Origin of the sequence: Pseudofrankia coriaricola, from assembly GCF_032027725.1 — a bacterium.
Classification (GTDB): domain Bacteria; phylum Actinomycetota; class Actinomycetes; order Frankiales; family Frankiaceae; genus Pseudofrankia.
The window spans coordinates 57,672-115,342 of sequence record NZ_JASNFO010000017.1 but is presented as its reverse complement, the minus strand read 5'-3'; the positions used below and the strand labels follow the sequence as shown (position 1 = coordinate 115,342).

The 57,671-nt window shown below is 76.3% G+C and carries 14 protein-coding genes (2 of these 14 cut by a window edge); all 14 read left to right on the top strand.

Annotated features, from left to right (window positions below):
• Positions 1-13,902 carry the 3' portion of a type I polyketide synthase gene (locus tag QOZ89_RS10315; protein ID WP_312623630.1) on the top strand. Its footprint begins 6,513 nt before the window's first position, so only the last 13,902 of its 20,415 coding nucleotides appear in the window; its start codon lies beyond the left edge, outside the window; its stop codon occupies positions 13,900-13,902.
• A gap of 163 nt (positions 13,903-14,065) precedes the next feature.
• Complete coding sequence (locus QOZ89_RS10310; protein WP_312623628.1) at positions 14,066-25,360, top strand: type I polyketide synthase; 11,295 nt, start codon at positions 14,066-14,068, stop codon at positions 25,358-25,360.
• 43 nt (positions 25,361-25,403) lie between these two features.
• Positions 25,404-32,204: a type I polyketide synthase gene (locus QOZ89_RS10305; RefSeq protein ID WP_312623627.1), complete on the top strand. Its 6,801-nt coding sequence runs from the start codon at positions 25,404-25,406 to the stop codon at positions 32,202-32,204.
• A gap of 182 nt (positions 32,205-32,386) precedes the next feature.
• Positions 32,387-37,558, top strand: coding sequence for a type I polyketide synthase (locus QOZ89_RS10300; RefSeq protein ID WP_312623626.1), 5,172 nt, complete (start codon positions 32,387-32,389; stop codon positions 37,556-37,558).
• A 35-nt stretch (positions 37,559-37,593) separates the two neighbouring features.
• On the top strand, positions 37,594-43,614 hold the full coding sequence (locus QOZ89_RS10295) for a type I polyketide synthase (protein ID WP_312623625.1): 6,021 nt from the start codon (positions 37,594-37,596) through the stop codon (positions 43,612-43,614).
• Positions 43,607-47,104, top strand: a complete 3,498-nt coding sequence (locus QOZ89_RS10290; RefSeq protein WP_312623624.1) for a type I polyketide synthase — start codon at positions 43,607-43,609, stop codon at positions 47,102-47,104. The genes QOZ89_RS10295 and QOZ89_RS10290 overlap by 8 nt, the downstream gene beginning before the upstream one ends.
• A 25-nt stretch (positions 47,105-47,129) precedes the next feature.
• The gene (locus tag QOZ89_RS10285; RefSeq protein WP_083419297.1) at positions 47,130-48,647 is read left to right on the top strand and encodes an acyl-CoA carboxylase subunit beta; all 1,518 of its coding nucleotides are present in this window, start codon (positions 47,130-47,132) and stop codon (positions 48,645-48,647) included.
• Between the two features lie 35 nt (positions 48,648-48,682).
• Positions 48,683-49,555, top strand: a complete 873-nt coding sequence (locus tag QOZ89_RS10280; RefSeq protein ID WP_071051364.1) for an LLM class F420-dependent oxidoreductase — start codon at positions 48,683-48,685, stop codon at positions 49,553-49,555.
• A gap of 116 nt (positions 49,556-49,671) precedes the next feature.
• The gene (locus QOZ89_RS10275) at positions 49,672-50,148 is read left to right on the top strand and encodes an allene oxide cyclase barrel-like domain-containing protein (protein ID WP_071051363.1); all 477 of its coding nucleotides are present in this window, start codon (positions 49,672-49,674) and stop codon (positions 50,146-50,148) included.
• Between the two features lie 269 nt (positions 50,149-50,417).
• Positions 50,418-51,653, top strand: a complete 1,236-nt coding sequence (gene ccrA / locus QOZ89_RS10270; RefSeq protein WP_071051362.1) for a crotonyl-CoA carboxylase/reductase — start codon at positions 50,418-50,420, stop codon at positions 51,651-51,653.
• A 308-nt stretch (positions 51,654-51,961) separates the two neighbouring features.
• Positions 51,962-53,212 carry an ABC transporter substrate-binding protein gene (locus tag QOZ89_RS10265; protein WP_071051361.1) on the top strand — a complete coding sequence of 417 codons (1,251 nt, stop codon included), beginning with the start codon at positions 51,962-51,964 and terminating at the stop codon, positions 53,210-53,212.
• A 92-nt stretch (positions 53,213-53,304) separates the two neighbouring features.
• Positions 53,305-53,937, top strand: a complete 633-nt coding sequence (locus QOZ89_RS10260) for a hypothetical protein (RefSeq protein WP_071051360.1) — start codon at positions 53,305-53,307, stop codon at positions 53,935-53,937.
• A gap of 69 nt (positions 53,938-54,006) precedes the next feature.
• Positions 54,007-56,970 carry a branched-chain amino acid ABC transporter permease/ATP-binding protein gene (locus QOZ89_RS10255; RefSeq protein ID WP_071051359.1) on the top strand — a complete coding sequence of 988 codons (2,964 nt, stop codon included), beginning with the start codon at positions 54,007-54,009 and terminating at the stop codon, positions 56,968-56,970.
• Positions 56,967-57,671, top strand: the 5' portion of a protein-coding gene (locus tag QOZ89_RS10250) for an ABC transporter ATP-binding protein (protein WP_071051358.1). 33 nt of this gene lie beyond the right edge of the window; the window shows 705 of its 738 coding nt (coding positions 1-705); its start codon is at positions 56,967-56,969; the stop codon falls past the right edge of the window. The genes QOZ89_RS10255 and QOZ89_RS10250 overlap by 4 nt, the downstream gene beginning before the upstream one ends.

Genomic DNA, 57,671 nt, shown 5'->3' with positions numbered 1-57,671 from the left:
CTGACGTTGGCCGCCCCGCTGGCGCTGGCCGAGCGAGGCCCGGTCACGGTGCAGATCAGCGTCGGCCCGCCGGACGGCGACGGCGGGCGTTCGGTGAGCCTCTTCTCCCGGCCGGGCGCCGACGCGCCGTGGACCCGGCACGCCCACGGCCGGCTGGCGATGGCCCCGCCAGAGCCGGGCCCGGCGCACGCCGACGCGGCGGAGCTGGCGGCCTGGCCGCCCCGGGACGCCGCGCCGGTCGACCTCGCCGGCTTCTACCCCGCGGCCGCCACGGCGGGCTTCGCCTACGGCCCGGCCTTCCGGGGCATGCGGGAGCTGTGGCGCCGGGGAGCGGACACGTTCGTCGAGGCCGAGCTGACCGGGGACGCCGCGGCCGCCGCCGGCGCGCACCTCCTGCACCCGGCGCTGCTCGACGCGGTGCTGCACGCCGCCTTCGTGGGCGCCGGCGACGGACGGATCTTCACGGGCACGGCGCTGCCGTTCGCCTGGTCCGGCGCCCGGGTCACGGCGTCCGGCGCGACGCGGGTGCGTGCCCGGCTGCGCCGGCTCGGCCCCGAGACCGTGACGATCGACGTCGCGGACTGCGTCGGCCTCCCGGTCGCCCAGGTCGCGTCGCTGCTGATCCGGCCGGCCGACGCGGACACGGTCGCCGCCGCGGCACGCGGAGCCGCTCCCGTCGCGTCGCCAGCGGCCGGCGGCCGGCTTCACGTCGTCGACTGGGTGCCCGGCCCGGCGGCGAGCGCCGCCCCGGTGCCGCTGGCCGCCCTGGCCCCGCCCGCCCGGGGCGGCGAGGGGGCGGACGGCGGGTTGGCTGCCGGCGGCGACCTGCCCGCCGTCCTGGCCACCGCCGGCGTCGAGGCGCGCACCGCCGCCGGTCTGGCGGCGTTCGCCGACGACCCGGGGCCGGTCCTGCTCGCGTGGTGCGGGCGCGGGCCGGGCCCGGTGCCCGCGGCGACCCGGGCGGCCACCCACGCCGCGCTGCGGCTGGTCCAGGACTGGCTGGCCGACGAGCGGCTCGCCGCCGCCCGGCTGGTGGTCGTCACGACCGGCGCGGTCACCATCGACGCCGGACCGGTCGAGGTGCCGGCGGCGGCCGTCTGGGGCCTGCTCGCCTCCGCCGCGACCGAGAACCCTGGCCGGTTCGTGCTCGTCGACGTGGACGGGACAGACGCGTCCTGGCGGTCGCTGCCGGCCGCGCTGGCCACCGGCGAGCCCCGGCTGGCCCTGCGGGCCGGCGCGGTCTGGGTGCCCCGCCTGACCCCGACGGCGAGCCGCCCCCCGCTGGCCCCACCGGGCGGGACCGGGCCGTGGCGGCTCGACCTGGCCGGACCGCGGGGATCCCTGGCCGCGCTCGCGCTGCTCGACGCACCGGCGGCGGCCGCCCCGCTCGCCGCCGGGGCGGTCCGGGTAGCGGTCCGGGCGGCCGGCGCGAACTTCCGCGACGCCCTCAACGTCCTCGGCCTCTACCCCGGCGACGCCGGGCCGCTGGGGCTGGAGGGCGCCGGCGTGGTCGTCGAGGTCGGCTCCGCCGTCACCACCGTCACCGTCGGCGACCGGGTGATGGGCATGTTCTCCGGGGCGTTCGGGCCGCTCGCGGTGGCCGACCACCGCCGGCTGATCCCGATCCCGGACGGCTGGAGCTTCGTCGAGGCCGCGACCGCCCCGGTCGTCTACCTCACCGCCTACCACGCCCTGGTCGAGCTGGCCCGCATCCAGCCGGGCGAGAGCCTGCTCGTGCACGCGGCGGCGGGCGGCGTCGGCCTCGCCGCGACCGCGCTCGCCCGCCATCTCGGCGCCGAGGTGTTCGCGACGGCCAGCCCGGGCAAATGGGCCTTCCTGCGGGAGCGCGGGATCGGCGCGGACCGCGTCGCCTCCTCCCGCGACCTCGGATTCGCCGAGGCCTTCCGCCGCGCGGCGCCGGACGGGATCTCCGTCGTCCTCAACGCGCTGGCCGGCGACTACGTCGACGCCTCGCTCGGGCTGCTCGCCGAGGGCGGCCGGTTCGTCGAGATGGGCAAGACCGACGTCCGCGACCCGGCCGTGGTCGCCGCTGACCATCCCGGCGTCAGCTACCAGGCGTTCGACCTCACCCTCGTGGACCCGGACGACATCGCCGCGATGCTGGCCGAGCTGGCCGAGCTGTTCGCCCGGGGCGTGCTGGCCCCGCTGCCCGCGACCGTCTGGGACGTGCGACGGGCGCCGGACGCGCTGCGGCACCTGGGCGCCGGGCGGCACATCGGCAAGATCGTTCTTACTGTGCCGGCCCCGCTCGACCCCGCCGGGACCGTGCTGGTCACCGGCGGCACCGGCGGGCTGGGCGCCCTGGCCGCGCGCCACCTCGTCGCCGCGCACGGCGCCCGCCGGCTGCTGCTGGTCAGCCGGCGGGGCGAGGCCGCCGACGGCGCGGCCGCGCTGCGTGCCGAACTGGCGGCCGCCGGCGCCGACGTCACGATCGCCGCGGTCGACGTCGCGGACCGGTCCGCGCTCGCCGCGCTGCTGGCGGGCGTCCCGGTCGACGCGCCGCTCACCGCGGTGGTGCACGCCGCCGGGCTGCTCGAGGATGGCGTTGTCACCGCGCTGACCCCGGACCGCGTGGACGCCGTGCTGCGCCCGAAGGTCGACGCGGGCTGGCACCTGCACGAGCTGACCGCCTCGGCCGACCTCGCGGCGTTCGTGGTGTTCTCCTCCGTCGCGGGCGTCGTGGGCACTCCCGGCCAGGCCAACTACGCGGCGGCGAACGCCGCCCTCGACGCGCTCGCGGCGAGCCGCCACGCCGCCGGCCTGGCCGGGACGTCGATGGCGTGGGGCCTGTGGGCCGCGGCCAGCGGGATGACCGGGCAGCTCGATGCCGCCGACCTGGCCCGGTTGGCCCGCGGCGGCATCGTCCCGCTGACCGACACCGACGGGCTGGCGCTGTTCGACGCCGCGCTCGCCGCGGGCGACCCGGTCGTGGTCCCGGCCCACCTGGACGGCGCCGCGCTGGCCGACGCCGACGGCGCGGGGTCCAGCCTGCTGCGGGGCATCGCCGGCCCGGCGCGCCGGCGGCGGGCCGCCCACGACGACCCGGGCACGCGCGCGGCCGGCACCGGCCTGGCCGGGCGCCTGGCCGCGCTGGACGAGGCCGACGCGCTGGCGCTGCTGCTGGAGACGGTCCGCGAGCACGCGGTCGCCGTCCTCGGTCACGCCGACGCCACCGCGGTCGCGCCGGACCTCGCGTTCCGCTCGATGGGCTTCGACTCGCTGATGTCGGTCGAGCTGCGCAACCGGCTCAACGCGGCCGTCGGTGCCCGGCTACCGGCCGCCGTGCTGTTCGACCACCCGACGCCGGCCGCGCTCGCCCGCCATCTGTACGCCGTCCTGGCGCCGGCCGCGGCCGGCGCGACGCCGCCCGGCGGGTCGATGGCCGGCCCGCCGCCGGCCCCGCGCATCGGCGCGGGCGACGACCCGGTCGTGATCGTGGGGATGGCCTGCCGGTTCCCGGGCGGGGTCGCCTCGCCGGACGAGCTGTGGGACCTGCTCGACGCCGGCGCGGAGGGCCTCTCGGCCTTCCCGACCGACCGGGGCTGGCCGCTGGCCGAGATCTACGACCCGGACCCCGGGGCGGCCGGGCGGACGTACGTCCGCGCGGGCGGGTTCCTGCACGACGCGGCCGAGTTCGACGCCGAGTTCTTCGGGATCTCCCCGCGCGAGGCGGCGGCGATGGACCCGCAGCAACGACTGCTGCTGGAGACGGCCTGGGAGGCGCTGGAGCGCGCCGGCATCGACCCGCGGACCCAGCGCGGCGCCCAGGCCGGAGTGTTCGTCGGGGCGATCGCCCAGGAGTACGGGCCGCGGCTGCGGGACGTCCCCGACGGGCTCGGCGGCTACCTGCTGACCGGCACGACGACCAGCGTCGCCTCGGGGCGGGTGGCGTACACCCTCGGCCTGGAGGGTCCGGCGGTGACGGTCGACACGGCGTGCTCGTCGTCGTTGGTGGCGCTTCACCTGGCGGCGGCGTCGCTGCGGGCGGGCGAGTGCTCGCTGGCGCTGGCCGGTGGGGTGACGGTCATGTCCACCCCCGGCACCTTCATCGAGTTCTCCCGGCAACGCGCCCTGTCGGCGGACGGCCGCTGCCGCGCGTACGCCGAGGGCGCCGCCGGGTTCGGCCCGGCCGAGGGCGTCGGCCTGCTGGTGCTGGAGCGGCTGTCGGACGCGCGGCGCAACGGCCACGAGGTGCTGGCGGTGATCGCGGGTTCGGCGGTGAACCAGGACGGGGCGTCGAATGGTCTGACGGCGCCGAACGGCCCCGCGCAGGAGCGGGTCATCCGGGCCGCGCTCGCCTCCGCCGGGCTGACACCGGCGGACGTCGACGTGGTGGAGGGGCACGGGACCGGCACGGCGCTCGGGGACCCCATCGAGGCCGCGGCGCTGCTCGCCACCTACGGCCAGGAGCGGCCGGCGGACCGGCCGTTGCTGCTCGGCTCGGTGAAGTCGAACCTCGGCCACGCGCAGGCGGCGGCCGGGGTCGGCGGTGTGATCAAGATGGTGCTCTCGATCCGCCACGGGATAGTGCCCCGGACGCTGCACGTGGACGCGCCGTCGTCGCGGGTGGACTGGGAGTCGGGCGCGGTCGAGCTGGTGACGGAGGCCCGGCCCTGGCGGCGGAGCGACCGGCCCCGGCGGGCGGCCGTGTCGTCGTTCGGCGTGAGCGGGACCAACGCGCATGTCATCGTCGCCGAGCCGGCCCGCGACGCGGACGCGGCGCCCGCCGACGTCGCCGGCCCGGCCGCGCCGGCCGTGCGCGGGGCGGTGCCCTGGGTGCTGACCGCCCGCGACGACGACGCCCTGCGGGCCCGGGCCGCCGACCTGCGCGCCCACCTGGCGGCCCGGCCGGACCTGCCGGCCGCCCAGGTCGGCCGCGCGCTGGCCACGACCCGGACCGCCTTCGAGCGGCGTGCCGTCGTCATCGGCCGGACGACGGACGACCTCCTCGGCGGCCTGGATGACCTGGTCAGCGGCACGCCGTCGCCCACCGTCGTGGGACCGGGCAGCGCGCAGGGCGCCCCGGGCCGGACGGTCTTCGTCTTCCCCGGCCAGGGCGCGCAGTGGGCCCGGATGGGCCTGGAGCTCGCCGAGAGCAGCGACGTGTTCCGCGCCGAGCTGACCGGCTGCGCCGACGCCGTGGGCCGCTACACCGACTGGTCGCTGCTCGACGTGCTGGCGGGGGCTCCGGGCGCCCCGCCGCTGGAACGCGTCGACGTCGTGCAGCCGGCGCTCTTCTCGGTCATGGCCGCGCTCGCCGCGCTGTGGCGCGCGCAGGGGATCGAGCCGGACGCGGTCATCGGCCACAGCCAGGGCGAGATCGCCGCCGCGTACGTCGCCGGCGCGCTGAGCCTCGACGACGCCGCGCGGATCGTGACGTTGCGCAGCCGCGCGCTGGGCCGGCTCGCCGGCCGGGGCGGCATGCTATGGGTGGCCCGGCCGCTGGAATGGGCGATGGACCGGCTTCGGGCGGACGGCGCCCAGCTGTCCGTGGCCGCCGTGAACGGCCCGGGCTCGGTGGTGGTCTCGGGCGGTCGGGCGGCGCTGGCCGCGCTCGCTGGCCAGCTGGACGCCGAGGGCATCCGGGCGCGGATGATCCCGGTGGACTACGCCTCGCACTCGGCGCAGGTCGAGGAGATCCGCGCCGAGCTGGCCACGGCCCTGGCGCCGGTCTCCCCGCGCCCGGCCGCCGTCCCGCTCTACTCGACCGTCACCGGGGAGCGGATCGACACCGCGCGGATGGACGCCGACTACTGGTTCACTAACCTGCGCCAGACCGTCGAGTTCGAGGCCGCGGTGCGCCGGACCCTCGACGACAGGCACACCGTCTTCGTCGAAATCAGCCCGCATCCGGTACTCGTCGCCGGAATCCAGGAGACCGCCGAGTCCCACGCGGGCGTCGGCCGGGCGAGCGGCGCCGTCGTCGTCGGAACCCTGCGGCGCGACGACGGCGGCCCGGACCGGTTCATCGGCGCGGTCGCCGACCTGTACACCCGGGGCGTCCCGGTCGAGTGGACGCGCTGCCTGCCCGCCGCCGGCGGCGGCACGGTCGCCCTGCCCACCTACCCGTTCCGCCGGAGCCGGTACTGGCTCGATCCGGCCGAGCCCGCCGCCGAGGCGCCGCCCGGGCCGGCGGAGTTCTTCGACCGGCTGGCGACGGGTGAGCTCGCGTCGCTGGCCGATGAGCTGGACTTGGCGGACGCTGGCCGGGACTCGCTGGCGATGCTCGCGCCGGCGCTGGAGTCGTGGCGGCGCCGGCGGGCGGAGGCCGGGGCGGCGGCCGCCTGGCGTTACCGCCTCCGCTGGCCGGTCGTCGGGGACACGTCGCGCCGCCCGGACGGCGCCCTCGACGGCCGCTGGCTGCTGGTCCCGCTCGGCGACGTCGTGTCCGGGGACCTGTTCGAGTCCGTCCACGAGACGCTCGCCGAACGGGGCGCGATACCGATGCCCGTCCCGGCCCGAGCCCGGGACCGGGCGGCCTTCGCCGCGGCGCTGACGGCCCTCGGCGGCGCGCCCGTCGCGGGCGTGATCGGTGTGCTCACCGAGACCGCCGAGGCCGACGGCCGTTTCGCCGGTGCCGCCGCGGGTGCCGCGGCGACGGAGGAGACGCTCGCCGCCGCGGCCCTGGTCCAGGCGCTCGGCGACGTTGGGATCGCCGCGCCGCTGTGGCTCGTCACCCAGGGCGCGGTGTCGGTCGGCCCGGCCGACGCGGTGACCCGCCCCACCGCGGCGACGCTGTGGGGCCTGGGACGGGTGGTCGCGCTGGAGCATCCGGACCGGTGGGGTGGCCTGGTGGACCTGCCGGAGCGGCCCGACTCCCGCGCACGAGCCCGGCTCGCCGCCGTGCTCGCCGGGACGACGGGCGAGAACCAGCTCGCGATCCGGGCCGGCGGGCTGTCCGCCGCCCGGCTCACCCGGGCGGGCACCAGCGCGCGCCGTGGCGCCGACTGGCCGCCCGCCGACGGGACGACGCTCGTCACCGGCGCGTTCGGCGCGGTTGGCGGCCGGGTCTGCCGGGCGCTGGCCGACGCCGGCGTGCCCCACCTGCTGCTCGTCTCCCGCCGGGGCGGGCAGGCACCGGGCGCGGCCGAGCTGACCGCCGACCTGGCGGCCCGGGGCGCGGCGGTCACCGTCCTGGCCGCCGACGTCACCGACGCCGACGCCGTGGCGGCCGGGCTGGCCGCCCTGCCGGCCGACGCGCCGCTGCGCGCCGTCGTCCACGCTGCCGGCGTCCTCGACGACGGGCTGCTCGACGGGCTGACGCCGGAGCGGGCGGCGGCGGTGCTCGCCCCGAAGGCCGCCGGCGCCGCCGTCCTGCACGCGCTGACCCGTGACCTGGACCTGGCGGCGTTCGTGCTGTTCTCCTCGGGCAGCGGCGTGTGGGGCACGGCCGGGTCCGCGCCGTACGCGGCCGCCAACGCCTACCTGGACGCGCTCGCCGCCCACCGTCACGCGCTGGGGCTGCCCGCGCTCGCCGTGGCCTGGGGCTCCTGGGGCGGCGGGGGGATGGTCGACGCCGTCGCCGAGCGGCACCTGGCCCGCCGGGGCATCCACCCGATGGACCCGGACACGGCCCTGGCGGCGCTGGCCGACGCGGTCGCCGGCGCCGCCACCGAGCCGACGGCGGTCGTGGCCGACGTCGACTGGGCCGCCCTCGCCCGCGCCCTGGGCCGCGGGGGCGACCGGCTGCTGGCCGGCCTGGCCGAGGCCGGCGCGGAGCACGGCGAGGACGTGCCGGGCGCTCCGTCCGGTGGCCCCGGCCCCGGGGTCAGCGGGCGCGGCGGCGACGAGCTGGCCACGCGACTGGCCGACGCCGACGGGCCGGCCCGGCTCGCGGCACTGGTCGACCTGGTGCGGGCGCACGCCGCCGCGGTGCTCGGCCATCCCGAGACTGACCGGGTGCCGGCCACCCGGGCGTTCAAGGACCTGGGGTTCGACTCGCTGACGTCCGTCGAGCTGCGCAACCGGCTCGCCATGGCGACCGGCCTGCCGCTGCCGACCACGCTCGTGTACGACTGCCCGACGGCCGGCGCCGTCGCCGAGTACCTGCGGACCGAGCTGTTCGGCGCCGACGAGGCGCCGGCCCAGGCCGCGTCGGGCGTGGCCACGGCCCCGGCCGCGCCCGACGCGCACGACCCGCTGGTGATCGTCGGCATGGCGTGCCGCTTCCCTGGCGGCGTCCGGTCGCCCGAGGACCTCTGGGACCTGATCGCCGACGAGGTCGACGCCGTCACGGAGATGCCGACCAACCGCGGCTGGGACATCGACGCGATCTACGACCCGGACCCGGACCGGCAGGGCCGCTCCTACGCCCGGGAGGGCGGGTTCCTGCACGACGCGGACGAGTTCGACGCCGGCTTCTTCGGCATCAGCCCCCGCGAGGCGATCGCCATCGACCCGCAGCAGCGGCTGCTGCTGGAGACGTCCTGGGAGCTGTTCGAACGGTCCGGCATAGTCGCCGACAGCCTGCGCGGCAGCTCCACCGGGGTGTACGTCGGGCTGGGCTACCAGGACTACGGCGCCCGCATCCACGAGGCGCCGGAAGGTCTCGAGGGCTTCCTGCTCACCGGCAAGCTCTCCAGCGTCGCCTCCGGCCGGATCTCCTACCACTACGGCCTGGAGGGGCCGTCCGTCACCGTCGACACGGCCTGCTCGTCGTCGCTGGTGGCGCTGCACATGGCCAGCCAGGCGGTCCGGTCCGGCGAGTGCCGGATGGCGCTGGCCGGCGGCGTGATGGTGATGCCGACGCCCGGCGTCTTCATCGAGTTCAGCCGCCAGCGCGGGATGGCCCGCGACGGCCGGTGCAAGGCGTTCGCCGCCGGCGCGGACGGGCTCGGCTGGGGCGAGGGGGTCGGGCTGGTCCTCGTCGAGCGGCTGTCCGACGCGCGCCGGGCCGGCCACCGAGTGCTCGCGGTCATCCGCGGCTCGGCGGTCAACCAGGACGGCGCCAGCAACGGCCTCACCGCGCCCAACGGGCCGTCCCAGCAGCGGGTGATCCGCGCCGCCCTGGCCGCCGCGGGGCTGCGGTCCGACCAGGTGGACGCCGTCGAGGCGCACGGGACCGGGACCGCCCTCGGCGACCCGATCGAGGCCCAGGCGCTGCTCGCCACCTACGGCCGCGAGCGCCCGGTCGACCGGCCGCTCTGGCTGGGGTCGGTCAAGTCCAACATCGCGCATCCGCAGACCGCCGCGGGCGTGGCCGGCGTCATGAAGATGGTGTTGGCCCTGCGGCACGGCCTGCTGCCCCGGACGCTGCACGTCACCGAGCCGTCCCCGCACGTGGACTGGTCGGCCGGCGCGGTCAGGCTGCTCGGCCAGGCCCGTCCGTGGGCGGCCGGGCCGGACGGGGTGCGCAGGGCCGGCGTCTCCTCGTTCGGGGTCAGCGGGACGAACGTTCACCTGATCCTGGAGGAGGCGCCGACCGAGGCCGCCCTGGCGCCCCCCGCCGCCCTCGCCTCGACCGGAGTGACGGGCCTGGTCGGCGGGGTGGCCCCGCTGCTCCTCTCGGCCCGCTCCGAGGCGGCGCTGCGGGCGGCGGCCGGCCGGCTGCGGTCCGCGCTGTCGGCGATCTCCACCGTGGCCGACGGCGCGGTCGGCGGGGTCGCCCGGGCGCTGGTCACCGAGCGCGCGCTGTTCCCCTACCGGGCGGTCGTACTGGCCGCCGACCCGGCCGAGGCGCTGGCGGGCCTGGCCGCGGTCGAGAACGGCACGGACGCGGCGACGGTGGTCAGGGGCCGGGCGGGGGACGCCGGCGGCACGGTGTTCGTGTTCCCGGGCCAGGGCTCGCAGTGGGTCGGCATGGCGGCCGAGCTGCTGGCCGAATCTGCGGTGTTCGCCCGGGAGATGGCGGCCTGCGCGGAGGCGCTCGCCGACCACGTCGACTGGTCGCTGCTCGACGTGGTCCAGGGCGCCGAGGGCGCGCCCTCGCTGGACGCCGTCGACGTCGTCCAGCCGGCGCTGTTCGCGGTGATGGTGTCGCTGGCCGCGGTGTGGCGCGCGGCGGGCGTCGAGCCGGACGCCGTCGTCGGTCACTCCCAGGGCGAGATCGCCGCCGCGTACGTCGCCGGCGCGCTGAGCCTGCCCGACGCCGTCCGGGTGGTCGCGCTGCGGTCGAAGGCGTTGCTCGCGCTCGCCGGGCGGGGCGCGATGGTCTCGGTCGGCCTGCCGGCGGCCGACACGGCCCCGCTGCTGGCCGGGCTGCCCGGCGACTGGGGCGTCGCCGCGGTCAACGGCGCGTCCTCGACGGTCGTGTCCGGTGGGGAGGCCGGGGCGGCCGAGCTGCTGGCGCGAGCCGACGCGGCCGGGATCCGGGCCCGACGCGTCCCCGTCGACTACGCGTCCCACTCGGCGCAGGTCGAGACCGTTCGCGACGCGCTGCTGCGCGCGTTGGCCGACATCCAGCCGCGCGACACCCGGGTCGCGTTCCACTCGACGGTCACCGGCGGGCTGCTCGACGGCGCCGCGCTCACCGGCGACTACTGGTACCGCAACCTGCGGCAGCCGGTCCTGCTCGAACCCGTCGTCGCCGCGCTCGCCGCCGCGGGCCACCGGGTCTTCGTCGAGGTCAGCCCGCACCCCGTGCTGGTCGGCGGCCTGGAGGAGACCCTCGACGCCGCGGTGCCCGCCGGCGACGAGCCGGCCGTCGTGACCGGCACGCTGCGCCGCGGCGAGGGCGGCTGGCGGCGGATGCTGACCTCGCTGGCGACCGTCGGCGTCGCCGGCGGCGCCGTGGACTGGCCGGCGCTCGTCCCGGCGGCCGGGCGCCGGGTCGACCTGCCGACCTACCCGTTCCAGCGCCAGCGGTACTGGATGAACACCTCGACGGCCGGGCCCGGCGGCGCCCGGGCCAGCGGAGCGCTCGACGTCGACCACCCGATGCTGGGCGCGGCGCTGGAGCTGCCGGACAGCGGCGGGGTGGTGTTCACCGGGGCGATCGGCCAGGCGACCCACGGCTGGCTCGCCGACCACGGGGTGGCGGGAGTGTCGCTGCTGCCGGCGACCGCGTTCGTCGAGCTCGCCCTGGCCGCGGGCCGCCGGCTCGGCGCCGGCCGCGCCGAGCTGGAGGACCTGACCCTGCGGGCCCCGCTGGTGCTGCCCGAGCGGGCGGCCGTCGCCCTGCGCCTGTCGGTCGCGGCGCCCGACGCGGCCGGCCGCCGGGACTTCTCGCTGCACTCCCGGCCGATGACCCTCGCGGTCACCACCGGGGCCGGCGTGACGGCCAGCCGAGGCGAGCGGGCCGCGGAGGACTGGACCCGGCACGCCACCGGCGTCCTGGTCGACGCCGCCCGGCCAGGGCCGTCCGCCGACGCCCTGGCTACCTGGCCGCCCGCCGGCGCGACGCCGGTCGACACCGACGAGCTCTACCGGGGCTTCGCCGACGCCGGCTACGAGTACGGGCAGGCGTTCCGCGGGCTGCGGGCCGCGTGGCGGCTCGGTGACGACATCTACGCCGAGGCCCGGCTCGCCGGCGCCGAGGCGTCCGGCGCGCCGTCCTACCTGCTCCACCCGGCGCTCCTGGACACGGTGCTGCACCCGAGCTTCCTGTTCGCCTCGGGCGAGACCCGGCTGCCGTTCGCCGTCGGGCGGGCCCGGGTCGACCGGCCCGGCGCCGCCGCGGCACGGGTCCGCATCCACCGGTCCGGCCCGGACGAGCTGGCGGTGACCCTGTACGACCTGACCGGCGAGGTGATCGGGTCGATCGGCTCGATCGCGATGCGGGCGGTCGCGCCGGAGGCGCTCCGCGCGGCCGCCGCCGGCAGCGGCGACTCGCTGTTCCGCCTGAACTGGACGCCGCTCGCGGAGGTGGACGCCGACACGCCGTCAGGCAACGGGGCGCCAGCTGCCGCCGGCGGACCGGTGACCAGCGTGCTAGGACCGGAGTCGCCAGCACTGGCCGCCGTCGCGGCCGCTCTGTCCGGTGGCTCCGCCGCGCCGGCTGGCCCGGTCGCGCCGGTCGATCGGCATGACGACCTGGCCGCCCTCGTCGCGGCACTCGACGCCGGCCTGCCTGCGCCGCCGGTCGTCGTCGTGCCGGTCGGCCAGGCAGCGGGCGAGCCGGCCAGTCGGCCTGAACGGCCCGGTGTGGAGCCGGGGCCGTCGACGGCGGAGGCGGTGCGGTCCGCGACCACCCGCACGCTGGAGCTGGTCCAGCGCTGGCTGGCCGACGAACGCTTCGCCTCTTCCACCCTGGTCGTGCTGACGGCCGGTGCCGCCGCCACCGACGCGGCCGGGCCGGTCGACCTCGTCCACGCCCCGCTCGCGGGCCTGCTCGGCTCGGCGGGCACGGAGCATCCGGACCGGCTCGCGCTCGTCGACGTCGAGGCGGGCGAACGGGGCGTGGACGAGGCGTCGCTGCGGGCGCTGCCGGCCGCGCTGGCCGCGCTCGCCGCCGGCGAGCGGCGGCTGGCGGTCCGGGACGGTCGGGTCCTCGCGCCGCGGCTGGCGCGGATCGAGCCGTCCGGCGCGGCCGGAATGCGGCTGCGCCCGGACGGCACCGTCCTGCTGACCGGCGGCACCGGCACGCTGGGCGCGCTGCTCGCCCGGCACCTGGTGACCGCGCACGGCGTGCGGCACCTGCTCATCGCCAGCCGACGCGGACCGGACGCGCCCGGGGCGGCGGAGCTGAGCGCCGAGCTGGCCGGACTGGGCGCCGAGGCCCGGATCGTCGCCTGCGACGTCACCGACCGCGGCGAGGTGGCCGGCCTGCTGGCGACCGTGCCGTCCGAGCACCCGCTCACCGGCGTCGTGCACGCGGCGGCGGCCCTCGACGACGGGACGGTCATGGCTCTGACCCCGGCCCGGGTGGACGCCGTGATGCGGCCGAAGGTGGACGCGGCGCTGCATCTGCACGAGCTGACGGCTGGCACCGACCTGGCCCTGTTCGCCCTGTTCTCCGGCGCCGCCGGCCAGTTCGGCACGGCCGGGCAGGCCCACTACGCGGCGGCCAACGTGTTCCTCGACGGCCTGGCGGCGGCCAGGCGGGCGGCCGGGCTGCCGGCGATCTCGCTGGCCTGGGGACTGTGGGCCGAGCGCAGCGAGCTGACCGGCGCGCTGGACGCGACCGACATCACCCGGCTGGCCCGCCTCGGCGTGCGGCCGCTGGAGTCGGCTGCCGGGCTGGCCCTGTTCGACGCGGCGCTGGGCGCCGGGGAGGCGCTGGTCGTGCCGGTCGGCCTGGACCTGGCCGCCGTCCGCGCCGGCGCGGCGCCGGCGCATCCATTGCTGCGCGACCTCGCCCGCCGAGCCCGCACCGCGGTCGCCGAGCCGGGGTCGCCGGCGGCCGACGGCGACGCCGGCTCGGACGCCGACGCGCTGCGCCGCCGGCTGACGGCCGCGGGCGAGCAGGAGCGGGCGCGCATCGTCGCCGAGCTGGTCCGTGGCCTGGCCGCGGCCACGCTCGGCCACGACAGCGCCGGCGAGATCGAGATGCGGACCGCCTTCCGCGACCTGGGGTTCGACTCGCTCACGGCGGTGGAGCTGCGCGTCCGGGTCAACCGGGCGACCGGGCTGCGGCTGCCGGCCACGGTGGTCTTCGACTACGCGACGCCCCGGGCCCTGGCCGGGAAGATCCAGACCGAGCTGGCCAGCGCGGCGCCGCCGGCGACCTCGGCCGGCCCGGGTACGGCCGGCGCCGCGCCCGGGCCGGCGGCGACGCGGTCGGCGTCGGCGTCGGACGCCCTGGCCAGCGTCGACCTGGTGGAGCGGGTGCTGGCCGGCGCGGAACCCGGCGACGCCGCCGGGATGGCGCTGCGGGCCCGGATCGCGCAGCTCGCGGCCCGCTACACGGCGGACGCCGCGTCGGAGGCCGCCCCGTCGGTCAGCGAGCGGCTGGCGTCCGCGTCCGACGACGAGCTCTTCGAGTTCATCGAGCAACAGCTGTGACTTCCGCCCGCGGCTGTCCCCACCCGCGCCGCCGCCCCCCGCACCCCGGTGGCCTCCCGCGTCCCGGCGGTCTCCCGTGCCCTCGCTGTACGTCCGTGCCCCTGCCGTGCCCCTGCCGTGCCTCCGTCCGTGCCCGGCCCGAACCTGGAGCGAGTGACGAGCCATGAACGAGGAGAAACTCCGCTTCTACCTGCGGCGCGTCACCGCCGATCTGCACGAGGCCCGGAACCGGGTGCGGGAGCTGGAGCGGGGCGGCGCCGAGCCGATCGCGATCGTCGGGATGGCCGCGCGTTACCCGGGCGACGTGCGGTCGCCGGCCCAGCTGTGGGACCTGGTGGCCGCCGGGCGCGACGGGGTGGGCGGCTTCCCGGCCGACCGCGGATGGAACGTCGACGAGCTGTTCGACCCCGACCCGGACGCCGCCGGCCACAGCTACGTGCGGGCGGGTGGTTTCCTGGCCGGTGCCGCCGACTTCGACCCGGCGTTCTTCGGCATCTCGCCCCGGGAGGCGCTGACGATGGACCCCCAGCAGCGCCTGCTGCTGGAGGCCGCCTGGGAGGCCGTGGAGTCGGCCCGCGTCGACCCGATGGAGCTGCGCGGCACGCCGACCGGCTTCTTCCTCGGCATCATGCACGACGACTACGGCATCCGGCTGCGCCCCGACCCCGGCGAGTTCGAGGGCTATCTCATCAACGGCAGCGCGGGAAGCGTCGCGTGCGGCCGGGTCTCGTACACGCTCGGCCTGGAGGGCCCGGCGGTGACCGTGGACACGGCGTGCTCGTCGTCGCTGGTTGCGCTGCACCTCGCCGCCGGCTCGCTGCGCGCCGGCGAATGCTCGCTGGCGCTGGCCGGCGGGGTGTCGGTGATGTCGACGCCGTACCTGTTCGTCGAGTTCAGCCGGCAGAAGGGGCTCTCGCCGGACGGACACTGCCGCGCGTTCGCGGACTCGGCCGACGGCACCGGGTTCGCCGAGGGCCTCGGCCTGCTGGTGCTGGAGCGGCTGGAGGACGCACGGCGGGCCGGCCACGAGGTGCTGGCCGTCCTCACAGGCTCGGCGGTGAACCAGGACGGGGCGTCGAACGGTCTGACGGCGCCGAACGGCCCGGCGCAGGAGCGGGTGATACGGGCGGCGCTGGCGTCCGCCGGGCTGTCGGGTGCCGACGTCGACGTCGTGGAGGGGCACGGGACCGGCACGACGCTCGGCGACCCGATCGAGGCGGGGGCCCTGCTCGCGGTCTATGGCCAGGACCGCCCGGCGGGCCGGCCGCTGCTGCTGGGCTCGCTCAAGTCGAACATCGGCCACGCCCAGGCGGCGGCCGGGGTCGGCGGTGTGATCAAGATGGTGCAGGCGATGCGCCACGGGATCGTGCCACCGACCCTGCACGTCGACGCGCCGTCCGCGCGGGTGGACTGGGAGTCGGGCGCCGTCGAGCTGGTGACCGAGGCCCGGCCCTGGCCGGAGACCGACCGGCCCCGGCGGGCCGGCGTGTCCTCGTTCGGCGCCAGCGGCACGAATGCGCACGTCATTGTCGAGGCGGCCTCGGCGGCCGAGCAGCCGACCGCCGAGCCCGCCGCGGCCGGCGCGGCCACCGAGGCCGCCGGCGAGGCGGCGGGGCCGGCACACGTCCCGTGGGTCGTGGCGGGCCAGACGCCGGCGGCGCTGCGGGCGCAGGCCGACGCGCTGCGCGCCGCCGTCGAGTCCGCGATGACCGTCGATCCCTGGGACGTCGCGCACTCGCTGGTGCGGACCCGCTCGCCGTTGGCCCGGCGGGCCGTCGTGATCGGGACCGACCTGGCGGGCCTGGTCCGGGGGCTCGCCGCGGTCGCCGAGGACCAGGACGACCCGGACGTGGTCGTGGCCAGGGGCCGGCCGGTCTCCTCCGAGCGGACCGTGTACGTCTTTCCGGGCCAGGGCGCCCAGTGGGCCGGGATGGGCGTCGACCTGTTCGCGCGCTCGGCCGTGTTCCGGGAGCGGATCCTCGCCTGCGAGCGGGCGCTGGCCCCGTTCGTCGACTGGTCGCTGACCGCGGTGCTGCGCGGCGACGCCGGCGCGCCCGCGCTGGAGCGGGTCGACGTCGTCCAGCCGGCGCTGTTCGCGGTGATGGTCGCCCTGGCCGAGCTGTGGCGCTCGGTGGGCGCCCCGCCGGACGCGGTAGTCGGCCACTCGCAGGGTGAGATAGCCGCGGCCTGCGTCGCGGGTGCGCTCAGCCTCGACGACGCGGCGAAGGTCGTCGCGCTGCGGGCGCGCGCCCTCCGCCGCATCGCCGGCGAGGGCGGCATGGTCTCGCTCGCCGTCGACGAGCGCCGGGCCCGCGCGGCGCTGGCCGACGCCGGCGTCGCCGGCCGCGTCGACGTCGCGGCGGTCAACGGGCCGGTGTCCACCGTCGTGTCCGGGGACGCCGACGCGCTGGACGCCCTGGTCGAGTACTGCTCGGGCACCGAGATCTCGGCCAGGCGGGTACCGGTGGACTACGCGTCCCACTCGGCCCACGTCGAGGCGATCGAGGCCGAGCTGCTGGCGTCGCTGCGGGATGTCGTCCCGGCCCGCCCCGAGATCGCCTTCTACTCGACGGTCACCGGCGCGGCGGTCGACGAGCCGGTCCTGGACGCCGGCTACTGGTACCGCAACCTGCGGCAGACCGTGCGACTGGACGAGGCGGTGCGGGCGGCCTACGCGGCCGGCCACCGCAGGTTCGTCGAGATCAGCCCGCACACCGTGCTCACCGGCGCACTCGAGAGCACGATCGAGGACGTCGACGGCGACGCCGCCGAGCGGGCGGTCGTCGTCGGCTCGCTCCGGCGCGGCGAGGACGGCTGGCGACGCTTCCTGCTCTCGATGGCCGCCCTCGACGGCCGCGGCCCGCGGCTCGACTGGGCCGCCGTGCTCGGCGGCCGGGGCGCCCCGGTGGATCTGCCCACCTACGCGTTCAAGCGTGAGCGGTACTGGCTGGAGGCCACGGCCCCGGCCGCCTCCGCGGGCGCGCTCGGACTCGACGCGGGCGAGCACCCGCTGCTCGGGGCCGAGATCAGCGTGGCCGACGGCGAGCTCACGCTGTTCACCGGCCGGCTGGCCGAGGGCAGCCCCGGCTGGCTCGCCGACCATGCCGTCCTCGGCCGCCCGCTGCTGCCGGGCACCGCCTTCGTCGAGCTGGCCCGGCACGCGGGCGCGCGCCTGGGCGCCGAGCGGGTCGAGGAGCTGACCGTGCAGAGCCCGCTCGTGCTGGCTCCGGCCGGCGGCACCGGTGCCGGGGCGGCGGCACCGCCGGCCGTCGGGACGGTGGCCGTGCAGGTCGTCGTCGGCCCGGGCGACGACGCCGGGCGGCGCGCGGTCTCCATCTACTCTCGCCCCGCCACCGGCGACTCCGCCGACGGACCCGCGGGCGACAGCACCGGCGGGGCCGACGGCGACGGCGACCGCGGGTGGATCCGGCACGCCGCCGGCACGCTCGCGGCGGCCGATCCGCCGGCGGCGCGGACCGGAGCGGACGAGGACGCCGACTGGGCCGCCGACGCCTGGCCACCGCCCGGCGCGGACGAGATCGACCTGACCGGCTTTTACGACGCCCTCGGCGAGCTCGGCTACGGCTACGGGCTGGCCTTCCGGGGGCTGCGGCGGGCCTGGCGGTCCGGCGCCGACCGCTTTGCCGAGGTCGAGCTCCCAGTGGCCACGGACCCGGGGCGTTATGGCGTCCACCCGGCGCTGCTCGACGCCGGCCTCCATCCGCTGCTGGCCGACCTCGTCGCCGAGGGGACGCCGGACGCCGAGATCCGGCTGCCGTTCTCCTGGTCCGGCGTCTCGGTGTCGGCTCCGGCCGGCGTGGCGATGCGGGTCCGGCTGCGCCTCGGCGCCGACGGCACCATCGCCCTCGACGCTCGTGACGAGACCGGCCGCTCCCTGGTCCGCGTCGCCGCCCTGGCGACTCGGCCGGTCGACCACCGGGCGTTCGCCGCGGCGGCGAGCTCCGGCGACGCCCTGTACCGGCGTGACTGGACCCCGGTCCCGCCTCCGCCCGAGGCGGCGGGCGGGGGCGGCTGGCTCGTCGTCGGTCCGGCCCCGGCGGGGCTGGCGGACCTGCTCGGCGAGGACCGGTGGGACGCGTGCGACGGGCCGGCCCTCCCGTCCGGCCCGGACGGTGTCGCCCCACCGGACGTCGTGCTGGTGCCGGCCGCCCCACCGGCCGACGGCCCGGCCGGGCCCGTCGACGTCCCGTCCGTAGTCCGTGCCGCGACCGCGGCGATGCTCGCGGTCCTCCAGGCGTGGCTGGCCGATCCGCGGTACGCGCGCAGCCGGCTGGTCGTCCTGACCCAGGACGCCGCCGATGTCGCCGCCGACGATTCCCCGGCCGCGGCCGGGAGGACCGCCGCGCCGGACCGGGGGGCCGCGAGCAGGCTGGCCGCGGCGGCCGTCCTCGGGCTGGCGCGCGCGGCCCAGTCGGAGCACCCGGGCCGGATCCAGCTGGTCGACACCGACGGCCTCGACACGTCACTGCGACGACTGCCCGCGGTCGTCGAGGGGGACCTCCCGGAGGTCGCCCTGCGGGACGGGACGATCCTCACGCCGACCCTCGCCCGGGTGGCGCAGGCCTCCGGCTCCGAGCTGTCCCGCGATCCGCTCGGCGGCACGGTCGTGGTGACCGGGGGGACGGGCGCGCTCGGCCGGCTCGTCGCCGAGCACCTGGCCCGCCGGCACGGCGTCCGGCACCTGCTGCTGCTCAGCCGCCGCGGCCCGGCCGCGGCCGGCACGGACGAGCTGCTGGCCGCGCTCGCCGCCGCCGGGGCCGACGCGCGGATCGCCGCCGTCGACGTCGCCGACCGGCGGGCGCTGGGCGCCGTGCTCGCCACGGTCGCGGCCGACCGGCCCGTCAGCGCGGTCGTGCACGCCGGCGGCGCGCTCGACGACGGCGTCGTCGAGTCGCTGACGCCGGCCCGGCTCGACCGGGTGTTCGCGCCCAAGGTCGACGGCGCTTGGCACCTGCACGACCTGACCGTGATCCCCGCCCCGGCGACCGCGGGCGCGTCGTCCGCCCCGGCGACCCCGGCCCCGACGGCCGCGGCGCTGGCTCCGGGAGCGGTGGCTCCGACGGTCGCGACGCCGGCGCTGGTGCTGTTCTCCTCGGCCGCGGGTCTGCTCGGCGGGGCGGGGCAGGCGAACTACGCGGCGGCGAACTGCTTCCTCGACGCGCTGGCCGGCTACCGGCGGTCCCTGGGCCTGCCGACCGTGTCCATCGCCTGGGGGATGTGGGCGGAGCGCGGTGAGCTGACCGGCGCGCTGGGCACCGCCGACCTCACCCGGATGCGGCGCCGCGGCATCGCGCCGCTGCCGTCGGACGCCGGCCTCGCCCTGTTCGACGCGGCCCTGGCCGAGCTTGGCCGGCCGCGGGGAGCGGCGGCCCCGCTGGCCGCGCGGATCGACCTCGCCGCCGCCCGGGCCCACCCGGAGCAGCTGCCGACGCTGATCCGCGGGCTGCTGCCCCGGCGCCGTGCCGCGGCGGGTACCGGGCGCGCCGCGATGTCACGGCTGGCGACGCTGCCGGCGGCCGAGCGCGGCCCCGCGCTGCTGGCCACCGTCCGCGCGGAGGCGGCGGCCGTGCTCGGGCACGCCGACGCCGCCGCGGTCGGCGCCGACCGCACCTTCAAGGAGCTAGGGCTCGACTCGCTGACGGCGGTCGAGCTGCGCAACCGGGTCGCGGCCGCGGCCGGCCTGAGGCTGCCCGCGACGATGGTGTTCGACTACCCGACGCCGGAGGTCCTCGCCGCCGAGCTGGCCCGCCGGTTCGAGGCCGCCCCGGCGCCGGCGTCGCCGCGCCGGCCGGCGCCCGGGGCCGCGTCGAGCGCCGACGACCCGATCGCGATCGTCGGGATGGCGTGCCGTTTCCCGGGTGGGGTGGCGTCGCCGGCCGACCTGTGGGATCTCGTCTCGGCCGGTGGTGACGGGATCTCGCCGTTCCCGGTCGACCGGGGCTGGGACATCGACGTCCTCTTCAACGCCGATCCGGCGGCGGTCGGCCGCTCCTACGTGCGGGAGGGCGGATTCCTTTCCGGCGTGGCGGATTTCGATGCGGGGTTCTTTGGTATCTCGCCGCGTGAGGCGTTGGCGATGGATCCGCAGCAGCGGTTGTTGTTGGAGACGGCGTGGGAGGCGGTGGAGAGCGTCGGGGTGGACGCGCGGTCGTTGCGGGGTTCTTCGACCGGGGTGTTCGTGGGGGTGATGTACCACGACTATGGCTCGTGGGTGCGGACCGTTCCGCCGGAGCTCGAGGGTTATGTGGGCAACGGCACCGCCGGCAGCATCGCGTCGGGCCGGGTGGCCTATTCGTTCGGGTTCGAGGGCCCGGCGGTGACGGTCGACACGGCGTGTTCGTCGTCGTTGGTGGCGATGCATCTGGCGGCGTCGTCGCTGCGGGCGGGCGAGTGCTCGCTGGCGCTGGCCGGCGGCGTCGCCGTGATGTCGACGCCGGAGGCGTTCGTCGAGTTCTCCCGGCAGGGCGGACTGGCGCCGGACGGCCGGTGCAAGTCGTTCGCCGACGCGGCTGACGGGGCCGCGTGGTCGGAGGGTGTGGGTCTGCTGGTGCTGGAGCGGCTGTCGGATGCGCGGCGTAACGGTCATGAGGTGCTGGCGGTGGTGTCGGGTTCGGCGGTGAACCAGGACGGTGCGTCGAATGGTCTGACGGCGCCGAATGGTCCGTCGCAGGAGCGGGTGATCCGGGCGGCGTTGGCGTCGGCCGGGTTGTCGGGTGCCGATGTGGACGTGGTGGAGGGGCACGGGACGGGGACGACGTTGGGGGATCCGATTGAGGCGGGTGCGTTGCTGGCGACCTATGGTCGGGACCGGCCGGTGGGTGGGCCGTTGTTGTTGGGTTCGGTGAAGTCGAACATCGGTCATTCTCAGGCGGCGGCCGGGGTGGCCGGGGTCATCAAGATGGTGTTGGCGATGCGGCATGGAATCGTGCCGGCGACCTTGCACGTGGACGCGCCGTCCTCACATGTGGAGTGGGAGTCCGGGGCGGTCGAGCTGGTGACCGAGGCCCGGCCCTGGCCCCGGGGCGAGCGGCCGCGCCGGGCGGGCGTGTCGTCGTTCGGGATCAGCGGGACCAACGCGCACGTCATCATCGCCGGCCCGGACCCCACCCCGGCCGGCACCGAGCCGACGCCCGCCTCGCCCGCGCAGGGCCCGGCGCGGCTCACGTCGACCGTGCCGGCGCGGCTCCCGCAGGGCCCGGCGGCGGCCGCGCCGGTGGCGCTCGTGCTTTCCGCGGCGAGCGACGCCGCACTGCGCGGCCAGGCGGCGCGCCTCCGGTCGCATGTCGCCGACCGGGCCGACCTGCCGCTGGCCGGGGTGGCGAACGCGCTGGTCCATACCCGGACCGGCTTCGATCGCCGGGCGGTGGCCGTCGGGGCGTCGCGGGAGGAGCTGCTGGCGGAGCTGGGCCGGCTGGCGGCTCCCGGGGCGACGGGCAGCTCGCCGGCCACGGGTGGGGTGGGTTTCGTGTTCTCGGGTCAGGGTGCGCAGCGGGTGGGGATGGGGGTGCGCCTGGCGGACTGTTTTCCGGTGTTCCGGGAGGCGCTGGCGGAGGTGGCGGCCGGCTTCTCCGGGCTGGTGGACGTGCCGGTCGGGGAGGTACTGGCGGGGACGGCCGGGGACATCGACGTGACGGTGTATACGCAGCCGGTGCTGTTCGCGTTCGAGGTGGCGTTGGCGCGGTTGCTGGCGGACTTCGGGGTGGTGCCGGATGTGGTGGTCGGCCATTCCGTCGGTGAGTTGGCCGCTGCCCATGTCGCAGGGGTTTTCGGACTGGACGACGGGTGTCGTTTGGTGGCGGCCCGCGGTCACCTGATGCAGGCGGCGCGGGCGGGTGGGCTGATGCTCGCCGTCAGCGCGTCCGAGTCGGAGATGGAGCCTGTTTTGGCGGGTCGGGCCGGTGTGGGCCTGGCCGCGGTGAACGGGCCGAGCTCGGTCGTCGTCTCGGGGGACGCGGGCGCGGTGGAGGAGATCGAGGTGCTGTGGCGGTCGGCGGGTCGGCCGGTGCGGCGGCTGCGGGTGAGCCACGCGTTTCATTCGGCGCATATGGACGGGGTGCTGGGCGAGTTCGCGGAGGTCGTTCGGACGGTCGACCTTCGGGAGCCGTCGGTGCCGCTGGTGTCGAACGTGACGGGCGCTCTGGCGGGTGCGGAGATCCTCGAAGCGGATTACTGGGTGCGTCAGGTCCGGTCGGCGGTGCGGTTCGGTGACGGGGTGACGGCCGCGCGGGACGCCGGCGTGCGGCGCTTCGTCGAGATCGGACCGGACGCCGCGCTGACCCCGATGGTCCAGGAGGCCTTCGACGGTTCGGCCGCGGTCGCGGTAGCGGCGTGTCGGCGGGGTCGTGACGAGGGTGTGACGGTGTTGCGGGTGTTGGGGGAGCTGTTCACGGATGGGGTGGAGGTGGATTGGGGGCGTGTTGTCGGGCCGGCGTCGGCGGAGCGGGTGGCGCTGCCGACGTATGCGTTCGATCGGGAGCGGTTCTGGCTCGATGGCGATGTGGCTGGGTCGGGTGTGGCCGGGCCGGGGTTGGCCGAGGCGGAGCACCCGCTGCTGGGGGCCGTGGTGTCGGTGGCGGACGGGGGTGAGGTGCTGCTGGCCGGCCGGATCGGTCTGGGTAGCTATCCGTGGCTTGGCGACCACCGGGTGCACGGTCGGGTGTTGGTGGCGGGGGCGGCGCTGGTCGAGCTGGTGGTGCACGCCGGTGACCAGGTCGGTGCCGGGCATGTGCGGGAGCTGGTCTTGGAGAGTCCGCTGGTGGTGCCGGAGGTTGGGTCGCTGCTGCTCCAGATCCGCGTCGGCCCGGCCGGGGACCTTCCTGGTCAGGACGACGAGGTCGGATCGGGGAACGGTGTCCGGTCGGTGAGCATCCACTCCCGGCCGGCGGGCGGCGATCCGCGCTCGGCCGAGGGCTGGACCCGGCACGCCGTCGGCACGGTCAGCGCCGACGAGGCCCCGGCCGCCGAGCCGCAGACAGGCGCCTGGCCACCGGCCGAAGCGACCCCGCTCGACGTCGACGGACTCTATTCACACCTGGGCGGGCTGGGTCTCGACTACGGCCCCGCGTTCGCCCGGCTCACCCACGCCTGGCGCGCCCCCAACCCCGATGGCACCGCCCACGACCTCTACGCCACCGTCGAGCTGCACCCCGACCGGACCCCCGAGACAGGCGGCGCCACCGGCTTCACCCTGCACCCCACCCTCCTCGACGCCACCCTGCACCCGCTCGCCTTCGGCTTCGACCCGGCCGAGGACGCCGCCGGCGGCCCGGACCGGGTCCGGCTGCCGGTCGCCTGGTCCGGCGTCGCGGTGCTGGCGGCGGGCGCGACGACCCTGCGGGTCCGGCTGCGCGACCTCGGCCCGGACGCGATCGCCGTCGACCTGACGGACGACCGGGGCACCCCGGTCGCCCGGGTGGACCGCCTCGACGTCCGCGCGGCCAGCGCGGCGGAGCTGGCCGGACCGGCGCCGGCGGCGGGCGCCGCCGGCGGTCTGTACCGGGTCAGCTGGGCCCCGTTGGCCGACCCGTTCGGCGCCGATCCGGGCGAGTCGCCGCTGCTGCTCGTCCCGCTCGGGCCGGACGGCCCCGACGCCGGCTGCCGCTGGCCCGGCGAGGCGGCGGTCAGCTGGAACGACCTGGCAGCCGGTGACCAGGCCGTGCCGCCCCTCGTGGTGCTCCCGGTGAGTGGCGCCGGGCCGGATACGGGCGCGACTCCGGCGGCCGTGCGCGCGCTCACCGGCGACGTCCTCGCCGTCCTGCGCCGCTGGGCCGCCGACGACCGGTTCGCCTCGTCCACCCTGGCGCTGCTCACCCGGTCCGCCGTCCAGGCCGGGCCGGCGGACCGGGTTGACGACCTGGCGGGGGCCGCCGTGTGGGGCCTGGTCAGGTCGGCGCAGTCGGAGCACCCAGGCCGCTTCGCGCTGCTCGACAGGGACGGGACGTCTGCGCCGGCCGCCGTGGCCGCCGCGGCGGCGGCCATCGGGTCGGGCGCGGCGCAGACCGCGGTGCGCGACGGCGTCGTCCTCACTCCGACGCTCACCCCGGCGCTCGCGCCGGCCGACGCCGGACTCCGCGCCGCCGGCGCTTTGCCCGACGGCGCCGCCGGCACCTACCTGCTGACCGGGATGGGCGCGCTGGGTGCCCACGTCGCCCGCCATCTTGTCGCCGACCGGGGCGTCCTGCACCTGGTCCTCGCCAGCCGGCGCGGCCCGGCCGCCGCCGGGGCGGCCGAGCTGGTTGACGAGCTGGCGGCGCTCGGTGCCCGGGTGCACGTCGTGGCCTGCGACGTCGCGGACCGCCCGGCGCTCGCCGCTCTCGTGACCGCGCTCCCGGCGGGCTGGCCGCCGCTGACCGGCGTGATCCACACCGCCGGCGTCCTGGCGGACGCGACGCTGGAGAAGCTCACCCCGGCCGACCTCGACACCGCGCTGCGGCCGAAGGTCGACGCGGCCTGGCACCTGCACGAGCTCACCGCCGGGCTCGACCTGTCGGAGTTCGTGCTGTTCTCGTCGGCGGCCGGCGTCCTGGGCGGCCCGGGCCAGGCCAACTACGCGGCGGCGAACGCGTTCCTGGACGCCCTCGCCGCGCGCCGTCGCGCCGCCGGCCAGCCGGCGCTCGCGCTGGCCTGGGGACTGTGGGCCGGCACCGACGGGATGACCGGCCGCCTGGGCCGGGCCGACCGCGCCCGCCTGGCGCGGGCCGGGCTCGCGCCGATCGAGCCGGCGGACGGGATGGCCATGCTCGCCGCGTCGGCGCGGATCGGAGCGCCGGCGCTCGTCGCGCTCCGCCTGGATCCGGCGGCGCTCGCCAACCAGGATGGCGCCGTGCCGCCGCTGCTGCACGGGCTGATCCCGGTGACGGCGCCCGCCCGGCGGATCGTCAGCCAGCGCGCGCCGTCCCCCCCGGGGCCGACCTCGCTGCCGGCCCGGCTGCGGGAGCTGCCCGAGGACGAACGCGGCCGGGTGGTCCTCGACGTCGTCCGCGACCACGTCGCCGGCGTGCTGGGGCACGCCGATCCGCGGACGGTCCCGGTCGACCGCGGGTTCCTCGATCTCGGGCTCGACTCGTTGACCGCGGTCGAGCTCCGTAACCGGCTCAGCGCCGCGACCGGATTGAAGCTGCCGAAGACCGTCACATTCGACCATCCGACCGCGGTGACTCTCGCGGGCTATCTTCGGAACAGTCTCGACGGTGAGCTGGGTCGCGTTCGGGTTTCCTTTCATGCCGAAATCGCTACACTGGAATCGAAGCTCCCCTCCATCATCGCAAATGACGACGCGCGGTCCGACCTCGCCGGCCGGCTGACGGGAATCCTGCGGCAACTGGTGGCCGAGAACGAATCATCGGCTCCGCCCGGCCCCGATCTCTCCGAACGTATCTCGCTCGCCGACGACGACGAGCTCTTCGATGTTCTCGACCGGGAGCTCGGACTCTCCTGACGACCGGCGCCCGTATCGAGGGACGCTAGGAAGCGGATATCAGATGGTGAACGAGGACAAGCTCCGGGACTATCTAAAGCGCGCGACCCGGGACCTGGCCCAGGCTCGCGCCCGCGTTCGCGACCTGGAATACGCGTCCCGCGAACCGGTCGCCATCATCGGGATGGCCTGCCGGTATCCGGGCGGGGTCGGGTCACCCGGCGACCTGTGGGACCTGGTGATGGCCGAGACCGACGCCGTCACGGAATTTCCGACCGACCGCGGCTGGCCGGTCGAGGAGATCTACGACCCGGACCCGGGCGCCAGCGGAAAGACCTACACCCGGGAAGGCGGCTTCCTCCACCACGCGGCCGACTTCGACGCGGAGTTCTTCGGCATCTCGCCGCGTGAGGCGCTGGCGATGGACCCGCAGCAACGGCTGCTGCTGGAGACCGCGTGGGAGGCTTTCGAGAACGCCGACCTGGACCCCCAGTCGCTGCGCGGCAGCGCCACCGGCGTCTTCGCCGGCGTGATGTACCACGACTACGCCGAACGGGTCCGCCGGCCGCCCGAGGAGATCGAGGGCTATCTCGGCGGCGGCAGTGCCGGCAGTGTGGCGTCGGGTCGGGTGTCGTATACGTTTGGTTTCGAGGGTCCGGCGGTGACGGTGGACACGGCGTGTTCGTCGTCGCTGGTGGCGTTGCATCTGGCGGCGGGTTCGCTGCGGGCCGGAGAATGTTCGCTCGCGGTCGCCGGCGGCGTCACGGTGATGTCGACGCCGGGTGCTTTCGTGGAGTTCTCTCGGCAGCGGGGTCTGGCGCCGGATGGGCGATGCAAGCCCTTCGCGGATGCGGCCGACGGCGTGGCGTGGGGCGAGGGCTGCGGGCTGCTGGTGCTGGAGCGACTGTCGGATGCCCGGCGGAACGGCCACGACGTGTTGGCCGTCGTCGCCGGCTCGGCGGTGAACCAGGACGGGGCCAGCAGCCGGCTGTCAGCGCCGAATGGTCCTTCGCAGGAGCGGGTGATCCGGGCGGCGTTGGTGTCGGCCGGGTTGTCGGGTGTCGATGTGGATGTGGTGGAGGGGCACGGGACGGGGACGACGTTGGGGGATCCGATTGAGGCGGGTGCGTTGCTGGCGACCTATGGTCGGGACCGGCCGGTGGGTGGGCCGTTGTTGTTGGGTTCGGTGAAGTCGAACATCGGTCATTCTCAGGCGGCGGCCGGGGTGGCCGGGGTTATCAAGATGGTGTTGGCGATGCGGCACGGGATCGTCCCGCGGTCGTTGCACGTGGACGCGCCGTCGTCGCACGTGGAGTGGGAGTCGGGCGCGGTCGAGCTGGTGACGGCGGCCCGTTCCTGGCCGGAGAACGCGGGGCGGCCTCGGCGGGCGGGCGTGTCGTCGTTCGGGGTCAGCGGCACGAACGCCCACGTCATCGTTTCCGAGCCGCCGCCGGTCGAGCCTGCCGCGGCCGAGCAGCCGCCTACCGACGCCCGCTTGGCGGAGGGGGCGGAGGTGACCAGCGCAGCGGCCGGCGTCCCGGTGCCCTTGGTGCTGTCTGCTCGTTCGGCGGCCGCTCTCGCCGGTCAGGCCGGCAGATGCGCGGAGTTCCTGCGGAATGGCGGCGCGGCGCTCCCGGACCGTGATGTCGCGGCGGCGTTGCTGGCTCGGTCGTCCTTCGACCACCGACTGGTGGCGGTCGGTGTGTCCCGCGACGAGCTGCTGTCGGGTCTGGACACCTTCGCCGCCGGCTCGGTGGTTCCGGGCGTGGCCGGTACGCCGGGTGGCGTGGGTTTCGTGTTCTCGGGCCAGGGTGCGCAGCGGGCGGGGATGGGGGTCCGCCTGGCGGAGTGTTTCCCGGTGTTTCGGGAGGCGCTGGCGGAGGTGGCGGACGGTCTTTCTGGGTGGATGGGAGCGCCTGTCAGCGAGGTGCTGGCCGGGACGGCCGGCGACATCGACGCCACCGCGTATACCCAGCCGGCCTTGTTCGCGTTCGAGGTCGCGTTGGCGCGGTTGTTGGCGGAGTTCGGGGTGGTGCCGGACGTGGTCATGGGCCATTCGGTGGGGGAGCTGGCGGCGGCGCAGGTGGCGGGTGTTTTCGGTCTGGCCGAGGGATGTCGGCTGGTGGCGGCGCGGGGGCGGCTGATGCAGGCGGCCCGGCCGGGTGGGCTGATGCTCGCGGTCGGGGCGTCGGAGGCGGAGATGGCGACGGTGTTGGGGGACCGGACCGGTGTGGACCTGGCGGCGGTGAACGGGCCGTCCTCGGTCGTCGTCTCGGGGGACGCGGACGTCGTCGAGGAGATCGAGAAGGAGTGGCGGTCGGCGGGTCGGCCGGTGCGCCGGCTGCGAGTGAGCCACGCCTTTCACTCGGCGCACATGGACGATGTTCTGGGCGAGTTCGCCGAGGTCGTCCGAGAGATCGACTTGCGGCCGCCGTCGGTGCCGTTGGTGTCGAACGTGACGGGCACGCTGGCGGGCGCGGAGATCCTCGAACCGGACTACTGGGTGCGCCAGGTCCGGTCCGCGGTGCGGTTCGCGGACGGGGTCGACGCCGCGCGAGAGGCCGGCGCGCGGCGCTTCCTGGAGATCGGTCCGGACGCCGCCCTGACCCCGATGGTTCGCGAGGCGCTGGGCGGTTCCGCGGCGGGTCCTGCGGCCAGCGCGGCCACGGCGACGCCCGCGCCCACGGTCGCCGTCGCGGCCTGCCGGCGTGGCCGCGACGAGGCCGTGGCGGTGCTGCGGGCGCTGGGTGATCTGTTCAGCGACGGCGTGGAGGTGGACTGGAGGCGTCTCGCCGGCCCGGCCTCGGCGGAGCGGGTGGCACTGCCGACCTATGCCTTCGCCCGGGAGCGGTTCTGGCTCGATGGCGACGTGGGTGGGTCGGGTGTGGCCGGGTCGAGTCTGGTCGAGGCGGAGCATCCGTTGCTCGATGCGGTCGTTCCGGTGGCGGATGGTGGCGAGGTGTTGCTGACCGGCCGGATCGGTCTGGGCAGCCATCCGTGGCTTGGTGACCATCAGGTGCAGGGCCGGGTGCTGGTGCCCGGGGCGGCTCTGGTCGAGCTGGCCGTGTACGCCGGTGACCAGGTCGGCGCCGGGCACATGCGGGAGCTGGTCCTGGAGAGCCCGCTCGTGGTGCCGGAGGTCGGGTCTGTGCTGGTCCAGATCCGCGTCGGCCCCGCCGGCGACATCTCCGGCCAGGACGACGAGGACGGTTCGGGGAACGACGTCCGGTCGGTGAGCATCCACTCCCGGCCGGCCGGCGGCGATCCGCGCCCGGCCGAGGGCTGGACCCGGCACGCGATCGGCACGGTCGGCGCCGAGGAGCCCCCGGACGTCGAGCCGCTGGCCGGCGCCTGGCCACCGGCCGGCGCGACCCCGCTCGACACCGACGGCCTTTACCCGCACCTGAGCCGCCTGGGCCTGGACTACGGCCCGGCGTTCGCCCGGCTCACCCACGCCTGGCGCCTCCCGAACTCCGCGGACGCGGGAGCAGGCACGGCCGACGACCTGTACGCCACCGTCGAGCTGCACCCCGACCGGGCCCCCGAGACGGGCGGCGCCACCGGCTTCACCCTGCACCCCACCCTCCTCGACGCCACCCTGCACGTCCTCGGCCTGGCCGTCGGCGAGCCTGCCCCGGGCGCTCCGGTCAAGCTGCCGTTCCGCTGGTCGGGCGTCACCCTCCTGGCCGCCGGCGCGACCGCCCTGCGCGCCCGGATCTCCTGGCGGGACGGGAACACCGCGGCCCTGCGCCTGTACGACGCCGCCGGCGTGCCGGTCGCGGTCGTCGACGCGCTCGAGGTCCGGGAGCTGTCCGCGGACGTGCTGGCGCCCGCCGACGACGAGGGCCTGTTCCGCGTCGCCTGGCGAACGTCCGACCAAGACGCCGTCACCGACCAAGACGCCGCTACCGGCCCGGACGTCACCTCCGCCCCGGGCGAGCCCACCACGCTCCGGTCCGGTCTGGCTGTGCCCGCCGGCGCCGTCGTGCTGCGGGACGCGGACGAGCTTCGCGACCTGCCGGCCGGAGACCCTGCGGAGCTGGTCATCCTCGACGCCCGGCCCCGGACCGGCGCGGGCGACGCTTCGGCCCCGCCCGAGCCGTCCGGACCGGCGGACCCGGCCGAAGGACCCGTCGGCCAGGCCGTCGACGTCGCCGCGGCGGCCCGGGCCGAGGGGGTGCTGGCGGCCATCCAGGGCTGGCTGGTCAGGCCGGCCGGGCGCGCCCCGCTGGTGGTCGTCACCTCCGGTGCGGTCGCCGCGGCCGAGCACGACCCGGTCGGAGACCTGGCCGGGGCGGTGGTCTGGGGCCTGGTCGCCTCCGCCCAGTCCGAGAACCCCGGCCGTTTCCTGCTGGTCGACACCGACGACCCGGCAGGCCTGGCCGGGCAGCTGCCCGCGCTGCTGGCCGGGGACGACCCGCGGGTCACGATCCGGGCCGGCGCGCGCCGGGTGCCCCGGCTGGCGCCGGTGCCGGCCGCCGGCGCCGGCCGGCTCGTGCCGCCTCCGGCCGGGCCGTGGCGGCTCGACTCCACCGGCCGCGGGACCCTGGAGAACCTGGTCCTGCGGCCCTGCCCGGAGGTCGCCGAGCCGCTGGCCGCCGGTATGGTCCGGGTCCGGATGCGCGCGGCCGGCCTGAACTTCCGCGACGTGCTGATCGCCCTGGGCATGTACCCGGGAGACGCGCCGATCGGCGGTGAGGGGGCCGGCACCGTCGAGGAGGTCGGTCCGGGCGTCATCGGCATCCACCCCGGGCAGCGGGTGATGGGCATGTTCCCGGCCGGGATCGGCCCGGTCGCCGTCACCGACCGCCGCCTGATCGTCCCGATGCCGGCGGGCTGGTCCTTCGCCCAGGCCGCCGCCGTGCCGACCGTCTACCTGACCGCCTGGTACGGGCTGCGCGACCTGGCCGACCTGCGGGCCGGCGAGCGCCTGCTGGTGCACGCGGCGACCGGCGGGGTCGGGATGGCGGCGGTGGCGCTGGCGCGGCACTGGGGGGTCGACGCCTTCGGCACCGCCAGCCGGCCGAAGTGGCCGACCCTGCGCGCGCTGGGCCTGGCCGACGACCGGATCGCGTCCTCCCGCGACGTCGGCTTCGCCGAGACGTTCCTCGCCGCGACAGGGGGCGAGGGCGTCGACGTCGTCCTCGACTCGCTGGCGCGGGAGTTCGTCGACGCGTCCCTGCGCCTGCTGCCCCGCGGCGGGCGGTTTCTGGAGATGGGCAAGACCGACATCCGCGACCCGGCCACGGTCGCCGCGGCCCACCCCGGCGTCGCGTACCGCGCGTTCGACCTGATGGAGGCGGGCGAGGACCGGATCGCCGAGATGCTGGCCGAGCTGGTGGACCTGTTTGCCCGGGGCGTCCTGCCTCCGCTGCCGGTCACCACCTGGGACGTCCGCCGGGCGGGCGACGCCTTCCGGCACCTCAGCCAGGCCCGGCACGTCGGCAAGGTGGTGCTCACGCTGCCGGAGACCGTCGACGAGCCCGGCACGATCCTGGTGACCGGGGGGACCGGCACGCTCGGCCGCCTCGTCGCACGCCACCTCGTCACCGCACGCGGCGCGCGCCATCTGCTGCTCGCCAGCCGCAGCGGGCCGGCGGCGCCGGGCGCCGGCGAGCTGGTCGCCGAACTGGCGGCGCTCGGCGCCCAGACGACGGTGGTCGCCGTCGACGTCGCCGACCGGGCCGCGCTAGCCGCGGCGCTGGCCGCGATCCCCGCCGAACGGCCGCTGCGGGCCGTCATCCACGTCGCGGGCGTCCTCGACGACGGCCTGGTCACCGCCCTGGGCCCCCAGCGGCTGCGCCCGGTGCTGCGGGCCAAGGTCGACGCGGCGTGGGCGCTGCACCAGGCGACCCGGTCGGCGTCCCTGTCGGCGTTCGTCCTGTTCTCCTCCGCGGCCGGCGTGACCGGCGCGCCGGGTCAGGCGAACTACGCGGCGGCCAACACCTTCCTGGACGCGCTCGCCGCCCACCGCAGGGCGCTCGGCCTGCCCGGCCTGTCGATCGCCTACGGGCTGTGGGCCGAGACCAGCGCGATGACCGCCGGCCTGGGCGCCGCCGACCGGGCCCGCATCGGCCGGACGTCCGCCGGCCTGACTGCCGCCGAGGCGCTGCGCCTGTTCGACGCGGCGCTCGACGCGGACGACCCGCTGCTCGTCGCGGCCGCGCTCGACCGGTCCACGCTCGGGTCGCGCCCGCCGGCGATCCTGCGCGAGCTTGCCGGAGGCCAGGCGCGTTCCCGCCGGCCGGTCGCCCGCCGGTCGCCCACCGGCCCGGGCCGCGCCGGCGCCGCCTTGGCGGCCCGGCTGGCCGCCGCGAACATGGCCGAGCGGCCGGCGATCCTGCTCGACCTGGTCGTGGCCGAGGCCGCCGTCGTCCTCGGCCACGGCGGCGCGGCGGACCTGGCGGCCGACCGGGCGTTCCGGGACCTCGGCTTCGACTCGCTGACCGCCCTGGAGCTGCGCAACCGGATCGAGACGGCGACCGGGCTGAGCCTGCCCGGCAGCCTGGTGTTCGACCATCCGACGCCGGCGGCGCTCGGGCGGCACCTCGACACCGTGCTCGCGCCCGCGCAGGCCGCGCGGCCGACGGTCCTGGCGGAGATCGACCGGCTGGAGGCGGCGCTGCGGGCGGCGGTCACCGACCCGGACGGCCGCGACCGGATCACCGATCGGCTGCGCGGCCTGCTCTGGAAGTGGGACGACCTGGCGCGAGGCTCGGGCTCGGCGCGCGGCGCCGCCGCGGACGGCGCGCACGGCGCGGCGGGGCTCGGCGGCGTGCCGGACGCCCGGACCGACGGCGACCTGCTCACCGCGACCGACGACGAACTGTTCGAGGCCCTCGACACCGAGCTCGGCATCGGCTGAGCCCGGCTGACGGCCGCCGGCCGGCCGTCTCACCGCCGCCCTGCGACCATCGCTGCCCCCCGACCACCCATCCACTGCTCGACCCGAAGTGACCGACGCCGACGCGCGCCGTCCGGGCCTCGTCCCCCGGCGCCGCGGGCGGGTCGCGTACGCGGGTCCAGAACGCGGGAGCTGACACCGTCATGGAGCAGGACACAGCCCAGGAGGACCGGCTGCGCGACTACCTGCGCCGCGCGACCACCGACCTGCGCCAGGCCCGGCGGCGCCTGCGCGAGCTGACCGAGGACTCCGAGGAGCCGATCGCGATCGTCGGCATGGGCTGCCGCTACCCGGGCGGCGTCGGCTCGCCCGACGAGCTGTGGGACCTGGTCTCCGCCGGGCGGGACGGGGTCGGCGAGCTGCCCGTCGACCGCGGCTGGGACCTCGACGAGCTGTTCCACCCGGACCCGGACCGGACAGGTACCAGCTACGTCCGGCGGGGCGGCTTCGTCCCCGCCACCGGTTTCGACGCGGAGTTCTTCGGCATCCCGCCGCGGGAAGCGCTGGCGATGGACCCGCAGCAGCGGCTGCTGCTGGAGGTCGCCTGGGAGACGGTCGAGTCGGCCGCCATCGAGGTCGCCAGCCTGCGGGGCGAGCGGGTCGGGGTGTTCACCGGAGTGATCTCGCAGGACTACGTCCCCTGCCGGCACGCTCCCGTTGGCCAGGTGGAGGGCTACGTCCTCACCGGCAACACCACGTCGGTGGCCTCCGGCCGGCTGGCGTACCTGCTCGGGCTGGAGGGGCCGGCGCTCAGCGTCGACACCGCCTGCTCGTCCTCGCTGGTGGCGATCCACCTGGCCGTCGAGTCGCTGCGCCGGGGCGAGTGCTCGGCCGCGCTCGCCGGCGGAGCGACAATCCTCTCGACCCCGCGGGCCCTCGTCGAGTTCAGCCGCCAGCGCGGGCTCGCCCCGGACGGGCGGTGCAAGGCCTTCGCCGACGCGGCCGACGGCACCAACTTCGCCGAGGGCGCCGGCCTCCTGCTGCTGGAGCGGCTGTCGACGGCACAACGGGCCGGCCACCCGGTCCTCGCCGTCCTCCGGGGCAGCGCGATCAACTCCGACGGCGCCAGCAACGGGCTGACCGCGCCCAACGGCCCGTCCCAGGAGCGGGTCATCCGGGCCGCGCTGGCCGCCGCGCGGCTGACCGCCGACCAGATCGACGCGGTCGAGGCGCACGGCACCGGCACCCGGCTCGGCGACCCCATCGAGGCCGGAGCCCTGCTGGCGACCTACGGCCGTGAGCGGGACGACGGGGCGCCGCTGTGGCTGGGCTCGCTGAAGTCGAACGTCGGCCACACGCAGGCGGCGGCCGGCGTCGGCGGTGTCATCAAGATGGTGCAGGCGATGCGGCACGGCACGCTGCCGCCGACGCTGCACGTCGACACCCCCAGCCGGCTGGTGAAGTGGGACGCGGGCGCGGTCCGCCTGCTCACCGAGGCCCGGCGGTGGGAACGGCGTGACCGGCCCCGCCGGGCCGGCGTCTCCTCGTTCGGGATCAGCGGCACCAACGCCCACCTCGTCCTGGAGGAGGCGCCGGCGGCCGCCCGCGCCGGCGAGCCGGCCGAGCCGGGCGGCCTGACCGAGCCGGGCGGCCTGACCGAGCCGGGCGGCCTGACCGAGCCGGGCGGCCTGACCGAGCCGGGCGGGCGGGACGACCTGGCCGAGGCGAGCCAGCCGGCCGCCGAGCCAGCCGGGCGGGCTGAGGCGTCCGTGCCGCCGGCGGGCGCGGCGCCGGTCGTGCCGTGGGTCGTCACCGCGCCCACCGCGGCCGCCCTCGCGACGCAGGCCGACCAGATCCGCGCCGCCGCCCGGGCGCTCGGGCCGGGCCGTCGCCCGCTCGACCTCGCGCACGCGCTCGCCAGGACCCGGGCCTCCTTCGAGCACCGCGCCGTGATCATGGCCGCGACGGCCGACGAGCTGTCCGAGGCGGTCGACGCGCTGCTCGCGGGCGACGAGCACCCCCGGCTTCGGCGCGGCCAGGCCCGCGGCGCCGTCCCGGTGGCCTTCGTGTTCCCCGGGCAGGGGTCGCAGTGGGACGAGATGGCCCGCGAGCTGCTGGACGCCTCGCCGGTCTTCGCCGAGCGCATCGAGGCCTGCCGCGCCGCGCTCGCGCCGCACGTCGACTGGGACCTCGAGGACGTGCTGCGCGGCCGACCGGGCGCGCCGTCGCTGGACCGGGTCGACGTCGTCCAGCCGGCGCTGTTCGCCGTCCTGGTCGGGCTGGCAGCGCTCTGGCGCGCTCACGGCGTCCGGGCCGCCACGCTCGTCGGCCACAGCCAGGGCGAGATCACCGCGGCCGCCGTCGGCGGGGCGCTGAGCCTGGACGACGCCGCCCGCGCCATCGCGGCGCGCAGCCGGATCGCGACCTCCCTCGTCGGCAGCGGAATGATGGTGTCGGTGGCCGCGTCGGCGGACGAGGTCGCCGCGCTGGCCGCGCCGTGGCCCGGCCGGCTGTTCGTCAGCGTGATGAACAGCCCACGGTCCTTCCTCGTCTCGGGCGACGTCGACGCGGCGGAGGGCCTGCTGGCGGCGGCCGAGGCCGCCGGCCACCGTGCCCGGCGGCTCCCGACGTCCTACGCCTCGCACTCGCCGTACGTCGACGTGCTCCTGGATGAGCTGATCGCCGCGCTGGCCCCTTTGGTCCCGCGCACTGGCGAGGTGCCGCTGCTCTCCACCGTGACCGGCGAGGTCGTCGACGGCGCCGCGCTGGACGCCGCCTACTGGGCGCGCAACCTGCGCGAGCCGGTCCGCTTCGCGGAGGCGACCCGGCACCTGGTGGCGGGCGGGCACCGGGTGCTCGTCGAGATCAGCCCGCACCCGGTGCTCACGGCCGCGATCGAGGACACGCTGGCGGACGGCCCGGCCCCGGCCCCGGTCGGCGTGGTCGGGACGCTGCGCCGCGGCGAGGGCGGCCTGGACCGGTTCCTCACCGCGCTGGCCGAGGCGTTCGTCGCCGGTGCGGCCGTCGACTGGCCGGCGGCGTTCCGCCCCTGGCGGCCGGAGCCGACGAGCCCGCCGCCGTACGCGTTCGACCGGCGCCGGTACTGGCTGCCCGACGAGGCGAACAGCGGCCCGACGGCCGGCGGGCACCCGGCCGGCGGCGTCGCCGGGCCGGCCGAGGCGGCCTTCTGGGCGGCGGTCGACGCGGCCGACCATCACGCCCTCGCCCGCAACCTCGGCCTCGACGACGCCGGTCGCCCCCGCCCGCTGCCGGAGCTGGTCGGCGCGCTCGCCGGCTGGCACCGCGAGCTGACCCGCCGCGGCACGCTCGACGCGCTGCGCTACACCGTGACCTGGCGCCCGGTGCCCGTCGACCGCGCCCGCCGGCCGACCGGGACCTGGCTGGTCGCCGTCCCGTCCGGCGCCGACGGCGGGCAGCCGCTGGCCGACTGGTGCGTCGAGGCCCTGACCGAGGCCGGCGTGCCCGTCCGCCTCGTCCCGGTCGGGCCGGACGCGGTCGCCGGGGCCGGGCCGGTCGACGCGATGCGGGAGGCACTCGCCGCGGCCGACGGCGCGCCGCTCGGCGGCGTCCTCAGCCTGCTCGGGTCCGCGGCCGGGGCGGCCACCGGCCGGCCCGACGTCCCATGGGGCGTCACGGCGACCGTCGGCCTCCTGCAGGCGCTGGAGACGGTTGGCTGCGCCGCGCCGATCTGGTCCGTCACCCAGAACGGGGTGTCGGCGGCGGGCACGATCGCCGAGCACCCCGAGCCCGCCATGCTCTGGGCCGTCGGCCGGGTCGCCGCGCTGGAGTGCGCCTGTTGGGGCGGGCTCGTCGACCTGCCCGGCACGCTGGCCGACTGGGCGCGGGGGCCGTTCCTTGCCGCGCTGACCGGACCGGCCGGCGAGACGGAGCTGGCCGTGCGGGCCGGCGCGCTGCTGGGCCGGCGGCTGCGGCGGACGCCGCTGCCCGCGGGCGGCCCGGCGCGGACCTGGCGGCCGGGCGGCACGGCGCTGATCACCGGCGGCACCGGGGTGCTCGGCGGCCGCGTGGCCCGCTGGTTGGCCGAACGGGACGCCGAGCACCTGCTGCTGGTCAGCCGGCGCGGGGAGCAGGCCCCCGGCGCCGAGGACCTGCGGACCGACCTGGTCCGGGCCGGCGCGAAGGTGACGATCAGCGCGTGCGACGTAGGCGACCGGGCGGCGGTCGCCGAGCTGCTGGCCAGCGTCCCGGCGGACGTCCCGCTCACGACGGTGGTGCACACGGCGGCGGTGCTCGACGACCACGTCCTGCGCTCGCTGACCGTCGACGCGCAGCAGCGGGCGCTGCGGGTCAAGGCCGGCGGCGCGCGGAACCTGCACGAGCTGACCGACGGGCTGGACCTGGACGCGTTCGTGCTGTTCTCGTCGTTCGCCGGCACCTACGGCACGGTCGGGCAGGGCAACTACGGCCCGGGCAACGCCTACCTGGACGAGCTGGCCCGCTACCGGCGCGCCCGGGGCCAGGTCGCCACGTCCATCGCCTGGGGGCACTGGGACGGCGGCGGGCTCGCCAGCGCGGAGGTCGAGGAGAGCCTGCGGGCCCGCGGGGTGGCGGTGATCGACCCGGCGCTGGCGCTGTCCGCGCTCGGGGATGTCCTCGACCACGACGAGACCTGCGTCGCCGTCGTCGCGGCGGACTGGGCGGCCATCGGCGACGTCGGGGTACGAGGCCCGCAGGCGGCGCTCCTCTCCGAGCTCCCGGAGATCGTCGCGGCCCGGGTCTCGGCGGCTGCGGCCGCCGGCGGCGCGGTCCCGGGCGGTGGCGCCTCGGCCGCGGGCGGGCCCGACGACCTGGCCGGCCGGCTGGCCGCGCTGCCCGCCGCCCAGCGTTCCCGGCACGTGCTCGACCTGGTCCGGGCACGGGTCGCCGCCGTCCTCGGGCACGCCCGGCCCGACATGGTCGAGGTGGGGCGCACGTTCACCGAGCTCGGCCTGGACTCGCTGACGTCGGTCGAGCTGCGCAACCGGCTCGGCGCGGCCACGGGCCTGCGGCTGTCCTCGACGCTCGTGTTCGACCACCCCACGCCCCAGGCGCTGGCCGATCACCTGCTGGCCGAGGCGGGTGTCGCCGAGGCGGACCCGGCCGCCGCGCTGCTCGCCGACGTCGAGGCGCTCGCCGCCGGCCTCGCGGCGGTCCCGGCCGGCGACCTGGCCCGGATCGGGGTGCCCGGCCGCCTGCGGGCCCTGGTCCGCGGGCTCGGGGACCGGGAGCGCAACGGCCGGCCGGACGAGCCGCCGGCAGTCGGCGGCGCACGCGCGAGAGCGGAGCTGGACCTCGACTCGGCCAGCCCCGACGAGATCTTCGCCCTCCTCGACGACGACCTGTCCGACCTCTGACCCGTCGGCACCCGAACGGACAAGGAGCCGCGACCATGGCCAGCGAGCAGCAGCTGTTCGACTACCTGAAACGGGCCACGAGCGACCTGCGGGACGCCCGCCGGCGGGTGCGCGACCTCGAGGCGCGGGACACCGAGCCGCTGGCGATCGTCGCGATGACCTGCCGCTACCCCGGCGGCGTGCGGTCGGCCGACGACCTGTGGCGGCTCGTGTCGGACGGCGAGGACGCGATCTCGGACTTCCCGGCCGACCGCGGCTGGCCGCTCGACCGGATCCTGGACGCGGAACTCGGCCGGCCCGGCACGTCCTCCACGGCGCGGGGCGGCTTCGTCCGCGACGTCGCCGCCTTCGACCCGGAGCTGTTCGGGATCAGCCCGCGCGAGGCGCTGGCCATGGACCCGCAGCAGCGGCTGCTGCTCGAGTGCTCGTGGGAGTTGCTGGAACGGGCCGGCCTGGCCCCGACGTCGCTGCGCGGCCGGCCGGTCGGCGTGTTCGCCGGCGCCTCGTTCCCCGACTACGGGTCCGCCGTCGCCACGCTGCCGGACGGCGTCGAGGGCTACCTCATGACCGGCAGCGCGGCCAGTGTCGTCGCCGGCCGCGTCGCCTACGTCCTCGGTCTCGAAGGGCCGGCGCTCACGGTCGACACGGCCTGCTCGTCGTCCCTGGTCGCCATCCACCTCGCGTCGCAGTCGCTGCGGCGCGGCGAGTGCGAGCTGGCACTGGCCGGCGGAGTCGTCGTGCTGGCCACTCCGAAGATCTTCGTCGAGTTCAGCCGCCAGGGGGGCCTGGCCCGTGACGGCCGCTGCCGGGCCTTCGCCGCCGGCGCGGCCGGCACCGCGCTCGCCGAGGGCGCCGGCGTCGTCCTGCTGGAGCGGCTCGCCGACGCGCGCCGGCACGGCCACCCGGTGCTGGCCGTGCTGCGGGGCAGCGCGGTGAACTCCGACGGCGCGAGCAACGGCCTCACCGCCCCGAGCGGGACGTCCCAGCGGCGCGTCCTGCGGGCCGCCCTGGCCAACGCCGGCCTCACCCCGGCCGACGTCGATGCCGTCGAGGCGCACGGCACCGCGACGACCTTGGGTGACCCGATCGAGGCGGGCGCGCTCGCCGACGTCTACGGCCGCAACCGGCCCCCCGGCCGGCCGCTGCGGCTCGGCTCCGTCAAGTCGAACATCGGCCACACCCAGGCCGCCGCCGGGGTGGCCGGCGTCATCAAGATGGTGATGGCGATGCGGGCGGGGGCGCTGCCCCGCACGCTGCACGTCGACGCGCCGACCCCGCACCTCGACTGGGACCGCAGCGGGCTCGCCCTGCTCACCGAGCCGCTGCCCTGGGACCGGCGGCCGGGCGCGCCCCGGCGCTGCGCCGTCCCGACAGTCGGCCACAGCGGGACCAACGCGCACCTCGTCCTGGAGGAGGCGGTCGAACCCGCCGCCGCGGCGTCCGCGCCCCGGCCGGCCGGGGCGGGTCCGGCCGACCGGGGCGCGGCGGACCCGCCGGACCGGGCGTTCCTCACGTCCGGGCGCTCGCCGGCGGCCCTGCGGGCGCAGGCCGCCGCGCTCGCCAGCCAGCTGCGGGCATCGCCCGCGCCCGACCTGTCGGCGCTGGCGGCGGCGCTCGCGGGCGGCCGCGCCCACCTCGACGCGCGGGCCGTGGTGGTCGCCCGGGACCGGCCGGCGCTGCTCGCCGGGCTGGACACCCTGGCCGCCGAGACCGCCCCTTCCGGCGGGCCGGGTGCGCGGATCGTGACCACCGGGCGCGCCGCCGGCGACGGGATCGTCGTGCGCGGCGAGGTGTCCCCCGCCGGGGCCACGGCGTTCCTGTTCACCGGTCAGGGCGCCCAGCGGGCCGGCATGGGCCGGCGGCTGGCGGCCCGGTTCGGGGTCTTCGCCGGCGCGCTGGCCGAGGTCTGCGCCCCGCTTGAGGACGGCCTCGGCCGGCCGCTGCGGCCGTTGATGTTCGCCGACGACTCGGCCGAGGCCGGCCTGCTCGACCGCACGCTGTTCGCCCAGCCGGCGCTGTTCGCGTTCGAGGTCGCGCTGGCCCGGCTGCTGGAGTCCCTCGGGGTCCGGCCGGACCTGCTGCTCGGCCATTCGGTCGGCGAGATCGCCGCCGCGCACCTGGCCGGCGTGCTCGGGCTCGCCGACGCCTGCGCGCTGGTCGTCGCCCGGGCCCGGCTGATGCAGGACGCGCCCGCCGGCGGCGTCATGACCGCGGTGAGCGCGTCGGCGACCGAGGTCGAGCCGCTGCTCGCCGGCTATGACGGCCGGCTGTCCCTGGCCGCGGTGAACGGGCCGACGGCGGTCGTCGTGTCCGGCGATGCCGAGCCGGCCGCGGAGCTGGCGCGCTACTGGGAACGACAGGGCCGCCGGACGCGGAACCTGCGGGTCAGCCACGCCTTCCACTCCGCGCACATGGACGAGGTGCTCGAACCGCTGCGGGCGGCGCTGACGCCGTTGTCGTTCGCGCCGCCCGGGCTTCCGGTCATGTCCAACGTCACCGGCGACGCGGCGGCGCCCGAGCAGCTCTGCTCGCCCGGCTACTGGGCCGACCATGTCCGGGGGACCGTGCGGTTCGCCGACTGCGTGGCGGCGGCGCGGCGGGCGGGCGCGACCCGGTTCGTCGAGGTCGGCCCGGACGCGGTGCTCACCGCGATGGTCGCCGACTGCCTCACCCCGGCCGGCGGCGCTGGCGGACCCGGGCATCTCACGGTGGCCACGCAGCGGCGCGACTGGGCCGAGGACCTGGCGCTGACCACCGCGCTGGCGCTCGTCCACGCCGACGGCGGGGCCGTCCGGTGGGCGGACCACCCGGACGGGCCGGCGGCGCCCGGCGGGGCCGACGCGTCCGCCGTCGTCGCCGCGGCGGCCGCCCTGCCGACGTACCCGTTCCAGCGGAGGCGCTACTGGCTAGGGGAGGGCGCGCCGTCCCCGGTCGACGTCGCCGGTCTCGGTCTGGACGAGGCCGGCCACCCCCTGCTCGGCGCGGCGGCGACCCTGCCCGAGCCGGGCGCGGGCGTCTTCACCGGCCGGCTGACCGTGGCGGCGCAGCCGTGGCTGCTCGACCATGCCGTCGGCGGAGCGGTGATCCTGCCGGGCGCGGCGATGGTCGAGCTGGCGCTGTGGTCGGCCCGGTGGGTCGCCGACCAGGCCGCGGCGGCCGTCCCCGCCGGCGGGAGCGCGCGCCCGCCGGCGGGGATCCGGGTCGAGGAGCTGACGCTGGAGGCCCCGCTGCACGTCCCGGAGCGGGACGGCCAGGACCTGCGGATGACGGTGTCACCGCTCGCGGACGGCGCCGGCTGGCGCTGGGAGCTGCACAGCCGCGCCGACGACGGCCCGGACGACGCGGCCGGCCGCTGGCTTCGGCACGCCTCCGGGCGCCTCGCCGCGGAGCCCGCGCCGAGCCCCAGCGACGCCCCGGGCGGGTCGGGCGCCGCGGGGGCGGCGGAGCTCGCTGCCTGGCCGCCGCCGGGCGCCGAGGCGATCGACGTCGAGGGCCTCTACGACCGGCTGGCCGACGCCGGCTATTCCTACGGGCCCGCGTTCCGCGGCGTGCGCGCGGCCTGGCGGTCGGGCGACGACCTGTTCGCCGAGGTCGCGCTGCCGGCCGAGACGGCTCCCGGCGCGTTCGGCCTGCATCCCGCCCTGTTCGACAGCGCGCTGCATCCGATGGCCTTCGCCGCGCTGTCGGGTGCGGACGGTGATCAACCGGGCCTCGGGGTGCGGATGCCCTTCGCCTGGTCCGGCGTGTCGCTGGCGGCGACCGGCGCGACGCGGCTGCGGGTGCGGCTGCGGGAGGCCGGGCCGGCCACCGTGAGCCTGCTGGCCGCCGACGACACCGGCACTCCGGTGCTCACCCTGGACGCGCTGACCGTGCGCGAGGTCCCTCTCGACCGTCTCGGCGGGAGAGCCCCGGACGGGGCGCTGCACGCGGTGGCCTGGCTGCCGCCCGACGAGCCGGCGGGCGTCCCCTCCGGTGTCCCTGCCGTGGAGCCCGCGGGACGGGCACTGGTCGGCGCCACGCCGGGCGATCCGCGGGTGCGCGCGCTCGCTCGGGCGCTGGGCGCCGGCCTACGGCCCTTCCCGGATCTCGACGCGCTCGCCGTCGACGCCGCCGCCGGCCCCTGGGACGTCTTCCTCGTCCTGCCGGGCCTCGACGGCGAGGCTGGCGGCGACGCGGACGCGGCCGGGACGGTCCGGCGGGCCGCCGCGGCCGCGCTCGCCGGCCTCCAGCGCTTCCTGGCCGACGACCGGCTGGCCACGGCCCGGCTCGTGCTCGTGACGAGCGGCGCGGTGGCGGCCGGTCCGGCGCCGCCCCGGATGGACCTGGCCGCGGCCGCGGTGTGGGGCCTTGCCCGCGCGGCCCGGTCCGAGCACCCAGGCCGCGTGGCCCTGCTCGACCTGGATCCCGACCTCGTGCCCGACGCGGATCTCGATCCCGAGTCCGATCCCGGTGTCGGGCCGGCGTTCGATGACGGGCCGACCACGCTGGCATCGGCGCTCGCCGGCGGGGAGCCCGAGCTGGCGCTGCGCGGCCGAGCGGTCCTGGTGCCCCGGCTGGCGCCGGTCGCCGAGCTCGCCCCGGCCACGCCGGCGGACGGCGGCGGCGGGCGGTCCGCGCTCGCGGCCGGGACCGTGCTGGTCACCGGCGCGACCGGCGGCGTCGGCACGCTGGTGACCCGTCACCTCGTCGAGGCGCACGGCGTCCGGTCGCTGCTGCTCGTGAGCCGGTCGGGGCCGGCCGCGTCCGGCGCGGACGAGCTGCTGGCAGCGCTCGCCGACGCGGGCGCGCAGGCCCGCCTCGTCGCCGCCGACATCGCGGATCGGGCCGCTCTTCGCGGCCTGCTCGCCGACGTCCCGGCCGAGCGGCCGCTGGTGGCCGTCGTCCACCTCGCCGGCGTGGCCGAGGACGGCACCCTCGCGGCGGTGACGCCCGAGCGGCTGGCGGCCGTCCTGCGCCCCAAGGCCGACGCGGCGCTGGCGCTGCACGAGCTGACGCAGGGGATGGACCTCACGGCCTTCGTGCTGTTCTCCTCGCTCGCCGGGCTGGTGGGCCCGCCGGGGCAGGCGGCCTACGCGGCGGCCAACCACGTCCTCGACGCCCTCGCCGCCGACCGCCGCGCGGCCGGGCTGCCGGCCGTCTCGCTCGCCTGGGGGCAGTGGTCGGCCGTCAGCGCGATGACCGGCGGGCTGGACGCCGTCGATCGTCGCCGGCTGCGCCGCGGCGGCGTGCTGCCGATGGCCGACGCGCACGCCCTCGCCCTGTTCGACGCCGCGCTCGGCCTCGCGGCCGGTGACGTGCCGGCCACGGACGTGCCGGCCACGGACGTGCCGGCGTCGGCGGCGCCGCCGCTGCTGGTGCCGGCGGCGTGGGACCGGGCCGCCCTGCGGGCCGCGCCCGCCTCGGCGCTGCCGCCGGCGCTGCGGAGCCTCGTGCCCCGGCCGCGCCGCCGGCCGCACGGCGGGACGCCGGCCCCGGAGGCCGCCGGTGCCCGGCCCGAGCTCCCGGCCAGGCTGGCCGGGCTCGACGGCGACGGACGCGGCCGGGCGGTGCTCGACGCGGTACGCGAGCAGGTCGCGGCCGTGCTCGGCTATCCCGATCCGGCCGAGGTCGGCGCCGATCGCCAGTTCACCGACCTCGGCATCGACTCGCTCAGCGCGGTCGAGCTGCGCAACGCGCTGGCCGCGGTGAGCGGGCTGCGGCTGCCGGCGACCGTCGTGTTCGACCATCCGACACCGGCCGCCCTCGCCGAGCACGTCCGAGCCGGGCTGGGACCGGAACCGGGGCAGGCGCGGCCGGTCTCGGTGCTCGACGGCCTCGACGCCCTGGAGCGGTCGCTGCGCGCGCCGGACCTCGCCCCGTCCGACCAGGGCCGGGTACTGGCCCGGTTGCGCGCGATGGTGTCGACGCTCGCCAGCCGGTCCGACGCCGCGCCGGGCCGGCGGACGGACATCCAGTCCGCGTCCACCGAAGAGATCTTCGACTTCATCGACAGTCAGCTCGGCCGGGCGGCGTCGCTGTCGGCCGGTCACACGCGGGAGGCCGAACCCCATGGCTGAGACGACCGGCGGCCCCGGCGCGGCGGACGAGACGGCGAGGCTCGTCGAGTACCTGCGCTGGGTCACCGCCGATCTGCGCGACACCCGGGAGCAGCTGCGCGCGCTGGAGGACGCGGCCCGGGAGCCGATCGCGATCGTGGGCATGGCGTGCCGTTTCCCGGGTGGGGTGGCGTCGCCGGCCGACCTGTGGGATCTCGTCTCGGCCGGTGGTGACGGGATCTCGCCGTTTCCGACGGACCGCGGCTGGGACGCCGACCTCTTCGACCCCGACCCGGACGCGGCGGGCCACAGCTATGTGCGGGAGGCCGGTTTCCTTTCGGACGTGGCGGATTTCGATGCGGGGTTCTTTGGTATCTCGCCGCGTGAGGCGTTGGCGATGGATCCGCAGCAGCGGTTGTTGTTGGAGACGGCGTGGGAGGCGGTGGAGAGCGTCGGGGTGGACGCGCGGTCGTTGCGGGGTTCTTCGACCGGGGTGTTCGTGGGGGTGATGTACCACGACTACGGCTCGTGGGTGCGGACCGTCCCGGCCGGGCTCGAAGGTTATGTGGGCAATGGCACGGCGGGGAGTGTGGCGTCGGGTCGAGTGTCGTATTCGTTTGGTTTCGAGGGTCCGGCGGTGACGGTGGATACCGCGTGTTCGTCGTCGTTGGTGGCGATGCATCTGGCGGCGTCGTCGCTGCGGGCCGGAGAATGTTCGTTGGCTTTGGCGGGTGGGGTGACGGTGATGTCGACGCCGGGTGCTTTCGTGGAGTTCTCTCGGCAGCGGGGTCTGGCGCCGGATGGGCGGTGCAAGTCGTTCGCCGACGCGGCTGACGGGGTCGCCTGGGGTGAGGGTGTGGGTCTGCTGGTGCTGGAGCGGCTGTCGGATGCGCGGCGTAACGGTCATGAGGTGCTGGCGGTGGTGTCGGGTTCGGCGGTGAACCAGGACGGTGCGTCGAATGGTCTGACGGCGCCGAATGGTCCGTCGCAGGAGCGGGTGATCCGGGCGGCGTTGGTGTCGGCCGGGTTGTCGGGTGTCGATGTGGATGTGGTGGAGGGGCACGGGACGGGGACGACGTTGGGGGATCCGATTGAGGCGGGTGCGTTGCTGGCGACCTATGGTCGGGACCGGCCGGTGGGTGGGCCGTTGTTGTTGGGTTCGGTGAAGTCGAACATCGGTCATTCTCAGGCGGCGGCCGGGGTGGCCGGGGTCATCAAGATGGTGTTGGCGATGCGGCATGGAATCGTGCCGGCGACCCTGCACGTGGACGCGCCGTCCTCACATGTGGAGTGGGAGTCCGGGGCGGTCGAGCTGGTGACCGAGGCCCGGCCCTGGCCCCGGGGCGAGCGGCCGCGCCGAGCGGGCGTGTCCTCGTTCGGTGTGAGCGGCACGAACGCCCACGTCGTCGTCTCGGAGGCACCGCCGCGCGACCCGTCGCCGGTGGCGCCGACCTCGGCCGTGGGATCTCCGGCCGAGGCGTTCCCAGCGGAACCGTCGCCGGCGGAACCGTCGCCGGCCGAGCCGGTCGCGGCCGGTCGGGCCGCTCCCACCGGGGTGCGCTCGGCGGACGCGGCGGGTACCGCCGGGGTCGCCGCGTCGGTCCCGGTGCCCTTCGTGCTGTCTGGCCGGACCGCGGCCGGGCTCGCCGGGCAGGCCGGGAAGCTGGCGGGATTCCTGCGGGCCGGGGGCGCGGCGATCCCTGACCGGGACGTCGCGCTCGGGCTGCTCGCGCGGTCGTCGTTCGACCGGCGGGGGGTGGCGATCGGGCGATCGCGGGAGGAGCTGCTGGCGGGTCTGGACGCGTTGGCGTCCGGATCGGCGCCGCCCGGCGTGGCACTCGGAGTGGCGGGCCCGTCGGGCGGCGTGGGTTTCGTCTTCTCGGGTCAGGGCGCGCAGCGGGCGGGGATGGGGGTCCGCCTGGCGGAGACCTTCCCGGTGTTCCGGGAGGCGCTCGCGGAGGTGGTGGACGGCTTCTCGGGTTCGGTGGACCCGTCCGTCAACGAAGTGATGGCGGGGACGGCCGGCGACATCGACGCCACGGCGTACACGCAGCCGGCATTGTTCGCGTTCGAGGTGGCGTTGGCCCGGTTGCTGGCGGAGCTCGGGGTGGCGCCGGACGTGGTCATGGGGCATTCGGTGGGCGAGCTGGCGGCGGCGCACGTGGCGGGGGTCTTCGACCTGCCCGACGGATGCCGCCTGGTCGCGACGCGCGGCCGTCTGATGCAGGCGGCGCGGCCGGGCGGGCTGATGCTCGCGGTCGGGGTGTCCGAGGCGGAGATGGCGGCGGTGCTCGTGGGCCGGGCCGGAGTGGCTATCGCGGCGGTGAACGGGCCGACGTCGGTGGTGGTCTCCGGGGACGCGGAGGCGATCGGGCGGATCGAGAGGTTCTGGCGCTCCCGCCGTCGGATGACCCGCCGGCTGCGGGTGAGTCACGCGTTCCACTCGGCGCACATGGACGACGTCCTGGACGAGCTCGCCGAGGTCGTCCGGGGCATCGACCTCCGGCGGCCGTCGGTGCCGTTGGTGTCGAACGTGTCGGGGGCGCTGGCGGGCGCCGAGATCCTGGAGCCCGGCTACTGGGTGCGCCAGGTCCGCGCGGCGGTGCGGTTCGCCGACGGCGTGACCGCCGCCCGGGAGGCCGGCGTGCGGCGTTTCGTGGAGATCGGGCCGGACGCGATCCTCGCTCCGCTGGTCCGGGACACCCTCGACTCGGCGCGCCCGGCCGCCGCGTCCGGGACCGCCGGCCGGGGGTCGGCACCGGCCGGGCGGGGGCCTGGCGGCGGAGCGCTGGTCGTGGCGGCGGCCCGCCGGGACCGGGACGAGGCGACGAGTCTGGTGGATACGGTCGGCGCCCTGTACGCCGACGGCGTGCCCGTGGACTGGAGCCTGCTGCTCGGCCGGCGTCCCCGGCCGGCCGACGCTGTCGCCCTTCCGCGCTATGCCTTCCAGCGACAGCGATACTGGCTCGACAACGACCCGGCGGTGTCGACCACCGGCGCGAGGACCGACGCGGCCGGAGCGCGGCTGCCGGCGGGGGCGCGCCTGACGGACGGGGTCGGCGCCGTCGCCGCGACGGCGGCAGGGACGGGTGCCGCCCCAGCAGGTCCGGCGGACGTCGCCGGCGCCGCCGGCACGGTGCCGGTCGAGGCCCGCGGCGCGCCAACCGAGCCGGCGGGGGCCGGGCAGTCCGAGCCGGCCCGCCGGCTCGCCGGCGCGTCCGACGCCGACCGCGCGGACCTCCTGCTGGAGACCGTCCTGGTCGCCGTCGCCCAGGCGCTCGGGCACGCCGACGTCGCCGAGGTCGATCCGGACGTCGCGTTCCTCGACCTCGGCTTCTCCTCCCTGACCATCCGAGAGCTGGGTACCCGGCTGGCCGAGACCACCGGTCTCACGGTCCCCGCCGAGGTGATCTTCGACAACCCGTCATCCCGATCGCTTGCGGATCACCTCATCGGCGCCGAGTCGAGCACGGCGCGCTGGGACGCGGTCGCTCCGGTCGCAGGGGGATGACCGACGTGAGCTGGAGCCTCCCGCTATGACCGACGCGACCGACGCGACCGACACTCGAAACCCGGACTCCGGCGGGGGTCCGGTGATCGCCCGGCCCCGTACCGGTGAGAGCGACCCGCGCGCCGCGGCCGAGGGTGACCCCCGCGCTCCGCGGCGGCGCCTGGCCGCCCTCCTCGACCGTGGACCGGTCCTCCCGCTGCGCACGCCCGGTGGCCACAGCGACGGTCCGGGCCTGGTGGCGACGGCCGTGCGAGGGCGGATCGACGGCCGTCCGGTGGTCGCCTTCTGCACCGACGGCTCGCGACGCGGCGGCGCGCTCGGCCCGGCCGACTGCGACGCGATCGTGGCCGCGATCGACACCGCCGTCCGCGACGGCTGCCCGGTCGTCGGCCTGTGGCACTCGGGCGGCGCGAAGCTGTCGGACGGTATCGAGGCGCTGGAGGGCTTCGGTCGGGTCTTCTCGGCGATCGTCCGGGCCTCAGGCCGGGTGCCGCAGATCTCGGTGGTGGTCGGCCCGGCCGCCGGCGGGGCGGCCTACGGGCCGGCGCTCACCGACGTGATCATCATGGCGCCGGGCGGGCGGCTCTTCGTCACCGGTCCGGACGTGGTCCGCAAGGTGACCGGGGAGCACATCGACATGACCGGTCTGGGCGGGCCCCTTGCCCATGGCCGCAAGTCGGGGGTCGCGCACATCGTCGCCGCGTCGGAGGCGGACGCGTACGGCCGCGCGCGCCGGGTGGCCGCGCTGCTCAGCCACCCCGGCCTCGCCGACCAGGAGCGGGCGGGCTCCGGTGTGGACCCGGGCAGCCTGCTGCCGGCCGCCGCCCGCCGCGCATACGACATGAGGCCGGTCATCCAGGCCATCGTCGACCACGAGACCGGTGGGCCGGTGTTCGAGGAGTTCCAGCGGGACTGGGCGGCGAACATCATCGTCGGCCTGGCGCGGCTGGGCGGACGGACGGTGGGCGTCGTCGCCAACAACCCGATCCGCAAGGCCGGCTGCCTGGACTCGCTCAGCGCGGAGAAGGGCGCCCGGTTCGTCCGGATGTGCGATGCGCTCGGCCTGCCGCTGGTCGTGCTGGTGGACGTGCCGGGCTACCTGCCGGGGGTGCGCCAGGAGTGGGACGGCGTGATCCGGCGGGGCGCGAAGCTGGTGCACGCGTTCGCGGCGGCGACCGTGCCGCGGGTGACACTGGTGCTCCGGAAGTCCCACGGCGGCGCCTACATCGCGATGAACTCCCGTTCCCTGGGCGCCGACACGGTCCTGGCCTGGCCGCAGGCCGACGTGGCGGTGATGGGCGCGTCGGCGGCCGTCGAGATCCTGCACCGGTCCGCGTTGGCCGCCGCCGGCGAGTCCGAGCGTCCGGCCCTGCTGGCGTCCCTGGTCGAGCACCAGGAGGCCGAGTCCGGAGGGGTTCGGCGCGGAATCGCGTCCGGCGCGGTCGACGCCATCATCGAGCCGGCCGACACCCGAGCGCGGCTGATAGCCGCGGTGGCGGCCACCCCGGCGGCCCGGGGGCAGCACGACAACATCCCGCTGTAACGACGTCCCGGCTCTTCTCCGGACGGAGCGATTTCGTGAGAATTGGCCTGCAGATCCCGGAGTTCACCTGGCCCGGCGGTCCCGAGAAGATAGGGCCGACGCTCGCCGCCGTCGGCCGCACGGCGGACGACGTGGGCTTCTCGCACATCACCGTCATGGACCATTTCTTTCAGATACCGCAGCTCGGTCCGCCCACCGACGAGATGTTGGAGGCGTACACGGCGCTCACCTTCCTGGCCGCGCACACCAGCCGGGCGGCGCTGCTCGCGCTGGTGACCGGGGTCGTCTACCGCCCGCCCGGTCTCCTCGCCAAGATCGTGTCGACGCTCGACGTGCTGTCCGGCGGCCGGACGTGGCTGGGGATCGGGGCCGCCTGGGACGAGGAGGAGTCGCTCGGGCTCGGCCTGCCGTTCCCGCCGTTGGCGGAGCGGTTCGAGATGCTGGAGGAGAGCGTCCAGATCATCCTGCGGATGTGGGAGGGTGACGACTCGCCGTACGACGGCCGGCACTACCGGCTGGAGCGGCCGCTGAACTCGCCGCAGCCCCTCGCGGTGCCGCATCCGCCGATCATGATCGGCGGCTCGGGGGAGAAGAAGACGCTGCGGCTCGTGGCCCGTTACGCCCAGGCGTGCAACTTCTTCCCGACCCCGGCCCTGCCGCGCAAGCTGGCCGTGCTGCGGGAGCACTGCGAGCGGGAGGGGCGCTCGTACGACGAGATCGAGAAAACCTGTTTCCTGCCATTCGACATCGGCCCGGACGGTGAGCGCGCGGCGGATCTTCTGCCGTTTCTCGAACGGCTCGCCGGCCTGGGTGTCCAGACGGTGATCGGAAGCGTTCCGGATATCTGGCGGCTGCGTGGCCTTGAGGCCGTCGGAAAACTGGTAATACCGGCCGTCGAGGATCTGTAACCGTGCTCTGCCTATTCGACGGCCGTTGTTCTTCGTGTATTTGCTTGCCGACAAAGAGAGGGCTGTTCATGTCATCATTCCGTCAACACCTGCGGCGGGCGTGGTTGGTCGTTCCGATGGCGGCCACCGGCCTCGTCCTGCTGGCGCCCGGATCGGCCTCGGCCACGCCGGCGGCCGGCACGTCCGCCGGCTGCGTGTTCCACGACGACATCACCGAGACCCCGGCCGGGGCGACCTTCAACGACACCGGGGCCCCGGGGTTCTCGGCCGGTGACACCGGCACCTTCAAGATCGCACTGACCAACCCCGACGGCTCGCGGTTCGGTGATGGAACGGGTTCCATCACCGTGCTTGCCGGCCCGCCGCCGGCCGAGAACCACGTGATCATCCTGCTGGACGAGACCATCAACATCCCCGAGGGCAGCCTCCACGCGGTCGGGGTCGTCGACCACACCGCGACCGCCACCGGGGCCCGGCAGACTACCTTCGCGGCCGGCCTCACCGGGTCGCTCAAGGGCAAGATCGGCCTCCGCTCCTATGTCCTGCCGGCAGGAGCGACCTTGCCGCTGGGCACCTACATCCTCTGCGGCTGACGAACCCGTCCGGCGGGCGCGCCCGAGGTCGGCGGACGCGGCGGGGTTCCGGGGGCGTCATCGGCCCCGGGACCCCGACCGCCCGCCACGGACCGGGCCGCGATATCCGGAGGTGAGGCGCGTCATGGCGCCGTCGCGAACAATTTGCCGCGGAATGGCGGAGGCAGCGACATCTCGTCTGACAGGTTACCTGCGGAAGTATCCGTGACAACCGGAAAAATTGACGTCACCAGCCTGGAACCGCTTCTCGGCGCGACTCGGAGAATGACATGAAGACGGATCTCTACGAGCTTGGGACGACACCACCGGTTGGGGTCGTCCCCGACCAGATGTACGCGTCCGTGATACGTCCCGATCGCTACGGCGAGCCGCGGAAGGCATTCCGTACCGAGGTGGTCCCCGTTCCGCCGGTCGGGCGCGGCCAGGTGCTGGTTCTCATCATGGCGGCGGGCATCAACTACAACAACGTGTGGGCGTCACTCGGTCAGCCGGTCGACGTCGTCGCGATGCGCCGCCGGCGGCTCGGCGAGACCATCGGCTGTCACATCGGTGGTTCGGAGGCGTCGGGCGTCGTCTGGTCACTCGGCGAGGGTGTCCGCCAGGTCGCCGTCGGCGACCACGTCATCGTGTCGAGCGTGCAGTGGGACGAGTCGTCCTCCGACATCAGGCTCGGTGCCGACACCGTGATGTCGTCGTCGACGATGGCGTGGGGCTACGAGAGCAACTTCGGCTCCTTCGCCCAGTTCGCGGTCGTCGACGAGTACCAGTGCCACCCCAAGCCCGCCGAGCTGGGCTGGGCCGAGGCGGCCGCGTTCATGCTCACCGGCCCGACGGCGTACCGCCAGCTGTGCGGCTGGCATCCCAACGTCGTGCAGCCCGGCGATCCCGTTCTCATCTGGGGAGGAGCGGGCGGGCTCGGCTCGATGGCCATCCAGATCACGCGGCTGCGCGGGGGAGTCCCGGTGGCTGTGGTCTCGGACGACTCCCGCGTCGAGCACTGCCTGCGGCTGGGCGCGGCCGGCACGATCAATCGGCTGGAGTTCGGCCACTGGGGGAGGCTTCCGGGGGTCGAGGACGCCGTGGCCTCGGACGCCTGGATGACGGAGGCGCGGCGGTTCGGCGCACAGATCTGGGACATCCTGGGCGCTCGTCTCGCTCCTCGGATCGTGCTCGAGCACTCGGGCCAGGCCACGCTCCCCACCTCCATGTTCGTCTGCGACACCGGCGGGATGGTGGTGATCTGCGGAGGTACCTCCGGATTCAACGGCGACGTCGACCTGCGGTATCTCTGGATGCGGCAGAAGCGGCTCCAGGGCTCCCACTACGCCAACCTCCGCGAATGTCGGCAGGTGACCACACTCGTCGGCCAGCGGCGCCTGGATCCCTGCCTGACCGTGTGCGGCACGCTGGGCGACGTCGGAACGGCCCACCAGCTCCTCTACGAGAACCGCCAGCCCCCGGGCAACCTCGCCGTCCTGGTCAATGCCGCGCCGGGCAGCATCTGAACGGGGGTCGTTCGGCTACCCGCCGCCGGCGGTTCGACGGATGAGACGCCGGCCCCGCCGACCGCCCCGACCCGGCCGGGCCCGAGACATCCCGAGAAGTGACGCGTCGTTGCGTCGCCGTAAACATCCTGCTGCGAATTGATGGACGTGAAGACATCTCACCAGACAGACTGTAAGGTCTACTGACTGCGAGACAGACGTAAAATTTCCTGGTCAGGCTGCGGGAAAGGCTGACAATGAGGAACAGGTGGGAACCTCCGCGGTGGGTGGGGAGAGGTTTCCCCGCTTCGCGCCGTACGGGATTCGGGGTGCTCTTGCTGTCCGCTGTCCTGGCGGTCACGGCCGCGTGCGGCTCCGGCGGCGACGGCCCGTCGGCTGGCGACCCGGCCGACGCGCATCTTCTCGGCACGCCGAACAAAGCGACCGGCACGCCCGTGCGCATTGGGTTCGCCAATGCCGACGGTGGCGCCGGAGCAAACTTCCCGACCATAGGCCAGTCCGCGCAGGCGGCAGCGGCGTATGCCAACGACTATCTGGGCGGCATCGGCGGTCATCCGCTCCAGCTGGTGACCTGCGACGATCGCAGCGACGGCGTGTCGGCGGCGCAGTGCGCGACGAAGTTCGTGAACTCCGGCGTGGTCGGCGTGCTGCACGGCTCGGTGACCGACACCCAGCCCTACGTCTCCGCGCTGGGGGCGGCGCACATTCCCTGGATGGCGATGAGCGGCCTCACCCCGGCCGAGTTCACCGGTGAGCGGGTCTTCCTGTGGACCGCCGGTATCCTCGGCCAGCTCGGCGGGATCGCGAAGTACGCCGTCGACCACAAGTTCACGAACGTCGGGGTCATCGGCGTCAACGTGCCCGGGGTCACCGCCGTGATGAACAGCTTCGGCACGCCGATCTTCAACGCGGCCGGCATCAAGCTGAAGCTCACGCTGATTCCGCCCGGCACGCCCGACCCAACGCCGCAGGTCACCGCCGCGCTCAGCGCGAGCCCGCAGGCCGTCATCGTCTATGCCGACGCGCCGACCTGCCGTGGCGTCATTCCGGCGCTGGCTGACGGCAGCGCGCCCGACGGCAAAAAGCCGGTCGTCTTCATCACGAACGTCTGCGTCGGCCAGTCGGTGCTCCAGACCGTGCCGGCGGCGGACTTCGAGGGTGTGCAGCTCCCCGCCTACGTCGGCCCGACCGGGAGCGACGGCGAGACCAGGCTGTACGACGCCGTCCTCCACAAGTACGCCCCCAAACTCAACGTCCTCGACGGCGACACGTCCCACGGCTATGTCGTCACCCTGGCGATGATCCGAGCACTGAACGGCGCGGGAGTCACCGGCGACCTCACCTCCGACACGCTGAGCGCGGCGCTGCGCAAGGCACGGGACGTGCGTCTGCCCCTGGGGAATGGGGCGACCTTCACCTGTGACGGGAAGGCCATCCCGACGTTCCGGGCGATGTGCTCCGGCCAGCTGGTCTCGGCCACCCTGGTCGACGCCAGGCCGTCGAGCTTCGACGTCATCGACGCGACCGACCTCATCGCCAGGTCGTTCCGCGCCTCCTGACCGGGCCCGGGCGGGCTGGCACCTCGAACGACGCCCTTCGGGCAACGCCCTTCTGACGAGCTCTCCTTATCGCGCGGCCGCTGGGAGTATGAATGCGCTTCACGCAGCTCATAGAAATACACACGGAGCACATCGAGGAACTGACCAGGCTGGACGCCGACTATCTGGAGAGCCTCGGGCCGGAGGAACGCACCACCCTGTTCCGCCGCGGGCACACCGCCGTGGACCGCGATGACCCCACGCACTTCTTCACGATCCTCGAATTCGACTCCTACGAGTCGATGGTGGTCACGATGGCCACCGAGACCAGTCACCAGCTGTCGGCCGCCATAGCACCGCTCATCATCGGCGAGCCGAAGTTCTGCAACGGGGACGTCCTGCACCGCGAGTCGATCGGCGACCAAACGGTGGAGCGCACGTTCACGCAGATCATCGAGATCCGGACCAGGGACATCGAGGAGCTGCGGCGCCTGGACACCGACTACCTCGAGAAGCTCGACCCAAGCGAGCGGGACGTCCTCTTCCGCACCGGTCACACGATCGTCGACCGCGATGATCCCGAGCATTTCTTCACGATCCTCGAGTTCGATTCGTACGAGTCGATGGTGGCGACGATGGCGACGTCGACCAGCGAGGAGCTCTCCGCCGCGATCGCCCCGCTGATCATCGGCGTGCCGAGGTTCTGGAGCTGCGACGTGATCCACCGGGAAGTACGGGAAGGCTAGGGCGCAGGCCGTGGCGACCGAACCGTCCCGCCCGCGCTGCCCCCGGGCACCGGCAGCCGACCGGGGGCGATGGTGAATCATCTCGGGTTCCTGTTGTTGGGCGTGGGGAACGGGGCGGTCTTCGCCGCCGTCGCGTTGGCCCTGGTCGTCACCTACCGCAGCTCCGGCGTGGTGAACTTCGCCGTCGCCGCCATCGGGCTCTACGCCGCCTACACCTATGCGTTCCTCCGCCAGGGCAGTCTTCTGGTGCCGATACCGGGGGTCGATGCCACGGTCGGCTTCGGCCGCGGCCTGCCGGTGGCCGCGAGCATGGCGGTGGCGCTGCTCGTCGCGGCCGTGCTCGGCGGCCTGCTGCACCTGGCGGTCTTCCGGCCGCTGCGCGCCGCCCCCGCGACGACGACGATGGTCGCTTCGATCGGCGCGATGGTGCTCATCCAGGCGGTGCTGGCCGCCCGCGTCGGCAACGAGCCCGTCCGGGTCGATCCGATCCTGCCGCGCGGGCGCTTCGTGGTTGGCGGGGTCTCGATCCCGCAGGACCGGATCGCGTTCGCCGTCGCCGTGTGTCTGATCGCGGGCACGGTCGTCGCCGGCTTCCGGTACACGATCTTCGGCCTGGCCGCCAGGGCCAGCGCCGAGTCCGAGAAGGGCGCACTGGTCACGGGCCTGTCGCCGGACCGGATCGCGCTGGCAAGCGCAATGATCAGCGCGGTCGTCGCCGGTCTGGGCGGCATCCTGATCGCGCCGATCGTGCCGCTGTCCGCCGTGTCCTACACGCTGTTCATCGTCCCGGCGCTCGCCGCCGCGATGGTCGGCGGATTCTCGCTGATCCCGCCGGCCATCCTCGCCGGGCTCGGCATCGGCATGGTGCAGTCCGAGCTCACGTTCCTGCAGGCTCAGCACTCCTGGGCGCTGCAGCGCGGGCCGGCCGAGCTGGTGCCTCTCGTCGTCATCCTCGGCTACCTGCTGGTCCGGGGCCGGCCGCTACCGACGCGGGGCGCCCTGGCACAGCGAACTCTGGGCCGCGCGCCGCGCCCGCGCAGCCCGCTGCCGGCGGCCGCCGTCGGCGTCGTCGCCGCGCTGGTCCTGCTCGTCTTCACGAACGGCGGGACGCGGGCCTCGGTGATCACCAGCCTGATCTACGCCCTGATCGCCCTGTCGCTGGTGGTGGTCATGGGCTACGCCGGCCAGGTCTCGCTGGCCCAGCTCACGCTGGCCGGCGGCGGTGCCTACGGGGTGAGCCTGGCCACCACCAGCTGGCACGTGCCGTTCCCGGTCGCGCCGCTGCTCGCCGCCGCCATGGCGGCCGTCGTCGGCGTCGTCGTCGGCCTGCCGGCGCTGCGCGTGCGCGGCCTGCCCGTCGCGGCGGTCACCCTGGCGCTCGCCGTCGTGCTGGAGGCGGTCTGGTTCCAGAACCCGACACTGGCGCGCGATCCGCAGGGCCAGCCCCCGGTCGCCGAGCCGACCCTTCTCGGCCTCGACCTCGGCGCCGGCACCGGCCGCGCCTATCCGACGGTGGCCTTCGGGATCGTTTGCGTCGTCGCGCTGCTCGTCGTGGCCCTGGGCGTCGCACGGCTGCGGACCAGCCGCCTCGGCGCGGCCATGCTCGCCGTTCGGGCCAACGAGCGCTCGGCCGCGGCCTCCGGCATCGACGTGGCCCGTACGAAGATGGTGGCGTTCGGGATCGGCGCCTTCATCGCCGGCCTCGGTGGCGCGCTGCTGGCCTACCAGTACTCGATGGCGAGCCCCGCCTCGTTCGACCCTCTCACCGGGCTGGCGCTGTTCGCCACCGTCTACCTGGCGGGAGTCTCGTCGATCACCGGCGGCCTGCTCGCCGGGGTCATGGCCGCCGGCGGCGTGCTCTACGTCGCCCTCGACCAGGTGATCTCGCTCGGCGAGTGGTACTACACGCTCAGTGCGATCGGTGTGCTGGTGACGGTGGTACGCAATCCCGAGGGCCTCGCGGGCGGCCTGCACGACGGTTGGCACCGGGCGCTGGCCGCCCTGCCCGTCGTCCGGCGCCGGGCCGGCGACGCCGATGCGCCCCGGCGGGCCGCGACCGCGGGCCTCGACGGTCCCGCCCGGCCGCCGGCGGCGGCGCCACCCCCCGCGCCGGCTCCGGCCGAGCGGACGATGGTCATGGCCATCGACGGGATCACCGTTCGTTACGGCGGGGTCGCCGCCGTGCGTGGCGTCTCGCTGGCGGTCCGGACGGGCGAGATCGTCGGCCTCATCGGCTCCAACGGGGCGGGCAAGACCTCGCTGATCGACGCGGTCACCGGGTTCTCCCGCTCGGTCGGCTCGGTTCGGCTGGGCGGTCGGCCCCTCGACCGTCAACCGCCCTTCCGCCGGGCCCGCCTCGGCCTCGGGCGGACCTTCCAGCACCAGGAGCTCTACCCGGACCTGACCGTGGAGGAGAACGTCCTGGTCGGGACCGAGGCCGACCGGCGCGGCCACGACCCGGCGCGCGTCACCGCCGCCGACGGCACGTCCGCTGTGGGCCGCGTGCTCGCCCTGCTGGACCTCGGGGATGTCCGGCACCGGCCCGTCGCGGAGCTGTCTCAGGGCCGGCGCCAGCTCGTCGCCGTGGCCCGGGCGCTGGCCGGCGCTCCGGATCTGCTGTTGCTGGACGAGCCGGCGGCCGGGCTCGACAGCGGGGAGAGCGACTGGCTCGCCGACCGGCTGCGGGTGGTCCGCGCGGCAGGGGTCGCGATGCTCCTGGTCGACCACGACATGAGCTTCGTGATGAGCCTCTGCGACCGTGTCTGCGTCCTGGACCTCGGCGAGCTGATCGCCGTGGGCACGCCGGCCGAGATCCAGCGCGACCCGCGGGTCGCGGCCGCCTATCTCGGCGCGCCGGACCACGGCGGCGGCGACCTGCCGCCGGCCGTCGGCCATCCCTCGGCCAGCGGCGGCTCACCGGCCGGCGACGAGCCGCGGGACGCGGGCCGGCCGACGGCCGACGACGAGCCGGCACCGGTCGGGTTCACGGCCGGCGGGTCCGTGCCCGGCGCCCGGGAGGCGGAGACGCCGTGAGCAGCGCGCTGTCCTGCCGGGACCTGTCCGCCGGCCACGCCGGCCGGCCCGTCGTTCACCGGGTGTCGCTGGAGGTCGGCACGGGCGAGATCCTCGCCGTCCTCGGGCCGAACGGCGCGGGGAAGACTACGACCCTGGCCACGCTGGCCGGGCTGCTGCCCGGCCTCGGCGGCACCGTCCGGCTGGGCGACCCCGGCGAGGACGTCAGCCGGCTCGGCCCGGCGGCCCGGTCCCGGCGCGGACTCGTGCTCGTGCCGGACGACCGGGCACTGTTCGGCGGCCTGACCGCCCGGCAGCACCTTCGCCTCGCGGCGCGGCGGGGTGGCCTCGGCCTGGAGGAGGTCCTCGGCTACTTCCCGGAGCTGAGCCCCCGCCTCGACGTCGCCGCGGGCATGCTCTCGGGTGGGGAGCAGCAGATGCTCGCGATCGGCCGAGCGCTGGCGCAGCGCCCGAAGGTCCTGCTGATCGACGAGCTGAGCCTGGGGCTCGCCCCGCTGGTGACCGAGCGGCTGCTGACGACGATCCGCCGCATCGTCATCGGCACCGCCGCGAGCGTCATCCTGGTCGAGCAGCACGTCGCGCTGGCACTCGGCGCGGCCGACCGTGCGGTCGTCATGGTGCACGGGGAGATCGTCATGGCCGGGGCGGCGGCCGCTTTGCTCGACGACCCTGCCCGTCTGGCGCGGGCCTATCTAAGCGGC

Coding starts and splice junctions, on each gene's coding strand:
- QOZ89_RS10275 (WP_071051363.1), top strand. CDS start 49,672: ATGGCGGCCACCGGCCTCGTCCTGCTGGCGCCCGGATCGGCCTCGGCC.
- QOZ89_RS10255 (WP_071051359.1), top strand. CDS start 54,007: ATGGTGAATCATCTCGGGTTCCTGTTGTTGGGCGTGGGGAACGGGGCG.
- QOZ89_RS10305 (WP_312623627.1), top strand. CDS start 25,404: ATGGTGAACGAGGACAAGCTCCGGGACTATCTAAAGCGCGCGACCCGG.
- QOZ89_RS10310 (WP_312623628.1), top strand. CDS start 14,066: ATGAACGAGGAGAAACTCCGCTTCTACCTGCGGCGCGTCACCGCCGAT.
- ccrA (WP_071051362.1), top strand. CDS start 50,418: ATGAAGACGGATCTCTACGAGCTTGGGACGACACCACCGGTTGGGGTC.
- QOZ89_RS10300 (WP_312623626.1), top strand. CDS start 32,387: ATGGAGCAGGACACAGCCCAGGAGGACCGGCTGCGCGACTACCTGCGC.
- QOZ89_RS10295 (WP_312623625.1), top strand. CDS start 37,594: ATGGCCAGCGAGCAGCAGCTGTTCGACTACCTGAAACGGGCCACGAGC.
- QOZ89_RS10260 (WP_071051360.1), top strand. CDS start 53,305: ATGCGCTTCACGCAGCTCATAGAAATACACACGGAGCACATCGAGGAA.
- QOZ89_RS10290 (WP_312623624.1), top strand. CDS start 43,607: ATGGCTGAGACGACCGGCGGCCCCGGCGCGGCGGACGAGACGGCGAGG.
- QOZ89_RS10285 (WP_083419297.1), top strand. CDS start 47,130: ATGACCGACGCGACCGACGCGACCGACACTCGAAACCCGGACTCCGGC.